The following is a 57,671-nucleotide window of genomic DNA, read 5'->3' on the forward strand; positions in this document are numbered from 1 at the left end:
TCTGTTTTTATACTGAATATATAATCAGTATCTAATCTTACTTTCATTAGAGATTATACTGCTTGTCCTAACCATCTTGGCGGTTGCTATACTTTCGCAAAGTCAAATTAACAAACATCGACCTCCAGAATATGCTTTACGCACCACATTATTAACGCTTTTAGAGATGGCAAAACGCTATCAAGTAGAAGCTTCACTAAACGTAGTTTTTAGTGACGGACATCGTTTGATAGCTTCTCGTTTTGCTACCACTTCACCGCCTCCATCTCTTGACTGGATACGAGACGATCCGACTTTCCCACAATCCGTAATTATTGCATCCGAACCTCTATTTATAGCTAATTGGATTGCTTGCCCAGAAAATAGCATCATTAGTGTGGGAGCAGACTGTGAAATCCAAATTGAGCAAATCTAGTGTGAAAGAGGCTATTTCTTGAGCCTTCGATAAATTTCGCTCGAAAACTTTTGCGCTATTTCAGGATATGGACGAAGCCACATTCTCTAGTCAACCTCATTCTGACTCGATCTGCTGTTGGCTCATATTACCTGTATCAAATCTTTATTGCTGCTAGAACATAGCACTTAGGTGCTTACTTGCTATTATTCTAAGGGGAAAATGTCGAAAAATAACTTTAATGCTTGAGCTATGTTGCTCAAGCATGATTTTATTAGCTATGGCTATGTGTTTCACTGATTGGGGTAAAGGTCTGCTATCAAAGTAACCTATTACGCCGAGCAAACGGAGGTTTCATGTCGATATCTAAAGCTGTTAACAGCAAGGTTACTTCTCAAAGCAGCGTTGAAAAACGCTTGCAGATAGAGCGTTTGATAGGAGCAACTCAAATAGTTGCTCCTAGTGCTGGGAGTGATGTAGTGAAGGGATTAACTCAAACACCTAAATCTCTACCCCCTTGTTACTTTTATGATGACCGTGGTTCCGATCTGTTTGAGCAAATCTGTGATTTACCAGAATATTATCTTACACGCACAGAAACAACGATTTTACAGCAGTATGCTGGTGAAATTGCTAAGATAACTGGCGTTTGTGAATTGGTAGAACTTGGCAGTGGTAGTTCTAGTAAAACTCGCATTTTACTAGATGCCTACCAGCAACTAAGCTATCCTCTGCATTACCTACCAATTGATGTATGTGCAGGTATGTTAGAAAGTAGTGCCAAGCAGTTATTAGAAGATTATCCCTTACTCCAAGTTTATGCACTAGCGGGAACCTATGAATTAGCCCTTGCAAAACTCCTACCGACGCAATTACCCAGTCGGATGATTTGTTTTATTGGTAGCAGTTTAGGTAATCTTACCCCTGATGAGTGTGATGTGTTCTTCTCTCAAATTACCAATGCTCTACAAGTCGGTGAGTATTTTTTATTGGGGATAGATTTACGAAAGCCAAAACAGATTTTGGAACCAGCTTATAACGACAGCCAGGGAGTGACAGCTGCATTTAACCTTAATATGCTGGAACATTTAAATCAGCGGTTTGAAGGTAACTTTGACACCACCCAGTTTGAACACCGAGCATTTTACAATGAAAGCGAGCATCAAATAGAAATGCATTTATGCAGCCTGCGATCGCAAATTGTAGAATTACGCGCTCTTAATCTTAAGGTTAATTTTGCACTAGGTGAGACTATCCTCACTGAAATTTCCCGCAAATTTGACCTTAATATTATCAAACAGCAACTAACTGCACAAGGTTTATTACCTCTTCATGTGTGGAGAGATCCATATCAATGGTTTGGCTTAATGCTCTGTCAGCTGCAAGCATAAAGCAAATCAGAGTATGACTCACATATAGCAGTTTTCGTTTGGATGAAGTACAAAGTCACTAGTTTTGAGGCAGGAGGCAGCTATGCTGGAGGGAGAAGAATAATTTAATTTTTGAGTCCTCGGTTTTGTACCTCACGCTTGTTGCAAATTGCTGTATATAGCGGTTCTCAGTTGAGTCCAATATATCTAACAAAAACAGCCCTTCCCTACAAGCATTAGGGATTAACACTTAAAACCTCTCTCCTAAAAGGAGAGAGGTCAAAACGTATGAATGGAAATTCCGATCAACCCAAGCAAGTAAACTAAATGTTTAGCTGCTAATTATTGCTGCATTGAAGGTGTGGCAAAAATTCTGCTGAATATAGGAACCCGTGGACGAGGCTTATTTGCTGTTATATTAGCATTAGTAGCAGAAGAGTTATTAGTTGCCTCAGAAAGGAGAGGTGGTTTGCTATTAGTAGAATTGTTAAAATCACTCAATTGGGTAGCTGAAGGTGAACTTGAAGATATGGAAGTAACATTCTCAGGATTTTGATTGTTGGTTTTTACCGGAGTTTGAGCTTGAGATGGAGTAACTAGGAAAGTTAAACCTGTTCCTAATACCAGTAGGAGCAAATGAGAAATATATTGTTGCATAGGGATTGGTCAAATGGGTTGATAAATATTCAAAGCTTAAAGAAGTTGTGTTTGTTCTCAGTTAGAAATAAAACTGCAATTTTCCCATAGAAACATGACGCTGTTCTCCAATAAAACTTGAACACAGCGATTTCCAAATGAACAGACTATTAATGCTTAGTACATTAGTTCGCTAACAACAATCTAACTTCCCTCAATCAAGAGGAAGCTAAACTCTCTTTTGTAAAAAGAAAGAGAGCAGTTATTTTAAGACTACTGAATCTGCCTGAAAGAAAGTTAGCAAGCAAATAGATACACCTAAAATAATTGACGTTTTTTAATCAACTAAGCCAGCACAACTATTAATATTTTATTTATATTTAACTTTTTAATAAAAGAGGAATTTTACTGAAATTTTTAAAAAAACTGATTTATATAAAATCAACTCTAACTCGCATATTTAACTAACTAAAGCAAAAAGTATATGAATTTTTAATAAAACGTAAGTTTGATAAAGTAGTTTTCAGAATATACAGCAGATTGCAACTCGGTAAAGCAGCGCGATCTTCTCCTAAGGGGAGACGCCAAGGGCGATGGGGATTTCCCCATGAGCGACTGCTGTTAGCGTAGCGTTAGCGACGCAGGAGCGTCACCCGCAGGGTTAATCGTAGGGAACATGGCTGTGCCCCTACCAGTGTACTTTATTTACCTGAAATATGCTGTATCAGCTTGTGTACAGGTTTTAGCTAGTTTACGGCTGGACAAAAATTTGATTACACAGCTTTTCAGAGAAAAAATTATGCAAGAATCTGGGATTTAACAAGACATTCTGCAAAAGGGAGAAGAACGAGGCAAGAAACAGGAGACGCTACAATTGATTTGGCGTCAGTTAACACTACGCTTTGCTGCAATTGAAATAGAAATATAACAGCAGATTCGCACATTATCGATTACTCAATTAGAAGAATTAGCTGAAGCGCTGTTAGATTCCAACAGTCAAAGCGATTTAGTGAATTACTTAGGAAATATCTTTTTACCTCAACCTTAATCAGGAAGATTAAGCGATGCCTACGCAAGAGGAAAGGGGGCAAGAATTAGGGGGAATTCTATCATCTTTCTCCCCTTCTCCTTGCTCCCCTACCTCTCTAGTCTGAATTATCAAAAAGCGTTAGAGCTTTGTCCCACACTCAGCGCAAAAATTGTGGGTGGGAGCATTTTTGGCATTGCAATGGCTACAATACACTGGCTCGGCTGCCGCTTTTGGTGCTTGCTTCTGTAAGCCGACCATTTGAGCGTTGCTCTTACCAGGGGCTACCATTGGATAGCAGTTTTCGTCTCTAGTGACGTGGACATTTAAGATTACTGGCCCTTTGTGTGCCAGCATTTCGGCGATCGCATCTTTTAATTGACTGCGATCGCTAATTACCATGCCTTTAATGCCATAAGCTTTTGCCAAAAACTCAACGTCTGGCATCCCTACTTCCATGTTGGAGCATGAATAACGTTCACCATAGAACGCTTGCTGCCACTGGCGCACCATCCCTTGCCAGCCGTTGTTGATAATTATTGTCTTGACATTTATTCCATATTGTGCAAGTGTTCCTAGTTCCTGTAAACACATTTGGAAACTAGCATCACCGCTAATACAGATGACTTCTTCATCAGGAAACGCCACTTTAGCACCCATTGCCGCAGGTAAGCCAAAACCCATCGTTCCCAAACCAGCGCTAGAAATCCAGCGCCTTGGGCCATTCTTCAGGAATTGTGCTGCCCACATTTGATGTTGTCCGACATCTGTTGTGTAAAAAGCGTGGGGTGCTTGGCTATTAACTTCTACAATTACTTCTTGGGGTGAAATGCTGTCGGGATGCTGCGGCACTATTAGAGGATACTCTTCGCGCCAACGGTTAACTAAATTTAACCACTCTTGGTTTTGATTAGGTGTAGCCTTAATCCCTGTTTCTTGGCAGCGACGCAATAAGTCTACTAACACATTCCGCACATCGCCGACGATGGGCACTTCGGGAATGCGGTTTTTGCCGACTTCTGCCGGATCGATGTCGATGTGAATTACTTTGGCGCGGGAGGCGAATTCGTCTAACTTACCTGTAACGCGATCGTCAAATCTAGCGCCGACGCAAATCAGTAAGTCACAATCACTAACGGCAAAGTTAGCGTAAGCAGTGCCGTGCATCCCCAACATTCCCAAAGCGAGGGGATGATGTTCGTCAAAGGCACCGATCCCCATTAAGGTTGTGGTGACGGGGATATCGAATAATTCAGCTAGTTGTTTGATTTCTTCATGGGCACCAGCGGCGATCGCACCACCACCCACATACAATAGCGGACGGCGACTTTCAGTAATCAACTGAATCGCGGCATAAATTTGCCGGGGATTTCCCTTCACCGTGGGACGATAACCGCGTAGCTTTACTGAACCTGGTTTTACAGGTACATAGTCAAATTCTTCTAAAGCTACATCTTTGGGGACATCAATCAAAACTGGCCCCGGACGCCCAGTGCTAGCGATGTGGAATGCTTCGGCGACAATTCGCGCCATATCTTTGGGGTCACGCACCACATAAGAGTGCTTGACGATTGGTAGGGTAATCCCGTAAATATCAGTTTCCTGAAACGCATCTGTACCAATCGACGGACGTGCTACCTGTCCTGTAACCACAATCATCGGGATTGAATCCATGTAGGCTGTAGCGATGCCTGTTACCAAGTTAGTTGCTCCTGGACCAGAAGTACCAAAGCATACTCCTACTTTGCCTGTGGCACGGGCATAACCATCAGCGGCGTGGGCTGCGCCTTGCTCGTGTCTCACGAGAATGTGCTTCATAGCACCAGTTGCTTCCACCTTATATAGGTCATCGTAAATTGGTAAAATTGCCCCACCAGGATAACCAAAAATATAATCAACGCCGTGGCGATGAAGGCTGTCAAGCAGAGCAAAACCGCCAGATGCACGTTTGGGCACGACTGGCGGGCTAGAAGCACGAGACTGTTTGTGATTCTCGGTTTGTGGCAGACTAATTGGGGAAAGCGATCGCACGGTCAAACCTCAGACTATAGCTAAAGTTAATGCTGAATTCTGTAGTTAAGATTTCATTTTAATTGAAAACCTCAATCAAAATCTTATTAATTTTTATATTAAATATAAAGCTAGATTATTAGCTTACATTAGTTAAATTACGTCTTGCAAGACTTTGCGGGTATTTTGCCAAGCCCAAACACCGACAACTACGACAACAACACTCATTGCTACAAGCACAATTCGCAAGCCGAGAGCATCAGTTAAGGGCCCAGTAATGGCCAAAGGTAACGCCAAAGCGATGTTAACGGCATGATTTTGAAAGCCAAATACTTTACCGTGCATGGTAGGTGGTGTTTGCTGTTGAATTAAAGTTTGCATCGGGACACCAATTAAGGCAGCACCTACACCCAAAAATGCACAGAGTCCTAGCGCCAGCAATAAGTTGTGCGTAAAAGTGAACACCCCCAAAACTAGTGCTATCATCAAAAATCCAATTAAAGGTAGAGGCTTGCGATGCAATTTCTCACCCCAGTTACCTAAAATTGCCGCACCAAATACCATACCCACCCCTGCTGCTGCCAAGAAAAAGCCAAACTGTTTTTCTTTTAGACCAAACTCCTCGGCTAACCGAATCGTCAGCACCGTTAAGGCTGCAAACACACAATATAAAGTTGTCAGTTGCAGCATGGCGTTTAAGATCAAAGGATTTTTCTTGAGATAGCGCAGGCTCTCGGTGAATTCAGTCCAAGGGTGATTTGATACCCGATGTTCCTTTGGTCGTTTGGGTTCTTTAAACTTTATTGGCTGCATAATTGCAGCTGATAATATGTATAGTCCACCAACCACAAACTCTTGACCGTATTCTTCTCCCATCCAGCTTTTTGCCAAACTCAAAATTGGCTCTCCTATTGCAAAGCCAACAATTAATGCTCCCATCATTGTGCTGCTAAACAGCGCATTAGCTGCCAATAAATTTTCTCGCTTCACCAACAAGGGAATCGCTGCTTGTTCGGCTGGTGCAAAAAACTGCGTCACTGTGGAAATGGCAAAAGTCAGGATTAACAAAATCAGGAACTGTCGTGGCAATAAGGGAAGACACAGCGTCAATATTCCCCGCACAATATCTGAGCCAACCATAATCAGCTTTTTTGGCAAGCGGTCAACAAAGATACCACCGGCAGAGCCGAACAAAATTGCTGGGATTGTAAACGACAGCATCAAGGTTGAGTACATCGAGTTTTGTGCCAACCCTGGAAGCGGTGGGTAGTTCTCCAGCAGAGCAATCAGCAAAACGAAGAAGACCTTATCTGCTAACTGGGACAGCAGTTGCCCAATCCACAGGAGCATAAAAGCACGGTTTTTTAGCAGTGCGCCAAAGCCGTTATTAACAGCGGCAGGTTCAGTTGGAAACATTAGATACTTTCTTTGGGTAGATGGGGCATGGGGCATGGGGCATGGGCATGGGGCATGGGGCATGGGGCATGGGAATAGTTTTTCTTGACTATCTCCTGTCACCTGTAACCTTTTCCCTTCATCACTCCTAACTCCTCACTCCTAACTCCTGTTTACTTACTCCATTGTCCGGATTAATTTGCTTCATAGCGTTTTAACAGCATAAGCAAAAATTCAGCTGCTGTCAGACGACCTTTGGGTGGAATAATCTCAATGGACGAATCTACCCAACAGCCTTGTACAGTTTGGGGAGATTTCCAAATGGACAAATGATCGACTGCTGGCTCTGCATAAAAATTATTTTGCCCACTACCTAGCAAACATGAACTCCAATGGGTGAAATAATCATGACTCATCCGATGAATAGGGAAATTTCCCTGTAGTGGTACTCCCCATCCATCTATAGCAATAAATGCTTTGACACGACCACCCAAGAGTTGCCACAAATGTGCTGCCCCTATTGCCCCGACTACGCCAGCACTAAAGCTAATGAATATAATTGGTGATTCTAAAGAGTTAGTTAAGTGATACCTGCGGTGAGCTACGCTAACGCGCAAAAACTCCAAAATGTGCAATGCTGATAAAACCAAAACATCTTTACCCGGATAAAGCAGTATATTTGTGGGATTATAAGCGATCGCGCCATTAGAAACCATATCTAATAATCCGATTTTAAAGCTTTCAGTTAAGTCTGGCTCATGGATTCCAGGGCAAATAATTATACTCATCTCTCTATTTTGATTGGGCATTGGAAGATAAATCTTTGTGCCTGCACGGTCTGATGTCTATAGTACTAGCAGCTTTTAGTATTAATAACTTAAATCTGCTATATAGCAATCCTAAATCATTCGTAAAAAGTTAGATACCCGATTTCCCAAATAAGTCGGGTATCTAGACACCGCGAATTTTCATAAAATAAATGTTTCCTTATGTTTACTGAGCAAATATAGCTAGTTCACATATTTTTCAGAGAAAATACTATTTTAATAAAATATTAACCTGAGCTATAAATAATATCAGAATAATTGTATTAATTAAATGTTGATTGCTGTAATTATTTTTATAGTTCTATCGTTGATTATATTGATTGCTTTATACAATAGCTTGATTTATAAAAAGAATCAAGTTGATAACGCATTTTCTAGCGTTGATGTAATTCTGCAAAAAAGAAGCGATTTGATACCTAGACTTGTTACCTTAGCTCAAATATATATGCAATTTGAGCAAAAAACATTGATAGAAATTAGCAGGCTCAGAAGTACAATAACTTCAAAAAATTTAAGTAATAATAGCCGAGTTGCCGTAGAAGACCAAATTTCGAGAATGTTAAACAAAATTATAGTAGCAGTGGAAGCATATCCCGAATTAAAAACAAACGACCATTTTATCAAATTACAATATTCCCTGAGTGAAGTAGAAGAACAACTTTCCGCCGCTAGGAGATTTTATAACTCTGCCGTAACTGAATATAATAACGCTGTAGAAATGTTTCCGACAAACATTATAGCTTCATGGATGAAATATCAATTAAAATTGCAGTTTAAAGCTAATGTACAAGCTAGAAAAAATGTAAATATTCAAATAAATCTTAAGTAAGTTTGGAGTTTAAAAAATATGTCTAAATTTAATTCTGTACAAAATCAAGAATTATTAAACGCAATAGTGAAATTGTTAGAACATAAAAACTACAATTTAGCGCTTAAGACATTGGAAAAGTTTTTCCAAAATAATCCAAAAACTAATACAAAAGAATATTTGTATGCACGAGTATTGCTTTTAGACGCATACCTCTATAATGGACGCTTTGACAAGGCAATTAACTTATGCCAATAACTGAGTAACAGTAAACATAAAACTACTCAGATTTTAGCACAGTACTATCTTGCTGAAATTGTTCCAGAAGCTAAACTTACAGAGCCGAAATCATCACTAAATTCAACTAAAAGTTCACTCACTCCTGCACAGGCGACTGAACTTATAAACACTGGGTATGAAGCCCTGACCAAAAAACGCTATAAAGAAGCGATTCGAGCATTTAAAATTTTTTGTCAAGCTGCTTCTCCAGCGACAAAGCAATATTTGCAAGCACACAAATGGCTGATAAAAGCATATTACGAGAATGGGCAAATTAATCAAGCGATCGCTCTTTGTCAGCAACTCCTGCTTAATGAACATGAACAAACAAGAAGATGGGCAAGAAAACTTTTATTTACAGATGATATCGATGCATCTGTAACAGCAGAAAACCCCACAAAATCAAAAGTTCAGCTACAATCACCAAGCGAAACCTTGCCAGAAGATCCCGAACCAGCTATTGAAAAATTTATACCAAAAACATTAAAGGAATTCAAAGTATTTTGTCAGACAAATTTATTGAGTGAATTAAAAGTATTTGAATCCCTTAGAAAACAAGTTTTAATATCTATTTTTACTACTCATCTACTTTTTTTATATCTTATAATTGCACTACTTAAGTTTTTTCCAGTTGTATCTTCTTTTTTGAAAAACTCTATGTATTTTCAAATTGGCTCTAGTATAATATCTATACCATTTTTATTTATATTTTTCTTATTTTATTATTTATTAGTTTTTTTCTTGCTTTTTGGAATTTGGATATTTTTTTATGCCGCAGCATTTGAAACATTTTCTACAGGTTTTAAATATAAAATGTCTGAACAAATATTGAGTTATGTAAATCCGAATAAAAATTTAAAATATGTAAGAAACTCTTCTGAAGAAGATATAAAAAATAGCCTAGAGTTTTTTCAAAATAGCCAATTATTTCAAGGAATTATCATCCCGAACAAGATTGTCCAAGATGATTATATTCACGGTAGGATCAATGGTGTTGATATCTGTTTTTCAAATATTTGTGCAGAATTAGAACTAAAGCATTATTGGAATAATTATTTAAACATTACCTTTTTTATTAATTTGATAAATGCACCCATAAGGATTTCGTACTTTTTAAGTTTTTTATTACCATTCACATTTTATATTTGTTTTGTAATTGTCCGACTAATTAAATTAATTCCATATATATTTAAGAATATTTTATGTGGTGAAGCTGTAGAATCTAAAAGAATTGAATCTGAAGTCTTAAAAAATGAAGTCACTCGTACAAGTTTAATATTTAAAGGATTATTTTTTAAAGCTAAATATAATAAAAATTCGCGGGCTGTTACCATTGTTCAACCAAAACTTATCAACGCTAATACTCATGCTCTTAATCATGCTAAAAAACAGCTAATTAAATTAGAAGACCCAGAATTTGCTAAATTTTTCACTGTTTATAGTGATGACCAAATAGAAGCACGTTATGTCTTATATACTAATTTCATGGATAAAATAGTTAACTTTCGCAAGAAAACCAATAGAAATATTTATATTTCCTTTGTTGATGACATGATATACATAGCCATTGAAGAAGCAGTAGAAAATAATATACTTGACCCTAATCTATATAAAAGTGTGCTAAAATTTGCGCCTTTAAGAGAATATTTTGAAACTCTCAACTTGATGTTGGGCATTGTTGAAGATTTAAATCTTGATAGACATATTTGAGACAAAGCTGCACCAAATTAATTTCACTGACAATGCAGCTTTTCGGCATCTTCACCACTTTCGTTATTCCAGCGATATAGCCATTTTTAATTGAATGAGGTATGCAGATAGACCTAACCCCCTAACCCCCTTCCCGACGCGGGAAGGGGGAACAATTCAAAGCCTCTCTCCTTTTAGGAGAGAGGTTTGGAGAGAGGTCAAAACTGTACCTTTGATTCAATTTCTCATACCCAATGCCCCACGAAAGTCTTACTTTTGATGTATTATTTTGATTTTCCCACCTATCCTATCCCCCTGGATGGGATAATAAGTTACAAGTAGGGAAAATGTGCAAACTGTTCCCTAACTTTATATTTCTCTGCACTCTGGTTATATTGAGGAATTAATTGTGGTTGCCACGCCGGAAAAAGTACAACACACCCACGAGCATCTATCAGGTAAAGACCGTGTAGCCGTACTGCTTATGGGCTACGGCGAAGTCGAAAGCTACGAAGATTTCGCCAACTATAACGAACAGGCTTTAAATCTACTGACAGCAAAGTTCGCACCAGTACCAACCTGGATTTATCCGCCTCTGGCAAAGCTTTTGGCGCTATTTGACCGCCACGAGTGGGGACACACACACCACGATTTTATCTCCCCACACAACGCCATCTTTGAACAGCAGCGTGCTGGGATTGAGAAGAATTTACAAGAAAAATGGGGCGATAAGGTTCAAGTTTTCAAGGCTTTTAACTTCTGCGCTCCTTTTCTACCCAATCAAGTCTTGGCAGAAATCAAAAACCAAGGTTTTGAGAAACTACTAATTTACCCACTGCTGGTTGTTGATTCTATCTTTACTAGTGGCATTGCGATCGAGCAAGTTAACAATGCTCTGGTTGAGTTGACTGATGGTGAAGAACACTGGGTTAAAGCACAGCGTTACATTCCTTCTTTCTTCAACGAACCAGCCTACATCGATTTAATGGCTTATCTGGTTGAGGAGAAAATTGCTGAGTTAGCCGCAGCTTACCTACCTTCTCAAATCGGCATTGTGTTAATGAATCACGGCTGTCCCCATAAAGCTAAAGGCTTTACTTCTGGGATTGCCGAAAGTGAAGCAATGTACGATTTAGTTCGGGATAAATTGATTAACCGCTATCCGTTAATCTCGGTGGGTTGGCTCAATCATGACACCCCCTTAATTGATTGGACACAGCCAAACGCCGAGCAAGCGGCAAAGAACCTGATTCAACTGGGTGCAAAAGTGGTAATTTTTATGCCAATTGGTTTTGCTACAGAAAATCACGAAACTCTATTGGATGTACATCATATCATCCATGCTTTGGAAAAACACAATCCTGGTACGAACTACGTACAAATGGCTTGTGTCAACGACCATCCAGAATTTTTGGCAATGGCGGCGCAATGGGCTAACGATCATATTGCCCAGTTGTTGTCAGAGGAAGCTTTAGCAGTTAATCCCCAACTTGCTGGAGATCGCCATCATCACCACCATCATCATTAAGTAAAGTTTGAGTTTATAGGGTGGTGCTTTGACCACCCTATAAACTAATTTACGCCCCGCAGTTTGCGAGTATTATCAACTAAACTCTGAGCAAATTGATCGAATCTTTGAGAGAGCTTTTCATCTACTAGCTTGCCTTCAGGACTGAAAGCACCCCAAGCTTGTCCGATCGCAATTTGTTCAGGGATAGACCAACAATGCACCCATCTGGTAATTAACCGTAGTTCGTTTAGAGCGTTGCTATTAGACTGACCACCCAAAACACTAATAAATCCTGCTACTTTATCAGATAGTTGATCAAAGCTCATCAAATCCAGGGCATTTTTCAGCACCCCACTAACGCCACCATGATACTCAGGTGTCGCTAAAATTAACCCATCAGCCTGACTAACTGTATCTTGCAACCGCTGAACATCTGGATACTCTGGATACTCCTTTGCGCCAGTGCAAAATGGTAGCTGCAACTGCCGTAAATCGAGAATTTCTACCTCTGCACCTACAGCTTCAACCCTTTGCGCTGCTACTTGTAAAGCAACCTGGGTATAAGAATTGGGCCTTAAACTACCACCAATGCCAATAATTTTCACCATAATTAACCCACAAACTACTAACTAGCTACTATTATCAGATTTCTTAAAAAGCGGAATCGTTATGACTATGTTTATTTTAACGATTTGTGCTGGAATGTGTCAAATTGAGATCAAGGGGACTGGGGAAGGTGGGGCCCCTCTGGGGATAAGGGGTAATGGGGATTGGGAATTGCGCATAAGAGGCAGAGGTGCAAAGGTGCGGAGGGGTAGAGGGGAAAACTTACCGCAACTTCCTTCTCTCCTGCTCCTCATTCCCCAGTCCCCAGTCCCCAGTCCCTTGTGTGCAAGTTAGACTAGATAAGAAAAGTGTAATTTCCAGTTATTACAATTTTTGATAGAAGAATAGGCATAAAACCAGCGCTTAACTTGTGCCAGCAGACAAAGGGTAATTATTATGACAAATTTAGGAAAAAAAGCATTGATAAAAAGGCAGTCCTCAAAGCGCGTTGCTTGGTTTGGTGCGTTGGCGCAGCCCGCCGTAGGCATCGCTGCTAGTTTGATTATGTTGCCAGGAATTTTCGGAAGTACTCCTGTCATGGCACAAAAAGCAGAAACCACCTCCTTAAATTATGGTGACTTGATCGAGAAAGTGAAGGCGGGAGAAGTCGAAAAAGTAGAGCTTGACGAAACCGAACAGCTAGCAAAGGTTTATCTCAAGGGGCAAAAAGATAATACACCACCGCAACAGGTGAGACTTTTGGCGCAAAACACAGAGTTAGTCAACATTCTCAAAGACAAGAATGTTGATTTTGGTGAAGTTTCCTCCGCTAACAGTCGAGCTGCTGTTGGACTGTTGATTAATTTGATGTGGATTTTGCCACTGGTAGCTTTAATGCTATTGTTCCTCCGGCGCTCTACTAATGCTTCTAGCCAAGCGATGAATTTCGGCAAATCCAAAGCTCGCTTCCAAATGGAGGCAAAAACTGGAGTGAAATTTGAAGATGTCGCCGGGGTTGAAGAAGCGAAAGAAGAACTCGAAGAAGTTGTGACTTTCCTGAAACAGCCGGAAAGATTTACTGCTGTAGGCGCACGGATTCCCAAAGGAGTACTGTTAATTGGCCCCCCTGGTACTGGTAAAACTTTACTAGCAAAAGCGATCGCAGGTGAAGCAGGTGTACCATTCTTCAGTATTTCCGGTTCGGAATTTGTGGAAATGTTCGTAGGCGTGGGTGCATCTCGCGTGCGCGACCTCTTCAAGAAAGCCAAAGATAATGCTCCTTGTCTAATATTTATCGATGAAATTGACGCAGTAGGTAGACAACGGGGTGCTGGGATCGGTGGTGGTAACGACGAGCGCGAACAAACCCTCAACCAACTGCTCACCGAAATGGATGGTTTTGAAGGTAACACAGGCATCATTATTATTGCTGCCACAAACCGCCCAGATGTTTTAGATACAGCGTTACTCAGACCGGGACGCTTTGATAGACAAGTTATGGTCGATCCACCCGATCTTAAAGGGCGACTGGAAATTTTGAAAGTCCACGCGCGCAATAAGAAAATCGATCCTAGCGTATCATTAGAAGCGATCGCTCGCCGCACCCCTGGTTTTACTGGCGCAGACTTAGCTAACTTACTCAACGAAGCCGCTATTCTCACCGCTAGAAGACGTAAAGAAGCTGTCACCCTTTTAGAAATTGATGCTGCTGTAGACCGAGTTGTTGCAGGTATGGAAGGTACCGCCTTAGTAGACAGCAAGAGCAAGCGCTTGATTGCCTATCATGAAGTTGGACACGCTTTAGTAGGTACATTGCTCAAAGACCATGACCCTGTGCAGAAAGTTACATTAATTCCACGGGGACAAGCACTCGGATTAACTTGGTTTACTCCCAACGAAGAACAGGGGTTAATTTCCCGTTCTCAACTCAAATCGAGGATTACTGCGACTTTGGGTGGTCGCGCTGCCGAGGAAATTGTTTTTGGGAAGCCAGAAGTGACCACCGGTGCAAGCAATGACTTGCAACACGTGACAGGGATGGCGCGGCAGATGGTGACACGCTTCGGAATGTCAGAATTAGGGCCATTGTCACTGGAAAATCAGAGTGCAGAGGTATTTTTAGGACGCGACTGGATGAATAAATCAGACTATTCTGAGGAAATTGCTGCCAAAATTGATTCACAAGTGCGCGAAATTGTTAGCAATTCCTACATTAAGGCCAAAGAACTGTTGGAAGAGAACCGCATAGTTTTGGAGCGTTTAGTAGATTTGCTAGCAGAACAGGAAACAATAGAAGGCGATTTATTCCGCAAAATTGTTGCCGATCATGTTCAGGTAGCCGATGAACAATTGGCTGTACCTCATTAAAAAGATGAGTGGGAAATAATGTAGAGACGTAGCACTGCTAAGTCTCTACAAGAGTTCTGGATAATGTATCTTTAATTTCACCAAATGTCTATTGGAGAATAAGTAAAAGTCAATAGTCTATTAACTTTAGACTACTGAAAATCCAAAGGTTAAGATTCCCGATTTCTTAAGAAGTCGGGAATTTTGTTGTAAAAAAATTACAATACTACCTCAGCCTTCCCAGAAAGTAGCACACATAAAGTCTTGTCACTGTAGAGCTTAGGCTATTGTATTATATATACCAAAACAATGTACTACAAGTAAACATAAACATCATGAAATATAGATTGTGGGCAAGTTATCTGCTTGCTGCTTTAGCATTTGTGCCCTTCGAGGCTGTAAGCATTACTCAGGTTTTGGCAACAGAATCAGTTTATCAACTGGCACAAGCAAAATCTGCTTACACCCAATATATGCAGTTTGGTTATAATGAAACCAAACGAAGAAATTATAGAAAAGCTTTATTGAATTTTCAGCAAGCAGAGCGGCTACGTCCTGGAGATAGGTATGCTACTTCTGCAATTAGAAATGTTACAAGTTACATTCAACGCGGTAGAAATCGTATCGCCTTTGTCCCAGGTAGACCTGGTAGGGTAAGGTCAGCAGGAACACGGGGAAGTTGCTTTCAAACTGGACAAAAGATTATTCCGCTAACACCAACAGATAAAGAAGCTCAACAAACCACAGCAGAGCATCCTACATTCTTTTTCTACGTTCCTCAAACCTCTACAACAGTGCAAGCACTAGAACTTGTTTTGCGGGATGGTGATAGCATTGACCCATTGTATAAGGGAACTTTCAAACCTGTTGGGCAAAACGGTATTGTTAGTATAAATGTACCCGTCGAGCAGCCATCTCTACAAATCAGTAAAGAGTATAATTGGACTTTTTCGATGATTTGCGATGTGAATAACCGCGATAAAGACTCTTATGTAGAAGGTACAATTGTGCGATCGCAAGATGAAAATTTGTCTCTCCAGTTAAACCAACCAAACACAGACTTAGATCGCGCAGTTTTATTTGCAACCGCTGGATTTTGGGAAGATGCTCTAAGAACTTTAGCTAATTTACGCCGCCAGCGTCCTAACGATCCTGAAGTTGAGAAATATTGGGAAGATTTGTTGAATTCAGTAGAGATAAAAGAAGTTGTAAACAAGCCTTTATTGCCCTGTTGTACTGCTCAGAAATAAATTAACAATTACTTAAAAACCCGGTTTTGATAAAGAAGTCGGGTTTTTACCCTTCAATTTCAGATTAACTGTTCTGCGATCAAGGAGGGGAAGGTTGATCTTAGATAGATCCTTCTTAAGGACAGCATATCTACTATAGCAATCCTAAATAGAGATTGTGAAAATTTTTGTTATGGTCGTCCTTGGTCATTTGTCCTCTCTTACAAAGTTCTGAGCCGAGTTTTCCTCCGCTGGTGACTTTGCACTTTGTCATTTGCAATTACAAGGACAAATGACTAATAACTAATAACAGCCAACTCAAAAAATATTTCACAAATGATTTAGGACTGTTATACATGGGGAACTCCAGAAAATGAAAAACTCCACTCAAATACAGAAGCAAAGCAAGGTATGACGGCTCGACTGCTTTTTTGGATTAAATCATCGCAGGTTACAATAATAAATAAACTACAACTCTCTTGCCAACAACAGTGTATGAAGTTCAATGTAATACTTGATCGTGATGAAGATGGGGTTTGGATTGTCGAGTGCCCCAGTATACCTGGTTGCGTCAGTCAAGGTCAATCAAGAGAAGAAGCCCTCGAAAATATCAAGGACGCGATCGCAGCTTGTCTTCAAGTTCGTGCTGAAATTGGTTTACCGCTCACTGTGGAAACTCATCAAGTAGAGGTTACAGCTTAATCATGGCATCTACCCTTCCGGTTCTAAGTGGACGTGAAGTCGTCCATGTATTTGAATCGTTTGGTTGGGAGTTTCACGTCAAAGTGCTAGTCACATTATCCTGGTTAAGAAAGGCGAAACAGTAACCTTATCTGTTCCAGATCATCGTGAGGTGGCAAAAGGAACATTACGTAGTCTCATCCGTACTGCTGGACTTACAGTTAATGAATTCATTGCCGCTATCTAATGGCGTGGTCATTGCGCTGAAATGATTTACCTCTAAACTGAGTTGAGCAATTTCCCAAGCTTTTTGGTACAGTATTCTAGAAAATCCAGATGACGAAGATAGGCGATCGCTCAAAAGCAATTGCCAGTTTATTGCTCAGAATCAAGAATGCAGTTGCTATGATCAAACGCCTGCTTGTAGTCGAGTCTCCCGGAAAAGTTAAAAAACTCAGTCAAATTCTGGGTTCAGATTGGAAAGTTCTCGCAAGTTGTGGTCATATCCGAGAACTCAGCAATGAAGGGGATGATTCCTTGGGCTTCGTCATGGATGGTAGTAATGTTCGGTGCAATTACGTCCCACGTGACCAACGAGCCAAAGAAACAATTCAGAAACTCAAGTCTGCGGTGAGGCAGGTTGATGAAGTTGTCTTAGCAACTGATCCAGACCGGGAAGGTGAGACGATCGCTTGGCATCTCAAAGAAACACTGGGTTTAAGGGAACCAAAACGAGTAATTTATACTGAGATTACAGCATCGGCGGTGCAGAGTGCGATCGCTAATCCCAGAAAGCTAAACCAAAATTTAATCGGTGCTGGGTTGTGCCGAGATTGCCTAGATAAGTTGGTAGGTTATAAAGGTAGTCCTTTAGTTTGGGCATTGAATAACGGCGCTAAGAGTGTTGGTAGAGTCCAAAGCGCGACATTGCACCTGATTTGTCAGCGAGAAAACGAAATTCTGGCTTTTGTCCCCCAAGATTACTGGAGTGTCTGGGTAGATTATGCTGAAGGATTTCGAGCTTTTTACAAAGGGACGGTCGATTCTGCAAAAGATGCAGCAGAACAAGAAACTGAAACTCACGATGATGCAAAGGTAGGTAATAGTCCAGAAACACCGGAGTCTAAACGTGTTCTTTCCGAAGCAGAGGCTACACGTTTAGTTGAAGAAGCACAGCGACATCCTCATCAGGTGATTCATTTTGAAGGAAAAATCGTTAACCGCCAGCCACCACCACCATTTACAACTTCCAGCCTTCAGCAAGCAGCTGGTTCAAAGTTGAGGTTTGCTCCTGATAAAACTATGGTTGTTGCCCAAAAGCTGTATGAAGCAGGGCTGATAACATATATGCGAACAGACTCAGTAATGCTGAGTCCAGAATTTTGTGCCAGCGCCCGTAAATGGTTAGAGCAAAACGATCCGCAGAATGTACCGCCGCAAGTCGCCAAGCATCGCAGTAGCAAATCGGCTCAAGAAGCACATGAAGCGATTCGGCCAACGGATGTGTTTCGCCCCTCAGTTCAATTGCGCTCTGAACTGCCTGATGATGAGTTTAATCTGTATGTAACGATCTGGAAGCGGTCAATTGCTTCTCAGTGTCGTGCTGCTCAATTGCGTAAAACTCTGGTGATTACTCAGTCTGGTTCTCTGCTGTGGTCAGCGAGAGGGCAAGTAATTGAATTTTACGGTTATGCTCGGTACTGGAACAATCTCAGCAAGGATAGTGTTTTACCTTCATTACAACAGGGACAAGCATTGAAACTGGAGAATGCTGGACATGAAAAGAAGCAGACCCAGCCACCACCGCGTTATAGCGAACCAAAATTGGTGCAATTGATGGAACGTAAAGGAATTGGTCGCCCAAGTACTTATGCTCCTACTGTTGCTACCTTAAAAAAACGAAACTATGTGGAGTTGAAAAAAGACCATCTGCAACCGACAACGTTAGGGTTAGAAGTTGATGCGTTTTTGCTCAAAGCACTGCCTGATTTACTAGAGGCGGAATTCACAGCGAAAATGGAAGATGCTCTTGATGCCATTTCCGAAGGAAAAAACTCTTGGCAGCATTATTTAACTAGTTGGAATCAGAATTACTTTGTACCAGCGCTCTCCAAAGCTAAAACTGTAGTTGCGAGTTCCTCAACAGGTAAAGCTAATGTGATAACTGAGCGCAAATATGAAACTTCTAAGACGCGATGCCCTGAATGCAAAAATTTTCTCGCCAAAATTCCGAGCAGTAAGGTTAAAAAGAAATATTTCCTCAAATGCACAAAAGGCTGTGAAAATGTCGTGTTGTTTTGGAGCGACTTTAACAAAACTTGGCAGCCACCACAAACTAAAGCAGTCCAGGCTGAGAATCAACAAAAGCCTCCCATGAAGATGACGGCATATCCCTGCCCGGTATGTAAGAAACCTCTGGAAGAGTACAGTTATATCAAAGAGGGGCAGAGTAAGACAATGTTGCGATGTTCTGACTCACGATCGCGTCAGGATACCAAACATAAAGATGTGGCTTATTTCAGTACGCAAAAAGGGTGGTGGAGTCCTAAGTTTGGGGAGTTAGGAGTTAAGAATTAATACAGCCGTAGCCACATAGGTTAGGACAGTGTTGATTGCTCAAAACTTTAAAGCAACTGGGTTTTTACTCAGCACTCAGCACTCAGCACTTTGCTATAACTCCTCACTCATAACTTCTAACTCCTGACTTTATTTACCTTACGCGCAAGTTCTGCAATGTTCATCTGCTCGTAGTGTTCAAAGGGTTGGCGAATCCAGGGGTTGTCAGCCAGGTAATCCACATAATAATCAGGTGCTATAACCGAACAAGCTTTATACCAAAGAACAGCAGTGCGAATTTCCTGAATTGGGGAATCATTATTTTGCTTGAGCCAAGGTATAGTTTGTTGGAGTGTTACCCCAGAGTCTACTAAGTCATCCACTAAGAGAATGCACGAACCTAACTTTTCGGCAGTCATTGTCAAGTGGCGGGAGAAAATTAAATTATTTCTTTCTTGCTTGCCTGGGCCACTGTAAGATGAGGTTGCTAAAATTGCCAGTGGCTGCTGGTATATACGGGAAAGAATATCTCCAACTCGTAGTCCTCCTCTAGCAAGACAGATAATCTGGTTAAATTCCCAGCCGGATTCATAAATTTGAATAGCCAGTTGTTCAATTTTTTGGTGATAATCTGACCAAGAAACATAAAAGTCTGGCATAAGTCTAACGGGAGTGGTAGATGGCTAGTATTGAAGGCGATGTCTACGATGGGCTATGACGCTCGCGGACTCGCTACCGCTACGCTATCGGCGTCGCAGACTTTTTATTTTAGTATGAGTGCAAAGTTTTATGAATGATTCTGCTGCTGATGGCAATGCCCAACGAGATCCTCAGAGTGAAAAACTCGACCTAAAAACAAAGCTGGCTTACGGTGCAGGAGATTTAGGGCCAGCAATTACTGCAAATATCTCCGTCTTTTATCTGCTGATTTTCTTTACCAGTGTCGCTGGTATCCCTGCGGGTTTAGCTGGCACGATTTTAATGATTGGCAAAATCTGGGATGGCATAAACGATCCGCTTGTGGGGTTCCTGACTGATAAAACGAAATCTCGGCGTTGGGGCCGTCGTCTTCCCTGGATGTTTTATGGAGCAATCCCTTTTGGAATTTTCTTCGTCTTGCAGTGGATTGTACCGCAATTTAGTGCAAATCAGAGTGAGAATATTTGGCCGCTGTTCTGGTATTACGTAGCGATTGGAATTCTATCTCAGTCCTTTTATACGGTTGTGAATTTGCCTTATACGGCGATGACTCCAGAACTAACTCAAGATTACGACGAACGCACTAGTCTTAACAGCTACCGTTTTACATTTTCCATTGGTGGCAGTATTCTGTCGTTGATTTTAACGCAAATTGTTTTTTTACTGATTGCCGATCGCCAACAACGATATCTGGTTTTAGCAGCAATTTGTACTGTAATTTCAATTTTAGGATTATATTGGTGCGTTTTTGGAGTCCGCGATCGCATCTTGGCTTTTGAGGCCAAACGCATCCAAACTGAAGAACCTGCATCTCTCTCCTTCTTTGAACAGTTAAAAATTGTCTTCAGCAACCGACCTTTTTTATTTGTCATTGGTATATATCTTTGTTCTTGGCTAGGTGTGCAGATTACAGCCAGCATTATTCCCTATTTTGTAGTCAATTATATGGGTATAAAAGAATCAGATGTGCCCCCAGTACTGATTGCAGTCCAAGGAACTGCTTTATTGATGCTATTTATCTGGGGGGCGCTGAGTAAAAAAATCGGAAAAAAAGTTGTTTATTTTCTGGGAATGAGTTTGTGGATAATAGCCGCCGCAGGACTATTTTTCTTACGGCCTGGTCAAATAGTTTTGATGTATGTGATGGCTGTCATGGCTGGTATTGGTGTCTCCACAGCTTATCTAATTCCCTGGTCGATGATTCCAGATGTGATTGAATTAGATGAGCTCCAAACTGGACAACGCAGAGAAGGCATTTTTTATGGCTTCATGGTTTTGCTGCAAAAATTTGGTTTGGCTTTCGGGCTATTTTTAGTGGGAAATGCTTTGCAAGTAGCCGGTTTTAAAGAATCTGTAGCCGGAAGACCACTACCGATGCAACCAGAATCGGCACTGTTTGCGATTCGCGTTGCTGTTGGTCCCATACCGACAGTTTGTTTGATTTTTGGCTTAATTTTAACATATTTTTACCCAATTACCCGTGAGATGCACGCCCAAATTATGCTTAAACTCAAAGAACGGCAAGAGAAGAGGGATTAAGGGAACTCCAAAAAATAAATTATTCCAATTTCTGGACTCAACACAACTGTTTTTCTCCCCTGCCCCCTGCCCCCTGCCCCCTGCTCCCTGCTCCCTGCTCCCTGCTCCCTGCTCCCTGCCCCCTGCCCCCTGCTCCCTGCTCCCTGCTCCCTGCTCCCTGCTCCCTGCCCCCTGCCCCCTGCTCCCTGCCCCCTGCCCCCTGCCCCCTGCCCCCTGCCCCTTGTGGCTGAAGAAAGTAACGTTTTGTTATCATTTCCCTCCAGTTGCACAAATGTGCCCAATCCGACATGAGTATTTCTAGAAGCTAGTCAATCAGCTTTTGCTAAAAACTTTTGAAGTGATTGAGAGTTAGAAAATGGCAGAAACAACGACCGTAACAGCAACTGGCGACAATAACATTGATGGTTTACTGATTGGAGTGAAGTGGGCATCTCCCTCAGTAAGCTTTAGGTTCACTGACAGCATCGATGACTATGAGTCTGATTATCCAGACCGTGCGATTCATGCAGTTAGCTTCCAAATGCTAAACACAACCCAGCGAGCTGTTGCGCTAAGATGGATAGGGACAGGAGGAGAGTACTACAATGTCTCCAATCTCAGTCCATTTGAACTGACTGATGCTAGCGATCGCGATGCAACTATTCCCATCGCCATGTCAGACGTACTCGGGATAATATCAACAGACACAGCCTACACCTATTCCCCTGCAAACCCTGTCCAAGCAGGCGACGTTTGGTTTAACACAACCCTTTACAACAACCCGGTTGTCGGTAACTATGCCTACTACACCTTCGGTCATGAGCTTGGTCATGCACTAGGTCTGAAGCACGGTCATCAGACTGGCGGTGTTAGCAATGTTGCCATGAACTCCGACCGCGACTCGATGGAGTTTTCAATCATGACCTACCGGTCATACGTGGGGGCACCGACCAACGGCGTGTCGAACGAAACCTGGGGATATGCACAGTCGCTAATGATGTACGACATCGCAGCGATCCAGCAGATGTACGGTGCATGGTTTGGCTACAACTCTGACAACACGAATTACACTTTCTCAACCACCACCGGGGAGATGTTCGTCGATGGTGTCGGACAAGGAACTCCGGGTGATAACCGCATCTTCCGCACCATCTGGGATGGTGACGGGATTGATACCTACGATTTCTCTAACTACACCACTAATCTAGCGATCGACCTGACAGCAGGCGGTTGGTCTGACCTCGATGTGGGCGGCAACTTCCAACGCGCCTCTCTTGGCAACGACCATTATGCCCGTGCCCAGGTGTTTAACGCGCTTCAATACAACGGTGATGTCAGATCGCTGATTGAAAACGCTAACGGCGGTTCCGGTAATGACACAATTAGCGGCAACAGTGCTAACAATCTTCTGACTGGAAATGGTGGCATGGACACCCTAGTTGGAGGTTTTGGCAATGATAGCCTCACTGGTGGTGCAGGTGCTGATACCTTTGTTTTTAACTCTCTATCCGAAGGGATTGATACCATTACAGATTTTGCCTACTGGGATGTGGATAAGATTCAGGTTTCTGCTAGTGGGTTCGGCATTGGGGTAGGTGATTACAATAAGTTCTCGTTTGAGAGCTACACAGGATCTTTGTATTTTGATGGAACCCAATTTGCATCGATACAGCTATACTCTGGTTTTATCCCTAGCTTTGACATCAACATTGTCTAGGGGAGTTAATTGCAGGTAGACGTTATAAAAAAGAGCTAAAGTAGGGTGGGCATTGCTCACCTGCACCTATGTCTTAATTTGGAGTTAGATTATCCTCCTATATTAATACTTGGTTACTACAAAAGCTGCTACAAACTGCGCGAAACACCGAAACGTCAAGGCAGAAGCTCTTACAAAGAAGACGGAAACTGCTACAGACTGCGCGAAACACCGAAACGTCAAGGCAGAAGCTCTTACAAAGAAGGCGGAAGCTGTTACAGACTGCGCGAAACACCGAAACGTCAAGACAGAAGCTCTTACAAAGAAGACGGAAGCTGCTACAGACTGCGCGAAACACCGAAACGTCAAGGCAGAAGTTAATTTTTAACTTGCTTAACTTTACTATGATTGCGATCGCCTGGGTTGGATGCTTGGTGCGATCGTACCAACCAAAAGCTAGGTTAACAGAGTTCAGAGGTGGATTCATCCAGTTCAAATACTCGTTAACGGAGTTCAAAGGCTTGTTCAGCCTTTGAATTGCAATATGCTTAGAATAAGTCTTTGTTCTCCATCTGTTTCCCCTAACTCCTGCTTCTTTCCCCCTGCCCCCTGCTCCCTGCTCCCTGCCCCCTGCTCCCTGCTTCTTTCCCCCTGCCCCCTGCTCCCTGCTCCCTGCTCCCTGCTCCCTGCCCCCTGCTCCCTGCCCCCTGCTCCCTGCCCCCTGCTCCCTGCTCCCTGCCCCCAGCAAGAACTGCGCTCTTAATGATAAGTCTTTTACCGAACATAATATTAGAAGGCAACCCACGCGCAACTATTTACACCGATCTAATTAAAATTATGTCTAATGAGGCAATTATTCAATCTGAATTATTAGATGACAAAGCTGATAATAAGCAAAACCTCTGTAAAATTTTCAGTGTACAAGAATTAAGTCTTCTAAACGATCGCTCCAACAGCAAAGGGCTAGTTCAACTAGTTTTTCATCTCACTGTTATGGGTTGCAGTGGCTACCTATGGGCAACAAACTTTGGTAATTGGTCGGTGGCTATACCAGCACTGATAATCTACGGCTTCAGTCTGGCTTCGATGTTTGCACCAATGCACGAATGCGTTCACAGAACGGCTTTTGCTAACAATCGTTTGAATGATGCTGTGGCTTGGTTTTCCGGCTTGCTATCATTTTACAACAGCACGTTTTTTCGCCGTTATCATAAATGGCATCACCGTTACACTCGCGTTCCTGACAAAGATCCAGAATTGACCGATCCCAAACCGAGCAACCTGGGCAAATACTTGTTGATAATTAGCGGTTTACCGTGGTGGTGGGGTAAAATACACGGGCATTTTCAAGTTGCCACTGGTCAATTTGACAATTTTCCATTTATCCCAGAAGCAGCACGAGCCGAAGTTATGCGTTCTACACGTTGGCAATTAGGTATTTATGCAGGTGCGATCGCTCTTTCAATTATAGTTAATCAGCCTTGGTTTTTCCTCTATTGGCTGCTACCTATGCTTGTCGGTCAGCCAATTCTCCGTTTTATTTTGCTAGCAGAACATACAGGTTGCACTCTTGATGCAAATCTGCTCACCAATACGCGCACAACGCTCACACTCTGGTGTGTACGATTTTTCATGTGGAATATGCCATTTCACGCAGAGCATCATTTGTACGCATCAATTCCGTTCCACGCGCTACCAAAAGCACATCAGCAATTAAGCAAACACTTTACCCACATTGAACCTGGATATCTGAAAGTCAACTGGAATATTATAACTAATTCGTAATTGGGCATTAGGCATTGGGCATTGGAAAGAGACAAGGTAGAAGGGGGAAATAAGGGAGAGACTTGTTTAATAATTCACCCTTGTCCTCCTTGTCCCCCTTGTCTCCCCTGCTCCCCATTCCCTTTGATTTGAATTTGCTCTAAACTCGACCTGAACGCACCTTTATCAGATCGTGAAGAATGATTAAAAAAACGAGTATAGACAAACATGATAAAAATGCTAGCTGAAAACTTGATAAAAATTGAAACAAGCTTACAAATTAATTGGGTTTGGCTAAATGCGAGCTTAGAGTTTGCTAGTTGGGCACTTTTCTCACTTTTACTTGCTGAGATATTGAGAGACAGTTACCATGCTTTGTGTCACCAAGTCAATTGGCTTGCTAAATGGCACAACAAGCACCACATGGCTTATCGCCGTGATTTATCGATAGTTTCCCTGAAAGTTTACCAAGAATCTCAGCTTTATCACGACATTTTAGAATCAAGCCTACTACTGCTAGTATTGATAGTCATTGCCTTAATTGTCCAACAAATGGGGTTATGGCTGGGAGTAGCTTACGCTTGCACCTTTTTGTATGGCGCGTCTGTGCGATATTTTCAAGGAAAAATTGATACAGATTACAACCACCTACCCGGCCCTTTAAAGACAATTCCATCCATTTGGTGGGTAAATCGGTCTTACCATTGGCGGCATCATTTTGATGATGTTAACGCCTACTACAGTGGCGTCTTTCCCCTAGTGGATAAAATTCTTGGTACAGGACTATCTCTCAAAGGTAAAACCATCGCTTTAACCGGAGCATCAGGAGCGTTGGGGCAAGCGTTGGCGGCTGAACTTGTAAAGAATAATGCTAAAGTAGTGGCATTAACCACTAATCCAGAAAAATTAGTAGAGCAAGTTGGGGTAAAGGTGGTTTCTTGGGAGTTGGGCAACGAAGCCAATCTGAAGGATAGTTTAGAGAAAGTAGATATTTTAATTATCAATCATGGAGTCAATGTCTATGCCAGCCGCACACCGGAGGCTATCAACTCCTCTTATGAAGTGAATACCTTTTCAGCATTGCGGTTGATAGATATATTTTCGACAACTGTAACAGGTCCACAAGCAAAAGCAACCAAGGAAATTTGGGTAAACACTTCTGAGGCTGAAGTTTCTCCCGCACTGAGTCCGCTTTATGAACTCAGCAAAAGAGCGCTAGGAGATATTGTTACCCTCAAGCGTTTGGATGGGGATTGTGTAATTCGCAAGTTAATTCTTGGTCCATTTAAGAGTCAACTTAATCCTTATGGAGTGATGTCTGCACAGCAAGTTGCTCGTGCAATCTTATTTTTCGCCCGACGAGACTTCCGAAATATTATTGTGGCAATAAATCCTCTGACTTATCTGCTGTTTCCCTTAAAGGAAACTAGTACATCACTATACTATCGACTCTTCAGCCGGACAGCGAAAAGCGAACAGGACTTACGCAAACAATAGTCGAAAAGAATAGACTTCTTGCATGAATCAAAAGCCCTCACCCTAAATCCCTCTCCCAAGCTTGGGAGAGGGACTTTGAATTTAGGGACTTCCAAATAAAAAAATATTCCAAAACTGACGCAAAAATCCTCTTAATCTCTCCTCTCTCTGTGTTCTCTGCGTCTCTGTGGTTCGTTTTTTGGGATAATTTATTTCTTGGAAATCCCTTAGCTCCCTTTCTCCCAAAATTGGCAGAAGGGGTTGGGGGATGTAGCAAGATCCCGCAGGGTGGGCGAATTTTGCATTTGTGCATTACAGAGGAGCAAGGGCACAGGCGATCGCTAAATTGAAACAGAATTTGGCTAAACTTGAGAAAGCGATCGCTACGGAAGTTCCTGCCAAGCAAGTATTATCGTTTTTTAATAGCCATCATCCGAACTCCACCATTAGGAGCAAGGGTAAATCCACGTCGTTGCAGTTTAATAGGTTTATCTTCCACTAAGGTAAGTTGATAATTGGATAAAACTGTTGCGAGGACTAATTTGATTTCTAACTGAGCAAGAGCATATCCTAAGCATCGCCGACTTCCGCCACCAAAAGGAATGAACTCCCAAGGGGAATACTGGCGTCCTAAAAAACGTTCGGGATTAAATTGTTGAGGATTAGGATACAAGTCTTCCCGGTAATGCAGGAGGTAAATACTTGGCATTAAAGTTGTGTCAGGAGCAAACTGGTATCCTGCAATATTTATGGATGATTTGGTAATGCGTGGAAAAAGCCCTGGTAGGACTGGATACATCCGCAGGGTTTCTTGGCAAACTGCGCTTAAGTAAGGAAGTTGGGCAATTTCCATTGGGTTAGGATTTTCTCCCAAGCTGTCGAGTTCCTGCTGCAATTTTAAGAGAACATCTGAATTTCGGTGAATTTGATAGAAAGCCCACGCTAGCGTTGTTGCAGTAGTTTCATGTCCAGCAAATAAAATTGTCAGCAATTCATCCTTTAATTCATCGTCGGTCATTGCTTGCCCATTTTCATCCCGTACTGCCATCATCAAGCTCAGAACATCACCCTGGTGATTGTTCTTTGTTCTTTTCTCTTCAATTTCTGCTTGAAGTAGCTGATGAATAGAGCGTTGTCTACTTTTCATCCGCCCCCAAGGAGTCCATTTTCCCCAATCTTGTTGTAAGAATGGCAAAAATAGCATACTGGAGCGCAAAGGAGAATCAGTCATATCCAACCAACTAGTAAGTAGAGGTAAAATTTGTTGATAGCGTTCCCCTTCACTTAAACCAAAGACAATTTGTAAAATTACTTCTAGACTAACTTTCTGCATAGCAGAACGAGCCACAAAAGGTTGACCGATTTGCCATTGACTGGCGATTTGCTCGGTAATTAAGCAGATTTGTTGAGCATAAGTCTGTAGCCTTTCTCCATGAAAGGGGGGCATTAATAATTTTCGTTCTCGTCGATGGCGGGCACCATCTATTAACATGAGAGAATTTCGCCCAATCAAAGGCTCTGCAAGTTTATTACCACGACCAATATCAAATTTAGAATCTTGACTGAAAATTTCTTGAATGGCTTGGGGATGGCTAAGAATTACATAAGAACCGAGTCCACTCAGTTGCATGGAAAAAATATCTCCATACTCTTGACTATACTTTTGCTGAAATCCAATCGGATCGGCAATCCATCCGATCAGTTGCCACCACGAAGGGCTAGTAATGCAATTCGGTAATTGACTAAGCATAATATTTACCTGTGATTCCACTTAATAATCTCAAACAAATACATTTATTATGCTTGAGTAACCGGATTTAGGGACTGGCTCATGGCCACATTTATTAAGCTGTCTAGCAAGCGATCGCACTAGGCTCAGGCTGGAGAGTTTCACCGTCTCTAAGACGCTACGCGATGGTGCAAAGCAGCCGCCAAAGGCAATGTCTACAACGGGCTATGCCTATGCAAAACTACATAATTCGGTAAAATTAGGTAAAGCAATTTTTGCGCTTGTTAAACAAAGGCATCAGCAAACCCATGCAACTGAAACTCAGTGCATCTCGACTTCCCTTCGCCCCCCTCTTGTTAATCGCCCCCTTTTTCCTATGGGGGACGGCAATGGTAGCCATGAAAGGAGTGATACCCCATACCACACCGCTATTCATGGCAGGTGTGCGTCTGATACCAGCAGGGATGTTAATTCTGATTGCAGCAGCATTTATGGGTAAACCCCAGCCGAAGGGTTGGGCTGCATGGCTGTGGATTGCCTTATTTGCCCTAGTAGATGGGACGCTATTTCAAGGCTTTTTGGCAGAGGGATTAGTCAGAACTAGTGCAGGTTTGGGGTCTGTGATGATTGACTCGCAACCCTTGGCTGTTGCCTTGCTGTCGTTGTGGCTATTCCAAGAACACATTGGTTTTTGGGGATGGCTGGGGCTAGGCTTGGGAGTCACAGGCATTAGTTTAATTGGCTTACCTGATGAGTGGATTTTACATTTTCTCGACTCAGGTGCAAATATGACAATCGGCAACTGGCAAGATTTATTTGCTAGTGGCGAGTGGTTAATGCTGTTAGCAGCACTATCAATGGCAGTGGGAACAGTGTTGATTCGGTTTGTATGCCGACATGCTGACCCTGTAAGCGCTACGGGATGGCACATGATTTTGGGCGGATTGCCACTATGGGGAATTTCATCAGTCGTTGAATCCCAGCAGTGGGAAAATCTGGGAGGATCTGATTTCATGGCTTTGGGTTATGCTACCGTATTTGGCAGTGCGATCGCTTATGGGTTATTCTTCTACTTTGCCTCTAGTGGCAGTCTTACGAGTCTTAGTTCTCTCACCTTCCTGACACCCGTCTTTGCGCTACTATTCGGCAATCTTTTCCTCTCAGAAGTTCTCAGTCCGTTGCAGTGGGTAGGAGTATTTCTCACTTTAATCAGCATCTATCTCATTAACCAACGTGATACTTTAGCAGGACAAAAGGACACAGTTACTGTCGGCGAGATAGCTAATATACAGCAACCAGTTTTAGAAACATCTGCTAAAAAATTGAACTCTATAAGCCTAGCAGTTAGAGAATCCGATCCAAAAATATTACCCTAACTTGTTAAAATAATTCGTAATACTCGCCAAAGGCGAGAAGCAAGCTACGTAATTCGTAATTAACCCTCTTTAATCACTATCGGTAGAGAAAAATCTAAAACCCTTATTTCTCATGACTTTTATCAATTTAGACGTAGGTTGGGTTGAGGAACGAAACCCAACACCCAAAGACCTTAGAAAAGTTGGGTTTCACTTTGTTCAACCCAACCTACATTTATTTTTCTTTCCCCAAAGTGATAGAAGAGGGTTAAGTAGGGAGATGAGGGAGAAATCAATTAAAAATTAAAGAACTTCTGCCTCCTACCTCCTTTTTCCCAAATCCCCATGACGCCAGTTGCTTCTCCCAAGGGGAGACGCTACGCGAACAAGTCGGGCATTGCCCGCCCAACGCACTGGCTCCCCAATACCCCATTTCCAATTAAAAATGACAGTTAACATTTGGTCGTCTAAAAGCTATTGTGGTATCGAAGACTTGAAAAGCACGTTCAGGCTGAAACTTGCAATATGAGGCTATGCCGTTCCTCAATTCTGATATTTACCTGTTTTTCTTGCGTGGGTTTTTACCCAAATCGCTCAAGCGCAGCCACACAGAACCTAGCACCTAAAATTTTAGAACTTGCACAAGCCAGTTCGACAGTTACTGCTAGTCCGGCTGTTTTGAGATATGGTAGTCGAAAATCAGATGTGCAGAGACTACAAACCCAATTAAAGCAGTTGGGATACTACAGTGGTGTGGTAGATGGACAGTACAACACCAATACGGAAATCGCTGTATCTAAATTCCAGAAAGTAAAGGGTTTAAAATTAGATGGGATTGCTGGCCCGGAGACTCAGGAGAAACTGCAAGCAGCTTTGGCAGCTAAAAAGCAGTTTGTCACCTCTCCAATAGTTACCTCTCCAAAAGTTACCTCTATTGCTCCAACTTCTGCAAAACCCAAACCAACCGAAAGAGGTTTTGTCTGGTGGTTACTATTTACCATTGGAGTTCTAGGATGTACTGGCGCACTTATTTATCTGCTGAGGTGGTTTCAGAAGGTCAAGCAAGTGCAAAAGTCCGAAATATCAGAGCCTAAAAGTTTGAGTGAAGCTAACAAAGACCCGATTACACCACCTTTACTAGAGACTGTCACTAGTTTACAAACAACTACACCACCACTTTCCCCACAATTACTGCTACCAGAAAAAACTTCCCGTCTTGCTAAACTCAATATCGTTGACGAATTAATTCAAGATTTACGCAGTTCTGACCCAACGAAGCGGCGCAAAGCTATTTGGGATTTGGGTCAGCAGGGAGATTCGCGGGCTATTCAGCATCTGGTTGACCTGATAATTGATGCTGATTCTCAAGAAAGCAGCTTAATTTTAGCAGCTTTGTCAGAAATTGGCATCCGCACACTCAAACCGATGAACCGTGCTTTAGCAATTTCCATCCAAAATGAAAGTCCACAAGTGCGGCAAAATGCGATCCGTGACCTGACGCGCGTTTATGACATGATGGGTCAAATGAGTCAGATGTTGCACCATGCGCTAGAAGACCCAGATGCCGATGTGCAAGCAACAGCACGATATGCTTTAACTCAGATGAATCGAATACGTGGCTTGCCAAAGCAACAGAGTCTACAAGAAGATTTAGACAATGATTCACAACAATAAGAGTAGAAGTCATATCGTGTGCGCCTAAAGACTTATTATTTAGACCACAGTTAGGAATCGGGTTTTGAAAAAAGGTACTGGGTTTGGGTTAAAGGTTTTTTCTTTCCCTTTTCCCCCGCCCCTTATCCCCAGAGGAGGCCCCACCTTCCCCTTTTCCCCTTAACCGAGAAGTATTGGCAATGTACCAAGCTGAATCTGCTGTCAGCTTAAAAATATTTCAACTGGATTTGGATATTGGTATCTGGCCCTGCCACTAAAAATGCTGCTTCGCTAAATTTAGGCGCTCTTGTGCGAATTTCTGGATTGCTGGAAAATCCAAAACCTTCCCTTGGTATACCAAAAATATTGCGATTGAGAGTGCGGTCATTATTTTGATCGTGGAAGACAGCAACGGCGTAGGTACCTGCTTTCAAGTTGTTAAAGGTAATGGATAAGGGATTTTCAGTAATTTTGGTACACTGCTTTTGTAAGACGCGATCGCGATCGCTAGGAAATCCTTCACTGCTAGCAAATATACTGGCACATACTTGTCCTTGTTTATTCTTCAAGCCATCAATTTCCACGGTGAGTTTGCCGTTAAAATTTGCTTTAGCACTAAATGACCATGCCAGATTTCCCATCACTGCCAGTAGCAGCATACTAACTCTTAAGCTTTTAAGCATAAAATTTTCATAAGGTAAAATGCGATCGCTAGCGCCAGTAGGCGATGCCAGGGACGAATACGTTTATTCATTGGTTATTTTTTTCTGCTGTAAAAGTGGTAATTGATGTTAGTAATAGACTTAGCAACATCAATTAATTTAATTAAGCTAACCAAATTCAGCTTTTAGTCAATACTTTTAGGAAATAATCATCTCATTCTCCGTATCAGTTATTTATTTTTATGGAAACACAATTTTTATAATATTAGAAACTCTGACTCAATCAAAACATAAACATTCCTTCACAGAAATTATGAGACTAGTTCCTGATTTCACTTTGGTAAATTTATGCCTAAACGGATAAATTTGACTGATTGTCTATTTACTCAAACCAAAAAAACTGTATTTTAAAACACATTTTTTAGAGTTTTTTGATGAAATATAACTCATGATGCAACAAAAAAGCAACTATATCCTTTCTAGCTACGTATTTTCCGATATCATAAAACCTCATGGTATGCGGGAAACTCAGTTACTTTAGTGCTGAGAGGGAAGCGACACGGGCGGTTTTAACCGCATTGAATCTTGGTTTAGTTTGAGTAAGCGTAACCATCCTTTTTATGAATTCCTTTCGGGTAATGTTAGCTTAGTCAATGTTTTAAGAGCTTTTTAGACTTGCAACACTGTTTCAGTGACTTTAAAACTGTTCATCACTGCACTCAAAATTTTGTATTAAAAACAACACAGATTTTCCACACTTATCCTGAAATAGCAGCTTGGTCGAGCTATTTATACAAGATACAGCGTTTTGCAACTACATGACTCACATAGAATTGTTACAACAAGGCTAACAAACCTAATTTCCTTAAAGAAACCGGGTTTAGAGTACCTGTAATATGGGAGACTTGGCAATATTCCCTATAAATCAGATTCAAGATGAGTAACACAATTTTGGATATTGCAGTCAAGACCATCAACGGTGAAGATAAGCGATTAAACGACTACACCGGTAAGCTACTCTTAATTGTAAATGTGGCTTCCTACTGCGGTTATACTTCTCAATACGAGGGGCTAGAAAAGTTGAACCAGAAGTATGGAGAAGCAGGGTTACGGATTTTGGGGTTCCCTTGTAACGATTTTGGAGCGCAGGAACCAGGAAGCAATGAAGAAATTGTGCAATTCTGCACGAGTAAATATGGTGTTACCTTTGAACTATTCGATAAAGTTCATGCCAAAGGCTCACAGCAGCATCCACTTTATGAGCAACTTACTAAAGCCGTTGAGCCAACGGGAACTGTTGCTTGGAACTTTGAAAAATTTTTAGTTAATAAGCAAGGTGAAGTGGTAGCTCGATTTAATAGTAGTGTCCAGCCAAATTCACCAGAGATAATTGCCATAATTGAGAAAGAATTAGCAAAATAGCCATTTGTCATTTGTCATTTGTCATTTGTCATTTGTCATTTGTCATTTGTCATTTGTCATTTGTCATTTGTCATTTGTCATTTGTCATTTGTCGCTAAGTCAAAATTTCTGTACTATTGACTGTTAGTTCTGAACGGTTAAATTGATTTACCTCCAGTTTTTTAATTGAGACAATATTCTCAATTAGTAGTTTAATTTATTTGTGTCTAATTTGTCATGAACGTTGCAATCATTGGTTGTGGTTATGTTGGTTATAAAGTTGCTCAATATTGGCAGCAAGATATGAATTTTGTTGTCAGTGTAACCACAACTTCGCCTGAGCGTGTCCCTGCACTACAATCAGTATCTCAAAGAGTTGTAGTTACCTGTGGTAATGACATAGATAGTCTAAAATCAGTTTTGCACAATCAAGATGTTGTACTTTTGAGTGTTGGGGCAAAAAGTGGAGAAGTTTATGAAGAAACCTATCTACAAACTGCCCAAACTTTAGTTTCGTGCTTACAACAGATTAAAAGTGTAAAACAATTAATATACACAGGTAGTTATGCCGTATATGGTGATAGGAATGGTGTATGGGTAGATGAAGAAACACCGCTTGCACCTGCTAATTTAAATGCACAAATTCTCCGCAAAACAGAAGATGTGTTACTATCAGCATCTAGCGAAAATCTCCGTGTTTGTATCTTTCGCTTAGGAGGTATTTATGGAACTGGTAGAGAACTGTTGAAAATATTTGGTAGATATTCTGGTACAACCCGTCCAGGCAATGGTGAAGATACCACAAATTGGGTTCATCTAGATGATATTGTTGGTGCGATAGAATTTGCCCGTCATCGTCGTTTGCAAGGAATTTACAATCTGGTAGATGATGCACATCTCACCAGCCGAGACTTGCTAGATAGCTTATTTGAAAAACATAATTTACCCAAAGTCAAATGGGATACATCTATTAAGAGTACTCGCCCATATAATGCTTGGGTATCGAATGAAAAGCTCAAAGAAGCTGGCTACAAGTTGATTCATCCACAGATGATTTTTTAGCAAGTATTAAAAACTAGGAATTATGCAACCATCTGCTGTAGCTAACACAACCAATTTGACAGCATCTCCTAGCCAGTTTTACAGTTGGCAGAATTATCGTTGCGCCTACGAAGTTCATCAACCAATCAATACAACATCTGAGGGCGTTCCCTTACTATTAATTCATCCGATTGGCGTGGGATTGTCGCGGCGATTTTGGCAGCGATTTTGTCGCGAGTGGTATAGTACAGGTCAGCGTAATTCAATTTACAACCCTGATTTACTAGGATGTGGTGAAAGTGATATGCCCCGTATAGCTTACACTCCTAGTGATTGGGCAGAACAGTTGCAGTTCTTTTTACAAACAGTAGTTCAAAAACCGGTTATTGTAGTAGTGCAAGGCGCTTTATTGCCAGTTGCCATCCAACTAGTGCAAAAGGAATCAAATTTAATTGCCAGACTGGTACTTTCTGGGCCGCCAGCATGGGCTTTGATGACAAATAAACCACCAGAATGGCAGGAAAAATTCCTTTGGAATGTGTTAGATTCGCCTTTTGGCAGTGCTTTTTATCGCTATGCACGCACCCCAAAATTTTTACGTTCTTTCTCGACTCGTCAACTCTTTGCTTCTGAAAATGCTGTGGATGCAGAGTGGTTGAATACATTGCTTGCAGGTGCAGAAAATCCTGCTAGCCGTCATGCAGTGTTTTCTTTTTTAGCAGGGTTTTGGCGAGATGATTATACTAGTTTTATTGACTCGATTCAGCAACCAACATTAACGGTTGTGGGGAAAATTGCATCGAGTATTAGCCAAGACAATAAAAAAGAAACGCCAGATGAACGCTTGGCTCACTATCTTGCCTGTTTGCCTAAAAGTCGAGGTATAAAAATAAACGGGCGTAATGTTTTACCCTATGAATCAACCACTGAATTTGTAGCAGCGATCGCTCCATTCATTAATGAAGTTTTTTAGCCGATTGATAATTACATTGTACCAGTTCTCCCATGATAAGTTATGACTGGAATTGATTACTAAAGGCAAGCAAAATTATGTTACCCAATCATCAAGGACAAAAAGTACCCAATGTCACTTTTCATACTCGCAATGACAACGATTGGGTGGATGTGACAACCGATAAGCTATTTGCTAATAAAACAGTAGTTGTCTTCTCTTTACCGGGTGCTTATACTCCGACTTGTTCATCCACTCATCTTCCTGGCTACAACGAATTGGCTCCGGTTTTCAAAGCAAATGGTGTCGATGACATTATCTGTATTTCTGTTAATGATGCCTTTGTGATGAATGAATGGGCAAAGGATCAAGAGGTAGAAAATATCACGCTAATTCCTGATGGAAATGGTGAATTTACTGAAGGTATGGGTCTGTTGGTAGATAAATCAGACTTGGGGTTTGGGAAGCGATCGTGGCGCTATTCTATGCTGGTGAAAGATGGTGTAATTAACCAGATGTTTATTGAACCAGACGAGCCAGGAGATCCCTTTAAGGTGTCTGATGCTGAGACAATGCTCAGATATATCAATCCCCAAGCAGTGAAGCCCGAAGTAGTTTCCCTGTTTGCGAAAGTGGGTTGTCCCTTCTGTGCGCGTGCTAAGGCAATGCTCAAGGAGCATGGCATAAACTACGAAGAAATTACCTTGGGTAAGGATATCACCACACGGTCGCTAAAAGCAGTTGCAGGTGCGACAACAGTTCCCCAAGTATTTATCGATGGTAAATTAATTGGTGGTTCTGAAGCATTAGAAGCCTACTTCGCTGCTAAATAGGGTTGAGTAGGGTTGCAATACTACGTAGGTTTTGCCTAAAAAATAGAAATGTGTAGGTTGGGGCAGCCCTGCGCCCTTGCGGTTTCCCGACTTGTTCGCTTTTAGCGTTCCCGGAGGGTAGCAAGTGGCGTTTGAGGAACAAAAACCAACATTTGGTGGGGTTTGTTGGGTTTAGGCTTTGCAAAACCCAACCTACAATATCAGGCGACAGGCATCGCACTTTTGATCTCAATGTCTGAGCCGTCCCCCCAAAGCATCGGGGGGACTACAGGGGGGTTAAAACGATCTCAAATTATCACGAATGATTTAGAACTGCTATATAAGCAACAGATACCTCGAAGTCATGTTGAGGTACTTCAAAGTCGTATTGAGGTACTTCAAAGTCGTGTTGAGGTACTTCAAAGTCGTGTTGAGGTACTCCAAAGTCGTGTTGAGGTACTTCAAAGTCGTGTTGAGGTACTTTAAAGTCGTGTTGAGGTACTTTAAAGTCGTGTTGAGGTACTTCAAAGTCGTGTTGAGGTACTTCAAAGTCGTGTTGAGGTACTCCGAAGTCGTGTTGAAGTATTTCAAACTTTGTCACACCGCGATCGAGTACACAGGTGCGTAGGCGTAGCCTACGCTTGACTTTTAAAACAGTCGCTACGAATATTCTTAACCGAGCGGTATTGAGTTGGGGTACACAGCCATCAATTGTGTCAACTTCAGGTGAAAGTTATGATATTTTTGACCGCAGCCTGATTTGTGAGAATTGAAAGCCACAGATTCCCGACTTCGTAAAAGTTGTCGGGGATTTTGTTTTTCGTCAGCAGTTAACAAATCTTCAGATGGGTAGATGTATTTTTGTCCACCTATTTACTAGCGATCGGATAAAATTGATTCGGATTAAATTTACATTTATTTAAAAGACAATATGTTTGCCAGAATTCGCCAAATTTTGAGTCAATTTTTTAGTAAATCAAGGACAATCAACAATGAACCACTTAATAAAGTAAGTTTAATTGTCATTATTATAATTGATATTTTTATCTTAATTAATGTTTTTACCGGACTTGATGATATTAGCAGATGGCATATCAGTCCAACTAAGGCTTATCCATGTTATTCAGAGTGGCAAAATTACCGGGCAAAAACTACTGAAGATAAAGACTATGAAATTGCTAGACTTTCATTGTCATCTTACACGAACAGTCAATTTAGTTTTCGGGTAAACTATCAACAAGCCGAAACAGGACATCTGGGTAAGGTTTCTCAAACGTGTTTGCAATATGCCGATTACAAAGATAAGATTAAAATTTCTGAAAAGCAGAAAATTATCAAAACTATTGATGAGAAACAAGCAAAAATTAGTAGGCTTGAACAAGCCAATAGCACTATTAAATCTCAGTATGACTCAACCCTATTAGAAAAAATTGCTGGACAGAACCGCGAACAATCAATTAATCAAGTCAGTGCAGAAAAAGCTAAACAGGCATTAGAAGAAAATAATCGTCAAATTTCTACTCTTAAACAAGAAACTTCTACTCTTAAAAATGAACTACTTTCCCAACCGGAAAGCATTAGTTTTATAAATTTTCTTAAAGATGACAATCGATTTCAAAAAGTTGATAAAGGCTATCAGCAAGCATCATTTTGGTATCCAAGTATTCAGCTTGGTTTTCAGTCCCTCTTTCTTCTACCACTGATTTTCATTGCTTTATCAGTTCATAAATTTGCTCAAAGAAGAGGATATGGACTCGTTTCGCTAATTAGCTGGCATTTGCTAGTTATCTTTTTTATCCCATTAATCGTTAAAATATTTGAATTTCTGCAAGTAGGTGCAATATTTAGATTTTTATTTGATATAGTCAGTGCCATTTTTGGCGGTTTACTTTTCCTGATAAATTATGTTTATATCTTGCTGATTCCAGTTATTGGTTTTGGAATCATCCAGTTTTTTCAAAAATTTGTCTTTAACGCTAAAGTCCAAGCAGCTAGCAGAGTTCAAAAATCACGATGTGTCAATTGTGCCAAGAAAATTCGACATCTTGATACTTACTGTCCACACTGCGGTTATTATCAGTACATTGAATGCCATAACTGTCATAATCTTACTTATAAGCATTTGTCGCACTGTAAACATTGTGGAACTTCTCAAGTTTCCAGTAATTTGTAATCAGTGAAGTCGTCGATCGGTTTTTTAATTTAGATATGGAAAAAGGGAAACAAATCAATAAAGAGAGTCAGTCGCCGTTTGATTTTCTGAAAAACCTGTTGATTGCTCGTTGGCGATCGCTCTTACTCCTTTTAATCGGGGTCTATTTACCTTTGCAGATTTTTGAAATCCTAACAGTGAAGATATGGGAAAATCAAGCAGGCTTTCCGTGGGATGTACCGATTCTGTTAGCAGTTCATTCTACAACAAATCCACAGTTAGATTTTTTAGCTGTCACCCTAGCTACAATTGGGTTGCCTTGGACAGCAATGCTGATTTTAGGTGCGATCGCACTCATTTTACTACTTCAAAAACGCTGGCGATCGCTAGCTTATTTACTCACCGCCTCAGCAGGAAGCATCATCATCAACCGCACAGCAAAACAATTAATGCATCGAGTGCGTCCACAATTGTGGCAGTCCATTGCACCTGAGTCTAGTTTTGCATTTCCCAGCGCTCATGCGATGACGAGTGTAACACTGGTAGCAATTTTACTATTCTTAACTTGGGCTAGCTCTTGGCGCTGGTTAGTTCTCATATTCGGCAGCTTATACATCATCGCGATTGCCTGGTGTCGTCTCTATCTGGGAGTTCATTTTCCCAGTGACATTCTGGCAGGTTGGATGGTTTCATTAGGTTGGACAATTGGTGTCAGTCTGATTATCAAACCGTATACAACTATAGCCAAATCTGTAGATGGCGAACGTTCTAAAGATGAAACTACTTTACTACTAGAAGAAATAAAGTCGATAAATGATGAGTAATATCAGCCCTCACCCTAAATCCCTCTCCCAAGGAAGAGGGACTTTGAAACTGGCTCCCCTTCTCCCAAGGAAGAAGGGGTTGGGGGATGAGGGCAAATTTTGCATTTGTGCAAGATGATTAAATTAAGAACAGCCCTCAACATATTCGACTTCTGGCAATTTACCCGCTCTGAACTCAGTGACAAGCTTACCATCAGTCTCGAAGACTAGACGATAGTTGCGATCGCCACGGTCTTTCGGGATGAAAGTTAGGTAATGTCCGTTTTGGACGTATTTATGAGGTGTGACTTGAATTTGTCCTGGGTAAAGGGACTTGATTTGCGCTTCTGTGTCGCCAATTTTTGCACCTTTGAGGGTAGTAATCTGATTATTTTGCCTCACATCTACTCTCGAAATCCGACCTTTTGTCACCATGAACGAAAGATTTTTGGGTTCATTTTGTGGCTTAACATAATAGCAATTATTATTTGGTGAATCGCCGACTAGCTTAGTACCAGCAGCCTTTGCCGCTTGAGGGACAGTCATACCAACTTGTACTGTACCGATGCCGTTGATAAAAAGTTTTGACTGATTCGTTAGTTTCGCTTTTGCTACAACTGTGCTGACAGTCAGAGAAGAAACTGCCAGTGTTACGGTGACAAAAGTTAAGAATTTAGTTTTGCTATTCATAATTGGGTATTTTCCTCAGTTACAGCAGCGGGGTGTGAGCCTTCCCGAGCCGCTCCTGTGCCAATTTGCAAAACAATTTTGCCGCGTGTGCGCCCACTTTCGGAAAGTTGGAATGCCTTTTTCACTTCTACGAGCGGCAAAACGGTTGCGACGTGCGCTTTTAATCTGCCTTCGTCAACCAATGCGCTGATGGCAGCTAATTGTTCCGTATTTGGCTTGCAATAGACCCGTGCGGACTTGACGCCAAATTCCTGCGCTTTTTCTTCGGACGGAAACTCCACTGACGTTACCAGAAAGCCACCTTTTTTCAAAGTTTGGAACGCTCTTTCAAACGTGTCACCGCCGACTGCATCGAAGACGACATCAACCTCTTTAACGACTTCTTCAAAGTTTTGCTTCGTGTAATCAACGAATTCATCCGCGCCTAAATCTCTGATGAACTCTTCATTGCGTCCCGAAGCCGTACCGATGACGTATGCGCCTTTTGCTTTAGCGAGTTGAACAGCCAGCGAACCGACTCCGCCTGACGCGCCGGTTATCAAAATTCTTTGCCCGCTGCTGAGATGTCCTAAATCAAAAATCGCCTGCCATGCGGTCAATGCACCGAGTGGAACCGCCGCCGCGTTCTCGAAATCGAGACTTTGGGGTTTAGACGCAATATCCCCCATTTTGGCAATCGCGTATTCGGCGAAACCTCCAGAGCGGATGATGCCGTAAACCGCATCGCCTTCTTTGAAACCTCTGACATCATCGCCAATTCTTTCGATTGTTCCGGCAATCTCGCTGCCGAGTATGATGGGTAATTTCAGACCGAGCCTTTCGCCCGCACCGTTGCGGATTTTCCAGTCAACCGGATTAACCCCTGCAACGTGAACTTTCACCAAAACTTCGTCCGCCTTCGGTTCTGGGCGTTCGACATCAGCATAATTTAGAACGTCATCATTGCCGTATTCTTTGATTACTATTGCTTTCATTTTCTTCGCCCCTGTTTAATTCAAAAGATATGGCAGAATTGGCTCATCACTCATAAAAGTCTGCGGCGCTTACCGACATATGGAAACCCCATACTTACCTTTTAGCTCTTCTATGGTAACTTTTCACTCTCGCTCTCAAGCAACAACTTGAAAAGCAATGGGAATGGGAGGGGTAATATTTCCTTACGACCTTGAGCAATCACTTGAGCAATGTAAGACCAAGGATCTACTTTTATCAAGTGACAAATTTCAATCACGTGCCATCTCGCTCTAAAAAATGCTTCCTTCCAAACGAGTTTATTTATTATTGGTTTTGGGTATTGCGATCGCCCCGATCCTATCCTTATTTCTGATTGTTAGAGCAACCATCGCTATCACTGTGCTATTTAATGCAATCATTCTCGGACTGATGGTTGTAGATGGTTTGCGGGTGCGGCGTTCTCGCGTGCAAATTACCCGCGAATTACCGTCACGATTCTCCATTGGGCGAGATAATCCCGTAGTGCTAAAGGTGACATCGCCAAATACCGACGCCCAAATTGAAATCCGCGACTATTACCCAACAGGATTTGGCGTGTCTGCACCTGCACTCAGCGCCATTGTTCCCAGTAACAGCACTGAGGAATTGACGTATACCGTCCACCCGACACAGCGGGGAGAGTTTCCTTGGGGAAATATTCAAGTCCGACAGTTGGGACTTTGGGGATTAGCTTGGGATGATTGGCAAATTCTCCAAAGTCTGCCAGTAAAAGTTTATCCTGATTTAGTGGGATTGCGATCGCTCACCATTCGTCTGACACTGCAATCATCGGGATCGATGCGCCAATCTCGCAAAACTGGTATTGGTACAGAATTTGCCGAATTGCGAAACTATCGCACGGGTGACGATTTGCGGTTTATTGATTGGAAAGCTACCGCCCGTCGGGTTGGGGCTTATGGTAATGCTATGCCACTGGTGAGGGTTTTGGAACCAGAACAGGAACAAACGTTACTGATTTTACTCGATCGCGGACGGCTGATGACGGCAAAAGTACAGAATTTGCAGCGATTTGACTGGGGATTGAATGCAACTTTATCCTTAGCTTTGGCAGGTTTACATCGAGGCGATCGCGTGGGTGTTGGTGTATTTGACCGCCAAATGCATACGTGGATTCCCCCAGAACGCGGTCAACATCATTTGAATCAGCTAATCGATCGCTTAACTCCAATTCAACCAGTGTTATTTGAATCTGATTATTTGGGGGCGGTGACAAATGTTTTGCAGCGACAAACTCGGAGGGCGCTTGTAGTAGTGATTACTGACTTAGTTGATGTTACTGCCTCTACAGAACTCCTAGCCGCACTTTCCAAGTTAGCACCCCGCTACCTTCCATTTTGCGTTACTTTGCGAGATCCACAAGTCGATCGTTTAGCACACACCTTTACAGATGATGTCGCAAGTGCCTATACCCGTACAGTAGCACTAGATTTATTAATGCAACGACAAGTGGCATTTGCCCAACTGAAACAAAAAGGAGTATTAGTACTAGATGCACCAGCAAATCAAATTGCCGATCAATTAGTTGAGCGATATCTGCAACTCAAAGCGCGAAATCAACTTTAGTAATTGTCACTTTAACTTGTGTATTTTATTCAATTATTTAGCGGAGACATAAACTTTGCTTAAAATTATCCAGGTAGAGACTGATGAACATAAATCTCATATTCAGGAAGTGTTTTGGGAATATTTTCATGAGACTAATTTGATATTCAGAAAGGAAGCACAGGCACTTTATCATGTATTTGGCTTTCAGGATATCGAGCCGTATTTGGAAAAAACAGAGATTCCTCTAGAACATCGAGCAAACTGGGTTTTTATGGAATTAATTTTAAAATGATCCATATCCGTTGTGAAACTCTGTCAGACTACACAGCAATAGCTGAGGTGAATACATTAGCCTTTGGGCAAGAAAACGAAGCTCAACTTGTGGAGAAAATTCGCTATTCTGACCGTTATATTTACGAACTTTCTCTAGTTGCAGAGGTTGAAAATGTTGTAGTCGGTCATATTTTATTCAGCTATATTGACCTAGTAGCTGAAGAAACACTTCAGGTACTTGGTTTAGCACCTTTGGCAGTTCATCCACAGTTTAAAAGACAAGGAATCGGCAGTGCACTAATAAAAGCAGGGTTAGAAATTGCAGAGGTAAAGAAAGAAGCCATAGTAATTGTACTAGGTCATCCCCACTTCTATACTCGCTTTAGTTTTCAGCCTTCTGTTGTTTATGAAATCGAGTCTCCCTTTCCAGTACCAAAGGAATTTTTCATGGTGAAAGCACTGCAAAACTATCAAAAAAAGTATAAAGGGAAGGTTCTTTATCCAGCTACTTTTGATGAAGTATAGTATTATTCCCATATAAATATTCAAAATTAAAAACATTAGACCTCTTGTACAAATGTAAAATTCGCCCTCAACCCATTCTCAGAGGTTGTTTGAAAAGTGGTTGGCTGTGATTTTAGGCACTAACTGATCCCCCCTAGCCCCCCTTAAAAAGGGGGGAACCGGAATCAAAGTCCCCCAATTTATCGGGGGATTTAGGGGGATCTACAACGTTTTGTTACTGAGAAGAAAACTTTTCAAACATCCTCTCATAATTTTGGGAGAAGGGGAGCTAATTTCAAAGTCCTTCTCCCAAGCTTGGGAGAGGGATTTAGGGTGAGGGCTGATATTAGTTAAGAGCGTTTAAAATTACTGGTGCTGAAACTACACCCTTTGCCTCTAACGCAGCTGCAACCCGTAAAATTAAGGCTTCATTATATGGTGCTGCGATTAATTGCACACCTAAAGGTAATGCATTGGGGCGCTGAATTGGTATTGATAAAACGGGTAAACCAATAAAAGATAATGGTTGAGTAAACAACCCTAAATGAGGACGGACAAGAATTTCTTCACCATCCAAAATCATGGTTTGTTGACCAATTAGTGGTGCAGAAATTGGTGTAGTTGGGGCAAGAATTACATCGACATTTTGAAACACTTCCCGAACGCGATCGCGATACCATCTTCTAAACCGTTGTGCTTGGAGATACCAGCTACTAGGAATTAACGCCCCAGCCAAAAAGCGATCGCGTGTAGCGAAATCAAAATCTTCAAGACGCGATACCTTCGGTGGGCTTTGCCTACGCAACTTATCCAAATGCAGATTTGCACCCTCGCTAGCTGTAATTACAAAGGCTGCTGCACGGGCGCGATCTGCTTCTGGTATGATTACGTATTCAGTAACTTCTATTGCATCAGCTACTTTTTGTACTGCTGCTAAAGCTTCTAGTTCTGCACCTTTGGTGAAATAATCAGCTGCAATGGCAATTCTGATACCAGAAATATCTTGTTTGAGTTGTGGTAAACATAATTCAGGCGGACGCTTTGTACAAATGGGATCGCGATCGTCTTCTCCCTGAAGTACATCAAACACCGTAGCGATATCCTGCACCGAACGCGCAAAAGGGCCAATGTGGTCAAAACTGCTAGAAAATAAAGCTACTCCAGCACGAGATAATCTTCCATAAGTTGGCTTGAAACCAAAAACGCCACACAACGCCGCCGGAACGCGAATTGAACCATTAGTATCAGAACCCAACGTCAGCGGTACTAACCCAGCCGCAACCGCCGCCGCCGAACCACCCGATGAACCACCAGCAACTCGCTGTAAATCATGGGGGTTGTGAGTAGCACCGTAATGGGAGTTTTCCGTCACAAACCCATAAGCGTACTCATCCATATTTAAAGCACCAACTAGCACAGCACCCGCTTGCTTCAGCTTCGCTACTGCGGTTGCATCTTGAGTAGCTTCTGGGTTTTCTGCATTGATTTTCGATCCCGCTAGAGTCGTAAAACCAGCGATATCGAAAAGATTTTTCACTGCAAAAGGAACACCAGCAAGGGTTCCAGGATTATTACCTTGAGCAATTTCCCGATCGATCAGTGCTGCATCTGTTAAAGCTGTCTCAGCAGTTATAGTGGTAAAACAGTTGAATAGATGATTGTGCGTTGCTATTCGTGCTAACGCAGCTTTAGTAACTTCCACTGCGCTAACTTTACCTTCGCGTACAGCAGTTGATATTGTTATGGCATCGGCTGAATTAAAATTCATGCTGAAATATTAAGAGATAGCGCCTTGAGCTTTTTGAGTAATAGCAGTCAGCAATAATTTTTGCTTTACTACAACATCAACATAGCTATTCTTGAAGCAATTATGGTTCAAAAACTGGTGCAACTTCAATTTCCTCTGGTAAAGGGAAAGAATTTACAAGATTAGCGATCGCCCTAATTCTCTCAAAATTTGCCACCACACCATCTCGATACTCATCTTTTAACTGCAAATCCAATAAAAACCCCATTTGATCGACATATTCACCTACATCAAACCCTTCTCTTCTCATCTCTCTTCCTTTGCACCCTTTGCGGTAGCCTGCGGCAAGCCGAAGCGTCTACGTTATCTTAAACTTATAACTTCTTGCGACAACTGAAATGCAATTCATTTTATACAGTAAACCCGGCTGTTATTTATGTAAAGGTTTGCAAGAAAAGCTAATAGGACTTACGCAAAAACCCTTTCAAACTCTCATTTCTCCGTGACCTCTGCGTCCTCTGTGGTTCGTTTTCCGTTACCTGTGCATAAGTCCTAGCTAAGAACAAATCCAAAATCTCTGTTTCGAGTTGAAAGTTAGGGATATTACGACTCGTGAAGATTGGTTGGGTACGTCTGAGTATGAGATGGCAGTAATTTATTTAGCGAACCACAGAGGCGCAAAGGACGCAAAGGGGAGTGAGAAATTACATTAATTTTTTGGTTTTCCATAGTAGATTCCTTTGCCGTTGGTGCCAATAAAGACTAGCCCGAATTGCTGTCTGCTAGCTTCCATCACGTTAGGGTCATTGCCGATGGGATATTGAGGATTAGAGATATTTGTCCATGTTTGCCCTCTATCCAAAGAACGGAAAATTCCTCCTCCCATACCAATAATTTTGCCATACAAATATAGTGCTGGAATTGTACTTCCTGTTTGTGGCTTGCCAAAGGCAAATAAATAAGCTTTCTCCACACCAGCTATTTTGGCAAACTTCGCACCACCGTTTGTTGAACGATAAAGCCCATTTGAATTGAGACTTATCCAAACTTCGTTACTCACCCCCGGAACTGTTTTGAGTATAGACGAATCTTCGCTAGGAAGTGATGAGTTGACAACACTAAAGTATGCAGCTCCATCCTGACTGCGGTAGACTTTGCCACCGCTATAGTAGTAAAAAATATTGCCATTTACTTTGTCTGATGCCAATGGTTGACCCCAGTACCACGGTCCCTTGGGTCCGTTGGGTAAACCTGATACTCCACTCCAAGAAGCTCCACCGTTAGTTGTACGTATAGGTTGTTTCTCGCTGGCGATCGCTACAAACAAATTTGGATTACTTGCAGACATAGCTACCCGTAGTGGCATAGTGTTCTGCGGAAAAGAGGAAAAGTTTTTCCAGGTATGTCCACCATCTGTGGAAGTTGCTCCTGTAAAGGTATTGAACCCTCGATGTCCGCCAACACGTACCATGCGTAAGGGATCTTTTTCACTGTAGGCAATGCTGTATGTTTCTTGAAACCAAGGGCCGTTACTACCACCCAATTGAGTAGATGGGTAAGTATCTAATTTCTGGCCATGGTTAAAGCCTTCTACATCAGCCACACCGCTTAACAATAGTGAGCCTTTTGGAGGTGAGATGAGTTCAAAAACAACTGTTTCCTCATGTCCTTTTTCATAGTTAGACCAGATAGGCTTGTTAGCATTGATATTGTCTGTCTGCCAAGTTCCGAACCAGTCTGTTAACCAAACTTTGCCAGCAATATTTGGGTCAAATTCAATCGCTGAGGCCGCAGAAGCAAAATACCAGTTTGGCCACCAAGGTACTTGAGGATTCAATGAATGGCTTTTCTGTTGCCATGTAGTTCCACCATCGGTAGATTGAAAAACTCTAGAGTAATTAGTACTTTCCTGGTATTGGTCATAAGTAACTAAAACGTGATTAGAGTTATTGGGATCTATAGAAACCCCATTAAATGAAATAGTTTTGATGTTACTTGGCGTAATATTGCTCCAAGCCCCATTTGCATATTTGCTAACTCCTGAAGTGTGCGTTACATACAGTACTCCATTGCTATTAAGCACCATTCGATTTGCTTTTGATGGGCTTCCGGCTATTCTGCTCCAGGTAACACCTGTATCGGTAGACTTATATATCCCGTCTCCATAGGCATTTGCATAAACCAAGCCAGCATTCTTTTTGCTAAACAAAATTCCTGTAATACCAATGTATGCATTGGGTTTTCCAGAAAAAGAGCTTACTTTCTTCCATGTTTGACCAGCATTCACCGACTTCCATAGCCCATCCAAACGCGAACCAAAGAAGATGATATTAGAATTAAATGGATTAACTCCCAGCCTTTCCCCCGTCCATCGCTTAGTTTCGTTGCCACCCATTGGCAAATCTATGTTCAGTTTGCTCCAGGTTTGACCTTTATTGGTCGATTTGAAGATTGTTCCTAAGCTAGCCTTAGTATATTTGCCTGTTGCGATATAGATAACATTTGGATTGTTAGGGTCAAGTGCTAATCCTTCTCCGCCGTAGTAGTTACTTTTATCAGGCCCAAACTGATCTGTTAATGGAATCCATCTCTTCTCTAGCGAATTCCAACGATAGAAGCCACCTATATCGGTTCTAATGTAGGCTAAATTCCGCTCTAAAGGATGCAGATAAATATTGGTAACATAGCCTCCTCCCCCTATAGAGACTTGATTCCATTGATACTCAGATGTTGTTGCGCTGCGACTAGGTTCAACAGTTGTAAGTGCTACGGTCGTAGCTAGAGTGAGCATAGAAAAGTGGATTATTTTCCTTAAAGGAATATGAAACAAGCGAATGCTCATATAGTCTCATCGGTAAAGGAATGAAGACAGAGATAATACTTAGTAAAAAAGACTAAGCAGTATAAAATTAAGTAAAAATGCGTATGCATTATTACTTGAGTTGGAAGATGAGGTAATGCTTGTCAATAGATAATAGTTGATATAAATGTTTTGGCAAATTAAAAATACTTTGTCAAGATTTTTACTGATTTTTTGTATAATTTGTTATAACTACCTGCTCCTTTATATGAATAAATACAAGTATTTTTCCGGTTACTTTGAACAAAAAATATTACCACAAAATCTAATTTTTTTACTGAAATTTTCAGAATAAGTTTCCTTGCTTGTTGCAGCACCGAAATTGATAGGACTTATATCATGTTCGGTAAAAGACTTATCATTAAGAGCGCAGGGAGCAGGGAGCAGGGAGCAGGGAGCAGGGAGCAGGGGGAAAGAGGGTTTTAAGATTTTTGCATAGATGCCCGGAATAATAACTAATCAAGCGGACATGATATTACACAATAACTCTCTGAAACCTTATTCCTTTGCGTCCTTTGCAGTTCGTTTTTTCATGATTTTGCGTAAGTCCAGTTGACTTGGGATGACAATAAAGCTAGACAACTTGCATAAATACTTTACTTTGGCGCGATATCTGATTCTTTGCGTTATCTTAGGGAAACGCCTAACGGCAAACTGCATCTCTGCGTGAAGACAAAAATCATCTCACTTACTGCGCAAAATCAACCACTCCCACCAGTGTTTTAAATTAGCGATGACCTGCCTTCTGTTGACAAAGACGCTACGCCAACAGTACTGGACTTCCCATCAGTGCTGCTATCACCGGATTTGGCTGCGTTAGAAAATTTCACATTTCTCCAGCAATTTAATTAAGTATTTTTTGAAAGATGAAAAATCCCCCTAAAGTCAGAGATATATTCTGTGCTGAGGTAGAGGATTTTTTGATTCCACTTCAGTATCTTATTAGATAAACAAATTTTCCTGCTATTTACCCATTACGCCCCTTTAGCTGAGAGATAAGCGATTATTAAAATAATATTGGCAGCAGATAAATAATCTATAAGAATAATAAGAAATATGGATAAGAAAAACAAAATTGATAGTACTAAAAACAATTTAAATCGAGATACAAAAATGGCTGAAACTAATATAAACTCCTTATCTAACGAACCTAAACAGTCAACTAAAATAATTAATATAGATGGTCAGCGTCCAGTCGATCCAAGTAACTTTCAGATTAAGGAAACAATTAATATAGATGGTGAGCGACCAATTGCAAAAGATGAAAATAATAGCGATCAAACAATTGATATAGACGGTCAACGTCCGATCGCTAAGAGTAATTTTCAAGAACATGAGATGCTAACTGTAGACGGTGAGCGTCCAATTGACCCTAGTGATTTAGAGGTTGAGAAAATTCTTGATATAGATGGTCAACGTCCGATCGCCAAGAGTAAACTTCAAATTAAAGATACTCTAGAGATAGATGGTAGCCGCCCAATAGCTTAAAATAACACTGTTGATTCGCAAATACCAACAGATTAAACCTATTGCATAAGTCGAATAGACTCCCCTTAATCCCCCCGATATATTGGGGGGATTAAGGGGGGGAATTTGACTTGTGTGTACACCGTAGCCCCTTACCAAGGGGAGAGGAGCGTTTGCTTTACTCAAATGCGGGGTGTGGTTCTTTATTTTTGATTTATGCAAGAGGTCTATTTATTGTTTATTTATGCTTGCTGTTGTGATTTTGGATCTGACTATAACAATAAATGCAAGCAAAGTAAAAACTAACATCTGCCAAGTCACCAAATTCCAGCCACCAAAATGCCAGCATAATAGACCAATACTAGTACCTACAGCACCACCAATAAAATAGGTAGTCATGTAAACTGTGTTGATGCGACTATTCGATTGAGCATCAAGAGTGTATATTCTGGCAACATTGGTGACTTGAATTGCCTGTACACCTACATCTAGTAACAATACAGCAACAGCGATCGCCAGCGCTGAACTAGAAGCAATTTTAGCAATTACTAAACTTGCAATCACAAGGGATACAGAAATAGTTAAGGAACGTTGGGAATTACCTCGATCGGCTAATTTACCAAAAATTGGTGCCATTAATGCACCTGCGATCGCCACAAAGCCATACATCCCAATTGTATCAGATTGAAAGTTAAAAGGTGCTGCGCTTAAATGGAAAGTCAAGGTTGTCCAAAATGAGCAAAAGACACCAAACATTAATCCCCCAATTAAAGATGTTTCTCTCAATAAGGAAAAACGTTTTAATTGTTGAAGCGTTGATTTTAATAAATCAAAATAATTACCAGTGTATTCATTATTTACATTAGGCAAGTAAATCTTGAGCAAGACAGTAACAATTAAAATCATTACTCCTGAAAATCCATATACATAACGCCAACTCAAGCATTCAGCAATATATCCACTAAAAACTCTTGCTCCTAAAATTCCAATCAATATACCAGTAAAAATACTGCCTACAGTTTGACCTGTAGTTACTCTATCTATACTTGCTGCTAAGGGAAGAATAATCTGAGCGGAGACTGTTGTAATTCCAATTGCTACGCTCAATATCCAAACCTCGACGATATTTTGTGAAAACGTCATGAATATCAACAAACAGAATAAACATATAAGTAAAGAAAGAATTAATGTTTTTTTGTTGATTTTATCGCCCAAGGGGATTAAAAAGAAAAGCCCAAAACCGTAACCAACTTGCGAAAGCACAGATATGCTACCCGCTTCACTCTCACTAACTTCAAAAGAAGATGCAATATCTTTGAGAATTGGCTGATTATAATAAACGTTAGCAACACACACACCAGATGCGATCGCCATAATCAGTACCTGAATTTTAGTTAATCCGTTACCTGAGATTTGTTTTTTCATTCAACCTAAGTCACTATAATTTAGTTGCTTGAGGACTTTTCCCTTGAGCTTCATCTATGTATTATCAGTTATTAGTTTTCCTGGTGCTAAACCGCCAAGTTAGGATTATTGCAGCGATCGCTAAACCAATAGCCAATCCCCACCAAAAACCAATAGCTCCAAACCCCAACGAGATCCCAAAAATATAACCAGTGAATAAACCAACACACCAATAAGCAAAAATTCCAATCAACATAGGGATTCGAGTGTCTTTTAGTCCGCGTAATGCTCCAGCGGCAGTAACTTGCACACCGTCAACTATTTGAAAAATTGCCGCGACTGCTAGCAATTTCACCGCCAGGGCAACCACATCTGCATTGTTCTGATTGTTGATGTCAATATAAAGAGAAATAATCGACTTTGGTACTAGCCAAAATGCAAGGGCTACTACACCCATAGATAAAGCTGCAATGGCAATGCCTACATATCCAGCTAGACGAGTGCCAACTAGGTCATTCTGTCCGGCTAACTGTCCAACACGAACTGTTGTCGCTAGAGAAATGCCTAGTGCCATCTGGAAGGACATTGAAATTGTTTGTAAAGCAATTTGATGAGCAGCGAGGGTATTTGTTCCCAATCGTCCGATCGAGAAAGTGACAACAGCGAACAGTCCAGCTTCGACCGCAATCAGACCCCCGATGGGCAATCCAACCTGAAAAATCTCGCCAACGACCCGGCGATGTTCGAGAGGAAAAGCTTCATGAGACGAAGGTTGAAAAATACCGTAAACTGCAAAGCGAGGCTGATTACATATATAAACTGTCAAAGCAACAAACATACTCCAAAGTGAAAGCGTGCTTGCCCAACCGATACCAGCTAAACCCAGTGCCGGGAATCCCAGTTTGCCAAACATCAGCACATAGTTAGCTGTGATGTTGAACAGAGTACCCAAAACTACAGTCACGATCACTAATTGCGGTTGCAACAGAGCAGAAAGAAAGCTTTTAAGTACTGTAAAGCCCAAAGCAGGAATAAAACCCAGTGCGATCGCCCTTAAATAAATCTCTGCTAGTGCTACTGTGTTAGCATCCTGTCCTAGTAAAAGTAGTAAAGCACCTCCATTGTAGAGCAGCAATGTAATTGGTATTCCTAGCACCAGAGATATCCCTAGTCCAAGCCGGACAATTGTGCCAACTTTTTCTCTATTTCCGGCTCCGTATGCTTGGGCAGCTAACGGACTGACAGCAGAAACAATACCAGTAACAATCAACAGACAAAAACTAAAGATAACAGCTCCCAAACCTCCAGATGCAATGGTTTGACTTCCCAACCAGCCCATCATTACCGTATCCACAAAACCAGTTGCAGATTGAGCCAGTTGTGCCGCTGCCAAAGGTACGGCTAACATGAGACATTTTTTAACTTCAGAAAACATATACAGTTGATAAGCTAATGCGCCTATATATTGCCCTATTTTCTATATAGACCGTCATTAGTCATTAGACCTCTTGCATAAGTTGAATAGACCCCCCTTAATCCCCCCTTATAAAGCAGGGCTGTTTCATTCGATCTCTTAAGGATTTTGTCAAGAGTATGAGTCAGAAATTTGCTTGAGTGGGAAAAACAAAAACTACCACCTCAATCGGTAAATTTAAGTGCGATTACCATTTTCTTGCACAATCAGATTTTTTAGTCACCTGATTTTTTGCTTGAAACGCTTGTAAATCAGCGCCTTTTAGGGAATGAAACAGCCCTGCCCTTATAAAGGGGGGAAACTTAAAATCCATTGGTGTCAACTTAACGCTAAACCCGCTTGGTGAAAACATTTTGCCCTCACCCCCAGCCCCTCTCCCAAGAGAGAGGGGAGCTAGACATTCAATTCCCCTTCTCCCTTGGGAGAAGGGGTTAGGGGATGAGGGCGTGAGGGATTTACAAAACGCCTGTCTGATATAGTTTTCGGCTGAAGTTGACACGTATGAACTTAAAATCTTGCCCCTTCCCCAACACATCGGGGAGGGTTGGGGAGGGGTGATTCAAGTATTTTTGCAAGAGGTCTATTAGTCATTAGTCATTTGTGTTTCTAAAAACAAAGGACAAATGACAAAGGACAACCCTCTCCTGAAGGAGACGCTGCGCGAACACTAGTTAATGTGCAATTTTCTTTGCGTAACAGCTTACCAGCTTTGAGTGTCACAAATAATTTCAATGTTTTGGCAATCATCTTAAAGCTACGTTAAAGTGAGCAGTTGGAGTTAAGAATGGATTTATATGCGCTTACCAATTGCAATTAGTGCTATTTTAATGGCATCTTTAGGTTTTAGTGCACCTGTAATGTCTCAACCTCCTCCTATACAGGTAGCCAAAACACCCGCGCCTAGTAGTTTAGCCTTAGAACAATTTAAGATTAATTACCGATTATGGAGACGGCAAAAAATCTCTAACTATCGCTATGAATTCACTAGAAGTTGCAATTGTTTACCGAAAGCCACAGAACCAGTGATTATTAAAGTACGCAATCGAGTCACAAGTTCTATTACTTATAAAGCAACGAAACAGCCAGCTAGTGCAGAATTGTTTCAACAATATAATACAATTCCTAAACTCTTTAATATCATCAGGGATGCGCTCATTCGTCAAGCAGCAAACTTGACTGTACAATACGATCCAATACTTGGTTATCCAACTCAAATTAACATTGATTATAATAGCCAGATCGCTGATGATGAAATATTTTTTACAATTAGCAATCTGCAAAAAATTAATTAACTATGGCTAGGAGAGCATTATTTGCTACAGCAGTGCTTAATTGATTCAGCATATCTTACTTGCTCTAGCGATCGCACACACATGCAACTAATACTCACAGTGGATTGCATCAAACAACCCACTAGTACCGCAAAGCGGAAGTCAAAAGTCAAAAGTCAAAAGTCAAAAGAATTGTATTTCGGGCTTGTATAGATAGAATTTCCTAGCAAATTAAGGAGATGAGTCAATTGCAAATCCGCTCAGATGACTTGACAGATAAAAAGATTGCCGATCTTCTGCGGGAGCATATCGAAAATATGCATGAGATTTCACCACCTGGAAGCGTTCATGCTCTTAATTTGGAAGCATTGCGACGATCGCCTGATATTACTTTCTGGACAGCTTGGGAGCGATCGGAATTACTCGGATGCGGCGCACTAAAAGAACTAGATTCAAGAAGTGGTGAAATCAAATCAATGCGTACCGCCAAGACTCACCGACGTAAGGGTGTTGCCTCAAAGATTCTTGAACACATCATCAAAGAAGCCGAACGGCGTGCTTACCATCGCCTGTATTTGGAGACAGGGGCAATTCCAGAGTTCGCCCCAGCACGAGCCTTGTACGCACGGTATGGGTTCGGGTACCGAGGCCCTTTTGCTGACTACATTGATGACCCGAACAGCGTATTTATGACCTTAGCTCTATTGTAAAGGTTTAGGATGGCAAATACATTGTTGGGCTGAAGCATTTAAAGTCTTTCAATAACACCATCGCCACTGATCATTTTTGCGACTTCATCCATAATTTCTTTACTTCTATAGTCTGGCTTAGATGGATCTATTGGTTCTAACGGACGAAAGATAGCTAGCTGAGATTTTGGAGTCAGCATTTGTTGTAACTCGCTTTCACATATACCAATTTTTTCTTCAAACATCAGTTCACCACCATGTTCTAATTCATCATGAATCACATCAAGATGCCGTAAGCCTCTATAAGTAAAAGTTACGGTTTGATTTTTGGGATTAAGATATGTGTCGTTACTCTCATAACCAAGTTCTTCGGCTTTCTCAAAAGCCTCTTCTGGTGAAGAAGCACGGACAAGAACAATATTTACATGAACAACATTGCGTGGATTTCCCTGAACTTTACACTCGATCACCAATTCAGCGATATACCATTTTGCATCCTTTGGAATGTATGCCATTGCTTATAAAACTAAAAATTTTTACTAATAATGCTAAAGCAACTATACCAAGCGATATAACGTTGTACTTCATCTGAATGGGAACTGTTATAGAACTCATATCTGATTTTTGAACAAGATTTCAGATAAAACCCTGATAAAACCGGCTTTTCAGTCTCAGTATGTTTTCATAAATAAAATCGGAGTCCTATAGATGTACTTTTAATTACATTTGCGTTACTCAAGTTTGTGAATTCCGAACTATATAATTGCTCAACTTAAGTATTAAATAAAATGATTACCAATAGTTTAGGAAAAGCAAAGACGTGAACCGTTTCAAAAAGCTAACCTCAATTGTGTTCCTGCTATTAGCCTTCATTTATCCACCTACTTTGGTTGAAGCCAAAGATAATACTCTAAATAACGTTCTCAATGAACAGAGTATTGACGTACAGACAAAATTAGTAAAAGAGCAAAGTGAAGAGTTTTTGTTAGCTCACAGATGGACTCGACGACGTTATCATAGACGGCAACGGACTGGAAACTATTATTATCAACGCCAGTGGAATCGACGACATTATTATAGACGATACTATCGGTCTATACGTTATCATGGACAACGATATCGTCATGGAGAATGGGAACTTGTGCGCGATCGTCATGGACGATTAATGTATGATTGGCAACGTTAATAGTAAACTTTACACCCAATTTTTCTAGAGAATTTTTATGCGTAAATCCTAATCTAGGCAGATTCGCTGTACTCCTAGTACGCCACCGCGTAAATAGAACAACCATTTAAAATCCCTAAAGAGCTTATTCCATAATACTTTTGACTTTTGATATCAATAGGACTTACGCACAGGTCACGGAAAACGAACCACAGAGGCCGCAGAGGTCACGGAGAAAGGAGAGTTTGAGAGGGTTTTTGCGTAAGTCCTAATCAAGTCCGGTTAATCACTTATAATTACCGGATCTGTGCAAAAATCGGAAAAGTCTCTTTCCCCTGCTCCCTGCTCCCTGCTCCCTGCAAGAAGTGCGGTCTAAATGATAAGTCTTTGACCGGACATGATATGACTTCCGCCTTGCGGTACTACTGCATATATCTATCTTTAGGCATAGAAAATTTTCATTCTAATTTCATTTTTTTATGAAAGGCTATAAATAGGGTGAACGGTAAGACATTTCAGACATTTATATACCTTCATTGATGACAAGTGATTGTTAAAAATATGTTAGCCAGGGGTAAAATTCTCTGGTTGAGGCTTTGGCGTCAGATGCTTCAACCCAGGCGGTTAGCTTTCGTGGAAGCTTGCCTGATTGGTCTAGTTTCTGGGTTAGCGGCAGTTCTATTAGGACAGACAGTGGATTGGGCAGGTGCATGGCGAGTTCATCTTTCTTACCATTGGCCTGCCTACTTGGTGCTACCAGGTATTGGACTAGGAGGGGGACTTTTAGCCGGTTGGCTAGTAGAGCGCTTCGCACCACAAGCATCAGGTAGTGGGATGTCTGAAGTCAAAGCGGTATTGGCTCGTGTGCCGATGCCATTAAATCTGCGGATTGCTTTGGTCAAGTTGATCAGCGCTACATTAGTGTTGGGTTCTGGAATGCCTTTAGGACGAGAAGGGCCGACTGTCCAAATTGGGGCAGCCTTGGCAAATCAACTTAGTAACTGGGCACCGACTTCACCAGAGCATCGTCGCCAACTTATCGCTGCCGGAGCTGGGGCTGGGTTAGCTGCGGCTTTTAATGCACCGATCGCAGGTGTGCTTTTTGTCGTGGAAGAATTACTCCAAGATGTATCAGGCATCACTCTTGGTACTGCAATTTTGGCTTCTTTCATCGCTTCAGTCATTTCCCGGCTCTATGGTAGTCACAGCCTGGATCTGAATCATCTAAATTTAGGTCTTCCCGATACAACTTTCTTCGTTCAGGAAATCCCTTTCTATTTGATTTTAGGACTGCTGGCGGGACTTCTAGGCATTCTATTTAATAAAGGTATTCTTGAGAGTCTAGCAATTAACCGCCGCCTGCTACACCTGAGTTTACCCTGGCGAATTGGAATCGCTGGGTTAGTCAGTGGTGCGGCGATCGCTTTTTTACCTGCTACCTTTCGCGATCATGCTGGGCTGAGAGAAATTTTGCTTGTAGGTGGTGCTAATTGGTCATTTGCAGCGATCGCTTTTTTAGTTCAGTTTACCCTAATTATTTTTACCTACGGCTCTGGAGCGCCAGGGGGTTTACTAGTTCCCACTTTGGCCTTGGGAGCTGCCCTTGGTTACTTAGTGGGTGCTGTCGAACACAGTTTACTGGGAATGAGTGCTGCAACAGTCTATGCTCATGTTGGCATGGCTGCCTTTTTTAGCGCCGTCTCTAAGGTACCAATTACAGCAGTCGTCATTGTGTTTGAGATGACAACAGATTTCAATCTGGTGCTACCGCTAATGATTGCGTCTGTGGTTGCCTATTTAGTAGCGGAAAAAATCGATCGGCGATCGCTCTACGACCTTTTACTAGAGTGGAAAGGGATTCACATCACCAAAGAGCCAGGTACAGAGGGAATTCTGGCACAATTGAGTGCCGTAGATGTGATGCAACGGCGTGTGGAAACTCTCTCTAGTCAAATGAGTACTGATGAAGCAGTACAGGCATTTTCCGACTCTCACCATCGCAACTTTCCAGTTTTAGAAAATGGTAAAGTTGTTGGTATTGTGACTCAGAAAGATTTAGTTAATATTGCTTCGCAACAGTCAGGCAAAGATACAACTGTTAGCGAGATTATGACACCAGAGCCAGTGACAGTAACTCCCACAGCGACACTGGCTCATGTACTGCATATACTCAATCGTTATCACCTCAGCTGCTTACCCGTTACAGAAGGTCGCAAACTCATAGGAATTATTACTCGTAGTGATATTATCCGTGTAGAAGCAGAGCGACTCAGTGGTAATAGCGAACAAATAGAACCCAAATCAGCACCTTCTTATGTGGTTTACCAAACTCGCGCTCCGGCTACAGGCAAAGGAAGGTTGTTAGTACCACTTTCACATCCTCAAACAGCCGAGACTTTATTAGAAATGGCAGTTGCGATCGCCAAAGATCGCAATTACGAAATAGAATGTCTACAAGTGATTATCGTTGCGTCTGGCCGCATCCCATCGGAAACACCAGTGCAAATCAGCAAAAGTCTTCAACTTTTGCAACGGGCAATACTGTTAGGAGA

Annotated in this window: 51 protein-coding genes (1 of these 51 running past the window's edge); 34 read left to right on the forward strand and 17 right to left on the reverse strand. The window is 41.5% G+C overall.

Features of this window, described 5'->3' with window-relative positions:
- The first annotated feature begins 76 nt into the window (after positions 1-76).
- Together V7K41_RS05965 and egtD are read left to right on the forward strand one after the other, a co-directional pair.
- A complete protein-coding gene (locus V7K41_RS05965) occupies positions 77-415 on the forward strand; it encodes a class II glutamine amidotransferase (protein WP_442943135.1) in 339 nt (112 codons plus the stop codon).
- Positions 416-750: 335 nt separating this feature from the next.
- Positions 751-1,785 carry an L-histidine N(alpha)-methyltransferase gene (gene egtD, locus V7K41_RS05970; RefSeq protein WP_334846398.1) on the forward strand — a complete coding sequence of 345 codons (1,035 nt, stop codon included), beginning with the start codon at positions 751-753 and terminating at the stop codon, positions 1,783-1,785.
- Positions 1,786-2,106: 321 nt separating this feature from the next.
- Here egtD and V7K41_RS05975 read toward each other — a convergent pair whose 3' ends face one another.
- Positions 2,107-2,421 carry a hypothetical protein gene (locus tag V7K41_RS05975; RefSeq protein WP_334846400.1) on the reverse strand — a complete coding sequence of 105 codons (315 nt, stop codon included), beginning with the start codon at positions 2,419-2,421 and terminating at the stop codon, positions 2,107-2,109.
- 655 nt (positions 2,422-3,076) lie between these two features.
- On the opposite strand from V7K41_RS05975, the gene V7K41_RS05980 reads away from it, so the two are divergent.
- Positions 3,077-3,220 carry a hypothetical protein gene (locus tag V7K41_RS05980; RefSeq protein WP_334846402.1) on the forward strand — a complete coding sequence of 48 codons (144 nt, stop codon included), beginning with the start codon at positions 3,077-3,079 and terminating at the stop codon, positions 3,218-3,220.
- Between the two features lie 114 nt (positions 3,221-3,334).
- Positions 3,335-3,448, forward strand: coding sequence for a DUF4351 domain-containing protein (locus V7K41_RS05985; RefSeq protein WP_334846476.1), 114 nt, complete (start codon positions 3,335-3,337; stop codon positions 3,446-3,448).
- Between the two features lie 120 nt (positions 3,449-3,568).
- On the opposite strand, the gene ilvB is transcribed toward V7K41_RS05985, so the two are convergent.
- From ilvB to V7K41_RS06000, 3 genes are all read right to left on the reverse strand, one after another.
- A complete protein-coding gene (ilvB, locus tag V7K41_RS05990) occupies positions 3,569-5,464 on the reverse strand; it encodes a biosynthetic-type acetolactate synthase large subunit (RefSeq protein WP_334846403.1) in 1,896 nt (631 codons plus the stop codon).
- A 126-nt stretch (positions 5,465-5,590) separates the two neighbouring features.
- Positions 5,591-6,853, reverse strand: a complete 1,263-nt coding sequence (locus V7K41_RS05995) for an MFS transporter (protein ID WP_334846405.1) — start codon at positions 6,851-6,853, stop codon at positions 5,591-5,593.
- Between the two features lie 173 nt (positions 6,854-7,026).
- Positions 7,027-7,620: a hypothetical protein gene (locus V7K41_RS06000; RefSeq protein ID WP_334846407.1), complete on the reverse strand. Its 594-nt coding sequence runs from the start codon at positions 7,618-7,620 to the stop codon at positions 7,027-7,029.
- A gap of 310 nt (positions 7,621-7,930) precedes the next feature.
- Between V7K41_RS06000 and V7K41_RS06005 the strand changes: the two genes are divergently transcribed.
- The 3 genes from V7K41_RS06005 to V7K41_RS06015 all read left to right on the forward strand — a co-directional run bounded on the left by V7K41_RS06005 (position 7,931) and on the right by V7K41_RS06015 (position 11,963).
- Positions 7,931-8,488, forward strand: a complete 558-nt coding sequence (locus tag V7K41_RS06005) for a LemA family protein (RefSeq protein WP_334846408.1) — start codon at positions 7,931-7,933, stop codon at positions 8,486-8,488.
- Between the two features lie 483 nt (positions 8,489-8,971).
- Complete coding sequence (locus V7K41_RS06010) at positions 8,972-10,456, forward strand: DUF3137 domain-containing protein (RefSeq protein WP_334846410.1); 1,485 nt, start codon at positions 8,972-8,974, stop codon at positions 10,454-10,456.
- 388 nt (positions 10,457-10,844) lie between these two features.
- Positions 10,845-11,963, forward strand: coding sequence for a ferrochelatase (locus V7K41_RS06015; RefSeq protein ID WP_334846411.1), 1,119 nt, complete (start codon positions 10,845-10,847; stop codon positions 11,961-11,963).
- Between the two features lie 44 nt (positions 11,964-12,007).
- Here the strand turns inward: V7K41_RS06015 and V7K41_RS06020 are convergent, their stop codons facing one another.
- Positions 12,008-12,553, reverse strand: coding sequence for an NADPH-dependent FMN reductase (locus V7K41_RS06020; RefSeq protein ID WP_334846413.1), 546 nt, complete (start codon positions 12,551-12,553; stop codon positions 12,008-12,010).
- Positions 12,554-12,947: 394 nt separating this feature from the next.
- Between V7K41_RS06020 and ftsH the strand changes: the two genes are divergently transcribed.
- From ftsH to topA, 6 genes are all read left to right on the forward strand, one after another.
- Entirely contained in the window at positions 12,948-14,858 is a 1,911-nt protein-coding gene (ftsH, locus tag V7K41_RS06025; RefSeq protein WP_334846414.1) for an ATP-dependent zinc metalloprotease FtsH, read from the forward strand.
- 314 nt (positions 14,859-15,172) lie between these two features.
- Positions 15,173-16,087: a DUF928 domain-containing protein gene (locus tag V7K41_RS06030; RefSeq protein ID WP_334846416.1), complete on the forward strand. Its 915-nt coding sequence runs from the start codon at positions 15,173-15,175 to the stop codon at positions 16,085-16,087.
- Between the two features lie 474 nt (positions 16,088-16,561).
- Positions 16,562-16,768 (forward strand): type II toxin-antitoxin system HicB family antitoxin, encoded by a 207-nt coding sequence (locus tag V7K41_RS06035; protein ID WP_334846418.1) that lies wholly within the window; start codon positions 16,562-16,564, stop codon positions 16,766-16,768.
- 2 nt (positions 16,769-16,770) lie between these two features.
- Positions 16,771-16,893: a hypothetical protein gene (locus V7K41_RS06040; protein ID WP_334846483.1), complete on the forward strand. Its 123-nt coding sequence runs from the start codon at positions 16,771-16,773 to the stop codon at positions 16,891-16,893.
- A complete protein-coding gene (locus V7K41_RS06045; RefSeq protein WP_334846478.1) occupies positions 16,869-16,994 on the forward strand; it encodes a type II toxin-antitoxin system HicA family toxin in 126 nt (41 codons plus the stop codon). The genes V7K41_RS06040 and V7K41_RS06045 overlap by 25 nt, the downstream gene beginning before the upstream one ends.
- 158 nt (positions 16,995-17,152) lie before the next feature.
- Positions 17,153-19,324 (forward strand): type I DNA topoisomerase, encoded by a 2,172-nt coding sequence (gene topA / locus V7K41_RS06050; RefSeq protein ID WP_334846480.1) that lies wholly within the window; start codon positions 17,153-17,155, stop codon positions 19,322-19,324.
- 116 nt (positions 19,325-19,440) lie between these two features.
- On the opposite strand, the gene V7K41_RS06055 is transcribed toward topA, so the two are convergent.
- Positions 19,441-19,962 (reverse strand): phosphoribosyltransferase, encoded by a 522-nt coding sequence (locus tag V7K41_RS06055; RefSeq protein WP_334846420.1) that lies wholly within the window; start codon positions 19,960-19,962, stop codon positions 19,441-19,443.
- 130 nt (positions 19,963-20,092) lie between these two features.
- On the opposite strand from V7K41_RS06055, the gene V7K41_RS06060 reads away from it, so the two are divergent.
- From V7K41_RS06060 to V7K41_RS06080, 5 genes are all read left to right on the forward strand, one after another.
- Positions 20,093-21,541: an MFS transporter gene (locus V7K41_RS06060; protein WP_334846422.1), complete on the forward strand. Its 1,449-nt coding sequence runs from the start codon at positions 20,093-20,095 to the stop codon at positions 21,539-21,541.
- A gap of 355 nt (positions 21,542-21,896) precedes the next feature.
- On the forward strand, positions 21,897-23,237 hold the full coding sequence (locus V7K41_RS06065) for a M10 family metallopeptidase (protein ID WP_334846424.1): 1,341 nt from the start codon (positions 21,897-21,899) through the stop codon (positions 23,235-23,237).
- 45 nt (positions 23,238-23,282) lie between these two features.
- Positions 23,283-23,597, forward strand: a complete 315-nt coding sequence (locus V7K41_RS06070; protein ID WP_334846426.1) for a hypothetical protein — start codon at positions 23,283-23,285, stop codon at positions 23,595-23,597.
- Between the two features lie 456 nt (positions 23,598-24,053).
- Complete coding sequence (locus V7K41_RS06075; protein ID WP_334846428.1) at positions 24,054-25,001, forward strand: fatty acid desaturase family protein; 948 nt, start codon at positions 24,054-24,056, stop codon at positions 24,999-25,001.
- 207 nt (positions 25,002-25,208) lie between these two features.
- Complete coding sequence (locus V7K41_RS06080; RefSeq protein WP_334846430.1) at positions 25,209-26,477, forward strand: bifunctional sterol desaturase/short chain dehydrogenase; 1,269 nt, start codon at positions 25,209-25,211, stop codon at positions 26,475-26,477.
- A gap of 388 nt (positions 26,478-26,865) precedes the next feature.
- On the opposite strand, the gene V7K41_RS06085 is transcribed toward V7K41_RS06080, so the two are convergent.
- Positions 26,866-28,206: a cytochrome P450 gene (locus tag V7K41_RS06085; protein WP_334846432.1), complete on the reverse strand. Its 1,341-nt coding sequence runs from the start codon at positions 28,204-28,206 to the stop codon at positions 26,866-26,868.
- Between the two features lie 287 nt (positions 28,207-28,493).
- Here V7K41_RS06085 and V7K41_RS06090 point away from each other — a divergent pair, with 287 nt between their 5' ends.
- Both V7K41_RS06090 and V7K41_RS06095 read left to right on the forward strand, forming a co-directional pair.
- Positions 28,494-29,561, forward strand: a complete 1,068-nt coding sequence (locus V7K41_RS06090) for a DMT family transporter (protein ID WP_334846433.1) — start codon at positions 28,494-28,496, stop codon at positions 29,559-29,561.
- A 504-nt stretch (positions 29,562-30,065) separates the two neighbouring features.
- Positions 30,066-31,214 (forward strand): peptidoglycan-binding protein, encoded by a 1,149-nt coding sequence (locus tag V7K41_RS06095; protein WP_334846435.1) that lies wholly within the window; start codon positions 30,066-30,068, stop codon positions 31,212-31,214.
- Positions 31,215-31,420: 206 nt separating this feature from the next.
- On the opposite strand, the gene V7K41_RS06100 is transcribed toward V7K41_RS06095, so the two are convergent.
- Positions 31,421-31,876, reverse strand: a complete 456-nt coding sequence (locus V7K41_RS06100) for a DUF2141 domain-containing protein (protein WP_334846437.1) — start codon at positions 31,874-31,876, stop codon at positions 31,421-31,423.
- 915 nt (positions 31,877-32,791) lie between these two features.
- On the opposite strand from V7K41_RS06100, the gene V7K41_RS06105 reads away from it, so the two are divergent.
- The 4 genes from V7K41_RS06105 to V7K41_RS06120 all read left to right on the forward strand — a co-directional run bounded on the left by V7K41_RS06105 (position 32,792) and on the right by V7K41_RS06120 (position 36,082).
- On the forward strand, positions 32,792-33,277 hold the full coding sequence (locus V7K41_RS06105; RefSeq protein WP_334846439.1) for a glutathione peroxidase: 486 nt from the start codon (positions 32,792-32,794) through the stop codon (positions 33,275-33,277).
- A gap of 216 nt (positions 33,278-33,493) precedes the next feature.
- Positions 33,494-34,318 (forward strand): SDR family oxidoreductase, encoded by an 825-nt coding sequence (locus V7K41_RS06110; RefSeq protein WP_334846441.1) that lies wholly within the window; start codon positions 33,494-33,496, stop codon positions 34,316-34,318.
- Between the two features lie 22 nt (positions 34,319-34,340).
- Complete coding sequence (locus V7K41_RS06115; RefSeq protein WP_334846443.1) at positions 34,341-35,270, forward strand: alpha/beta fold hydrolase; 930 nt, start codon at positions 34,341-34,343, stop codon at positions 35,268-35,270.
- 77 nt (positions 35,271-35,347) lie between these two features.
- Positions 35,348-36,082, forward strand: coding sequence for a glutathione peroxidase (locus V7K41_RS06120; RefSeq protein ID WP_334846445.1), 735 nt, complete (start codon positions 35,348-35,350; stop codon positions 36,080-36,082).
- A gap of 295 nt (positions 36,083-36,377) precedes the next feature.
- Here V7K41_RS06120 and V7K41_RS06125 read toward each other — a convergent pair whose 3' ends face one another.
- Positions 36,378-36,662 (reverse strand): hypothetical protein, encoded by a 285-nt coding sequence (locus tag V7K41_RS06125; protein WP_334846446.1) that lies wholly within the window; start codon positions 36,660-36,662, stop codon positions 36,378-36,380.
- 330 nt (positions 36,663-36,992) lie between these two features.
- On the opposite strand from V7K41_RS06125, the gene V7K41_RS06130 reads away from it, so the two are divergent.
- A complete protein-coding gene (locus V7K41_RS06130) occupies positions 36,993-38,234 on the forward strand; it encodes a hypothetical protein (protein WP_334846447.1) in 1,242 nt (413 codons plus the stop codon).
- 35 nt (positions 38,235-38,269) lie between these two features.
- Positions 38,270-39,037, forward strand: coding sequence for a phosphatase PAP2 family protein (locus V7K41_RS06135; protein WP_334846449.1), 768 nt, complete (start codon positions 38,270-38,272; stop codon positions 39,035-39,037).
- Between the two features lie 123 nt (positions 39,038-39,160).
- On the opposite strand, the gene V7K41_RS06140 is transcribed toward V7K41_RS06135, so the two are convergent.
- Positions 39,161-39,706, reverse strand: a complete 546-nt coding sequence (locus V7K41_RS06140; RefSeq protein WP_334846450.1) for a hypothetical protein — start codon at positions 39,704-39,706, stop codon at positions 39,161-39,163.
- Positions 39,703-40,680 (reverse strand): NADP-dependent oxidoreductase, encoded by a 978-nt coding sequence (locus tag V7K41_RS06145; protein WP_334846452.1) that lies wholly within the window; start codon positions 40,678-40,680, stop codon positions 39,703-39,705. Before V7K41_RS06145 ends, V7K41_RS06140 begins: the two co-directional genes overlap by 4 nt.
- Positions 40,681-40,957: 277 nt before the next feature.
- Between V7K41_RS06145 and V7K41_RS06150 the strand changes: the two genes are divergently transcribed.
- The 3 genes from V7K41_RS06150 to V7K41_RS06160 are packed head-to-tail and all read left to right on the forward strand — an operon-like array spanning position 40,958 to position 43,063.
- The gene (locus V7K41_RS06150) at positions 40,958-42,283 is read left to right on the forward strand and encodes a DUF58 domain-containing protein (protein WP_334846453.1); all 1,326 of its coding nucleotides are present in this window, start codon (positions 40,958-40,960) and stop codon (positions 42,281-42,283) included.
- Between the two features lie 55 nt (positions 42,284-42,338).
- Positions 42,339-42,557 (forward strand): hypothetical protein, encoded by a 219-nt coding sequence (locus V7K41_RS06155; RefSeq protein WP_334846455.1) that lies wholly within the window; start codon positions 42,339-42,341, stop codon positions 42,555-42,557.
- Entirely contained in the window at positions 42,554-43,063 is a 510-nt protein-coding gene (locus V7K41_RS06160) for a GNAT family N-acetyltransferase (protein ID WP_334846457.1), read from the forward strand. The genes V7K41_RS06155 and V7K41_RS06160 overlap by 4 nt, the downstream gene beginning before the upstream one ends.
- A 325-nt stretch (positions 43,064-43,388) precedes the next feature.
- Here the strand turns inward: V7K41_RS06160 and V7K41_RS06165 are convergent, their stop codons facing one another.
- The 3 genes from V7K41_RS06165 to V7K41_RS06175 all read right to left on the reverse strand — a co-directional run bounded on the left by V7K41_RS06165 (position 43,389) and on the right by V7K41_RS06175 (position 47,580).
- Positions 43,389-44,810, reverse strand: coding sequence for an AtzE family amidohydrolase (locus V7K41_RS06165; RefSeq protein ID WP_334846458.1), 1,422 nt, complete (start codon positions 44,808-44,810; stop codon positions 43,389-43,391).
- 100 nt (positions 44,811-44,910) lie between these two features.
- Complete coding sequence (locus V7K41_RS06170; protein ID WP_334846460.1) at positions 44,911-45,099, reverse strand: DUF4089 domain-containing protein; 189 nt, start codon at positions 45,097-45,099, stop codon at positions 44,911-44,913.
- Between the two features lie 399 nt (positions 45,100-45,498).
- A complete protein-coding gene (locus V7K41_RS06175; protein WP_334846462.1) occupies positions 45,499-47,580 on the reverse strand; it encodes a hypothetical protein in 2,082 nt (693 codons plus the stop codon).
- A gap of 1,182 nt (positions 47,581-48,762) precedes the next feature.
- Here V7K41_RS06175 and V7K41_RS06180 point away from each other — a divergent pair.
- A complete protein-coding gene (locus tag V7K41_RS06180; RefSeq protein ID WP_334846464.1) occupies positions 48,763-49,137 on the forward strand; it encodes a hypothetical protein in 375 nt (124 codons plus the stop codon).
- 210 nt (positions 49,138-49,347) lie between these two features.
- Here V7K41_RS06180 and V7K41_RS06185 read toward each other — a convergent pair whose 3' ends face one another.
- Both V7K41_RS06185 and V7K41_RS06190 read right to left on the reverse strand, forming a co-directional pair.
- Complete coding sequence (locus tag V7K41_RS06185) at positions 49,348-50,541, reverse strand: MFS transporter (protein WP_334846466.1); 1,194 nt, start codon at positions 50,539-50,541, stop codon at positions 49,348-49,350.
- A gap of 64 nt (positions 50,542-50,605) precedes the next feature.
- Entirely contained in the window at positions 50,606-51,928 is a 1,323-nt protein-coding gene (locus V7K41_RS06190) for an MATE family efflux transporter (RefSeq protein ID WP_334846468.1), read from the reverse strand.
- Between the two features lie 860 nt (positions 51,929-52,788).
- Here V7K41_RS06190 and V7K41_RS06195 point away from each other — a divergent pair.
- Together V7K41_RS06195 and V7K41_RS06200 are read left to right on the forward strand one after the other, a co-directional pair.
- Complete coding sequence (locus V7K41_RS06195) at positions 52,789-53,286, forward strand: DUF6174 domain-containing protein (RefSeq protein WP_334846470.1); 498 nt, start codon at positions 52,789-52,791, stop codon at positions 53,284-53,286.
- A gap of 218 nt (positions 53,287-53,504) precedes the next feature.
- Positions 53,505-53,975: a GNAT family N-acetyltransferase gene (locus tag V7K41_RS06200; RefSeq protein ID WP_334846471.1), complete on the forward strand. Its 471-nt coding sequence runs from the start codon at positions 53,505-53,507 to the stop codon at positions 53,973-53,975.
- A gap of 38 nt (positions 53,976-54,013) precedes the next feature.
- On the opposite strand, the gene V7K41_RS06205 is transcribed toward V7K41_RS06200, so the two are convergent.
- Positions 54,014-54,469: a DUF4288 domain-containing protein gene (locus V7K41_RS06205; RefSeq protein ID WP_334846473.1), complete on the reverse strand. Its 456-nt coding sequence runs from the start codon at positions 54,467-54,469 to the stop codon at positions 54,014-54,016.
- Between the two features lie 305 nt (positions 54,470-54,774).
- Here V7K41_RS06205 and V7K41_RS06210 point away from each other — a divergent pair, with 305 nt between their 5' ends.
- Both V7K41_RS06210 and V7K41_RS06215 read left to right on the forward strand, forming a co-directional pair.
- A complete protein-coding gene (locus tag V7K41_RS06210) occupies positions 54,775-55,140 on the forward strand; it encodes a hypothetical protein (protein WP_334846475.1) in 366 nt (121 codons plus the stop codon).
- A gap of 540 nt (positions 55,141-55,680) precedes the next feature.
- Positions 55,681-57,671: the 5' portion of a chloride channel protein gene (locus tag V7K41_RS06215; protein ID WP_334846482.1), read on the forward strand. It continues 601 nt past the right edge of the window; only the first 1,991 of its 2,592 coding nucleotides appear in the window; the start codon lies at positions 55,681-55,683; its stop codon lies off the right edge, out of view.

This window comes from Nostoc sp. (assembly GCF_036917415.1).
GTDB lineage: Bacteria > Cyanobacteriota > Cyanobacteriia > Cyanobacteriales > Nostocaceae > Nostoc.

Bases quoted from the DNA above. Each gene is read 5' to 3' on its own strand.
- V7K41_RS06190 (WP_334846468.1), bottom strand. From the start codon at position 51,928: ATGTTAGCCGTACCTTTGGCAGCGGCACAACTGGCTCAATCTGCAACT.
- V7K41_RS06130 (WP_334846447.1), top strand. From the start codon at position 36,993: ATGTTTGCCAGAATTCGCCAAATTTTGAGTCAATTTTTTAGTAAATCA.
- V7K41_RS06170 (WP_334846460.1), bottom strand. From the start codon at position 45,099: ATGAGAAGAGAAGGGTTTGATGTAGGTGAATATGTCGATCAAATGGGG.
- V7K41_RS06205 (WP_334846473.1), bottom strand. From the start codon at position 54,469: ATGGCATACATTCCAAAGGATGCAAAATGGTATATCGCTGAATTGGTG.
- V7K41_RS06055 (WP_334846420.1), bottom strand. From the start codon at position 19,962: ATGCCAGACTTTTATGTTTCTTGGTCAGATTATCACCAAAAAATTGAA.
- V7K41_RS06115 (WP_334846443.1), top strand. From the start codon at position 34,341: ATGCAACCATCTGCTGTAGCTAACACAACCAATTTGACAGCATCTCCT.
- V7K41_RS06020 (WP_334846413.1), bottom strand. From the start codon at position 12,553: ATGGTGAAAATTATTGGCATTGGTGGTAGTTTAAGGCCCAATTCTTAT.
- V7K41_RS06060 (WP_334846422.1), top strand. From the start codon at position 20,093: ATGAATGATTCTGCTGCTGATGGCAATGCCCAACGAGATCCTCAGAGT.
- V7K41_RS06165 (WP_334846458.1), bottom strand. From the start codon at position 44,810: ATGAATTTTAATTCAGCCGATGCCATAACAATATCAACTGCTGTACGC.
- V7K41_RS06075 (WP_334846428.1), top strand. From the start codon at position 24,054: ATGTCTAATGAGGCAATTATTCAATCTGAATTATTAGATGACAAAGCT.
- V7K41_RS05975 (WP_334846400.1), bottom strand. From the start codon at position 2,421: ATGCAACAATATATTTCTCATTTGCTCCTACTGGTATTAGGAACAGGT.
- V7K41_RS06135 (WP_334846449.1), top strand. From the start codon at position 38,270: ATGGAAAAAGGGAAACAAATCAATAAAGAGAGTCAGTCGCCGTTTGAT.
- V7K41_RS06080 (WP_334846430.1), top strand. From the start codon at position 25,209: ATGATAAAAATGCTAGCTGAAAACTTGATAAAAATTGAAACAAGCTTA.
- V7K41_RS06110 (WP_334846441.1), top strand. From the start codon at position 33,494: ATGAACGTTGCAATCATTGGTTGTGGTTATGTTGGTTATAAAGTTGCT.
- V7K41_RS06175 (WP_334846462.1), bottom strand. From the start codon at position 47,580: ATGCTCACTCTAGCTACGACCGTAGCACTTACAACTGTTGAACCTAGT.
- V7K41_RS06180 (WP_334846464.1), top strand. From the start codon at position 48,763: ATGGCTGAAACTAATATAAACTCCTTATCTAACGAACCTAAACAGTCA.
- egtD (WP_334846398.1), top strand. From the start codon at position 751: ATGTCGATATCTAAAGCTGTTAACAGCAAGGTTACTTCTCAAAGCAGC.
- V7K41_RS06095 (WP_334846435.1), top strand. From the start codon at position 30,066: ATGAGGCTATGCCGTTCCTCAATTCTGATATTTACCTGTTTTTCTTGC.
- V7K41_RS06185 (WP_334846466.1), bottom strand. From the start codon at position 50,541: ATGAAAAAACAAATCTCAGGTAACGGATTAACTAAAATTCAGGTACTG.
- V7K41_RS06040 (WP_334846483.1), top strand. From the start codon at position 16,771: ATGGCATCTACCCTTCCGGTTCTAAGTGGACGTGAAGTCGTCCATGTA.
- topA (WP_334846480.1), top strand. From the start codon at position 17,153: ATGATCAAACGCCTGCTTGTAGTCGAGTCTCCCGGAAAAGTTAAAAAA.
- V7K41_RS06140 (WP_334846450.1), bottom strand. From the start codon at position 39,706: ATGAATAGCAAAACTAAATTCTTAACTTTTGTCACCGTAACACTGGCA.
- V7K41_RS06100 (WP_334846437.1), bottom strand. From the start codon at position 31,876: ATGCTTAAAAGCTTAAGAGTTAGTATGCTGCTACTGGCAGTGATGGGA.
- V7K41_RS06030 (WP_334846416.1), top strand. From the start codon at position 15,173: ATGAAATATAGATTGTGGGCAAGTTATCTGCTTGCTGCTTTAGCATTT.
- V7K41_RS06195 (WP_334846470.1), top strand. From the start codon at position 52,789: ATGCGCTTACCAATTGCAATTAGTGCTATTTTAATGGCATCTTTAGGT.
- V7K41_RS06085 (WP_334846432.1), bottom strand. From the start codon at position 28,206: ATGCTTAGTCAATTACCGAATTGCATTACTAGCCCTTCGTGGTGGCAA.
- V7K41_RS06090 (WP_334846433.1), top strand. From the start codon at position 28,494: ATGCAACTGAAACTCAGTGCATCTCGACTTCCCTTCGCCCCCCTCTTG.
- V7K41_RS06000 (WP_334846407.1), bottom strand. From the start codon at position 7,620: ATGAGTATAATTATTTGCCCTGGAATCCATGAGCCAGACTTAACTGAA.
- V7K41_RS06200 (WP_334846471.1), top strand. From the start codon at position 53,505: ATGAGTCAATTGCAAATCCGCTCAGATGACTTGACAGATAAAAAGATT.
- ftsH (WP_334846414.1), top strand. From the start codon at position 12,948: ATGACAAATTTAGGAAAAAAAGCATTGATAAAAAGGCAGTCCTCAAAG.
- V7K41_RS05995 (WP_334846405.1), bottom strand. From the start codon at position 6,853: ATGTTTCCAACTGAACCTGCCGCTGTTAATAACGGCTTTGGCGCACTG.
- V7K41_RS06150 (WP_334846453.1), top strand. From the start codon at position 40,958: ATGCTTCCTTCCAAACGAGTTTATTTATTATTGGTTTTGGGTATTGCG.
- V7K41_RS06145 (WP_334846452.1), bottom strand. From the start codon at position 40,680: ATGAAAGCAATAGTAATCAAAGAATACGGCAATGATGACGTTCTAAAT.
- V7K41_RS06035 (WP_334846418.1), top strand. From the start codon at position 16,562: ATGAAGTTCAATGTAATACTTGATCGTGATGAAGATGGGGTTTGGATT.
- V7K41_RS06105 (WP_334846439.1), top strand. From the start codon at position 32,792: ATGAGTAACACAATTTTGGATATTGCAGTCAAGACCATCAACGGTGAA.
- V7K41_RS06160 (WP_334846457.1), top strand. From the start codon at position 42,554: ATGATCCATATCCGTTGTGAAACTCTGTCAGACTACACAGCAATAGCT.
- V7K41_RS06120 (WP_334846445.1), top strand. From the start codon at position 35,348: ATGTTACCCAATCATCAAGGACAAAAAGTACCCAATGTCACTTTTCAT.
- V7K41_RS06005 (WP_334846408.1), top strand. From the start codon at position 7,931: ATGTTGATTGCTGTAATTATTTTTATAGTTCTATCGTTGATTATATTG.
- V7K41_RS05980 (WP_334846402.1), top strand. From the start codon at position 3,077: ATGGCTGTGCCCCTACCAGTGTACTTTATTTACCTGAAATATGCTGTA.
- V7K41_RS06065 (WP_334846424.1), top strand. From the start codon at position 21,897: ATGGCAGAAACAACGACCGTAACAGCAACTGGCGACAATAACATTGAT.